At 40.4% G+C, this 57,671-nt stretch carries 53 protein-coding genes and 1 other RNA gene (2 of these 54 only partly in view); 17 read left to right on the top strand and 37 right to left on the bottom strand.

The window, feature by feature from the left end; translation table 11 throughout:
- The 10 genes from OWEHO_RS07600 to hemA form a co-directional block, all read right to left on the bottom strand.
- On the bottom strand, window positions 1-621 hold the 5' portion of the coding sequence (locus OWEHO_RS07600) for an imelysin family protein (RefSeq protein WP_014201890.1). Its footprint begins 462 nt before the window's first position; the window shows 621 of its 1,083 coding nt (coding positions 1-621); it begins with the start codon at window positions 619-621; its stop codon lies off the left edge, out of view.
- Between the two features lie 2 nt (window positions 622-623).
- Window positions 624-1,727: a DUF4856 domain-containing protein gene (locus OWEHO_RS07595; protein WP_014201889.1), complete on the bottom strand. Its 1,104-nt coding sequence runs from the start codon at window positions 1,725-1,727 to the stop codon at window positions 624-626.
- Between the two features lie 225 nt (window positions 1,728-1,952).
- Complete coding sequence (hemL, locus tag OWEHO_RS07590) at window positions 1,953-3,242, bottom strand: glutamate-1-semialdehyde 2,1-aminomutase (protein WP_014201888.1); 1,290 nt, start codon at window positions 3,240-3,242, stop codon at window positions 1,953-1,955.
- A gap of 83 nt (window positions 3,243-3,325) precedes the next feature.
- On the bottom strand, window positions 3,326-3,685 hold the full coding sequence (locus OWEHO_RS07585) for a four helix bundle protein (RefSeq protein WP_014201887.1): 360 nt from the start codon (window positions 3,683-3,685) through the stop codon (window positions 3,326-3,328).
- A gap of 44 nt (window positions 3,686-3,729) precedes the next feature.
- Window positions 3,730-4,722, bottom strand: a complete 993-nt coding sequence (gene hemB / locus OWEHO_RS07580; RefSeq protein WP_014201886.1) for a porphobilinogen synthase — start codon at window positions 4,720-4,722, stop codon at window positions 3,730-3,732.
- A gap of 88 nt (window positions 4,723-4,810) precedes the next feature.
- Complete coding sequence (gene hemF, locus OWEHO_RS07575) at window positions 4,811-5,713, bottom strand: oxygen-dependent coproporphyrinogen oxidase (protein ID WP_014201885.1); 903 nt, start codon at window positions 5,711-5,713, stop codon at window positions 4,811-4,813.
- Window positions 5,714-5,800: 87 nt separating this feature from the next.
- Window positions 5,801-6,826, bottom strand: a complete 1,026-nt coding sequence (hemE, locus tag OWEHO_RS07570) for a uroporphyrinogen decarboxylase (RefSeq protein ID WP_014201884.1) — start codon at window positions 6,824-6,826, stop codon at window positions 5,801-5,803.
- 30 nt (window positions 6,827-6,856) lie between these two features.
- Window positions 6,857-7,594 carry a uroporphyrinogen-III synthase gene (locus OWEHO_RS07565; protein ID WP_014201883.1) on the bottom strand — a complete coding sequence of 246 codons (738 nt, stop codon included), beginning with the start codon at window positions 7,592-7,594 and terminating at the stop codon, window positions 6,857-6,859.
- A complete protein-coding gene (gene hemC, locus OWEHO_RS07560) occupies window positions 7,587-8,504 on the bottom strand; it encodes a hydroxymethylbilane synthase (protein ID WP_014201882.1) in 918 nt (305 codons plus the stop codon). Before hemC ends, OWEHO_RS07565 begins: the two co-directional genes overlap by 8 nt.
- Window positions 8,505-8,508: 4 nt before the next feature.
- Window positions 8,509-9,765, bottom strand: a complete 1,257-nt coding sequence (gene hemA / locus OWEHO_RS07555; protein ID WP_014201881.1) for a glutamyl-tRNA reductase — start codon at window positions 9,763-9,765, stop codon at window positions 8,509-8,511.
- Window positions 9,766-9,951: 186 nt separating this feature from the next.
- On the opposite strand from hemA, the gene OWEHO_RS07550 reads away from it, so the two are divergent.
- The 11 genes from OWEHO_RS07550 to OWEHO_RS07500 all read left to right on the top strand — a co-directional run bounded on the left by OWEHO_RS07550 (window position 9,952) and on the right by OWEHO_RS07500 (window position 22,411).
- Entirely contained in the window at window positions 9,952-10,860 is a 909-nt protein-coding gene (locus OWEHO_RS07550; protein ID WP_014201880.1) for a helix-turn-helix domain-containing protein, read from the top strand.
- A 186-nt stretch (window positions 10,861-11,046) separates the two neighbouring features.
- Window positions 11,047-12,066, top strand: a complete 1,020-nt coding sequence (gene hemH, locus OWEHO_RS07545) for a ferrochelatase (RefSeq protein ID WP_014201879.1) — start codon at window positions 11,047-11,049, stop codon at window positions 12,064-12,066.
- 88 nt (window positions 12,067-12,154) lie between these two features.
- Complete coding sequence (locus tag OWEHO_RS07540) at window positions 12,155-12,586, top strand: hypothetical protein (protein ID WP_014201878.1); 432 nt, start codon at window positions 12,155-12,157, stop codon at window positions 12,584-12,586.
- A gap of 24 nt (window positions 12,587-12,610) precedes the next feature.
- Window positions 12,611-13,177, top strand: a complete 567-nt coding sequence (locus tag OWEHO_RS07535) for a globin family protein (protein WP_014201877.1) — start codon at window positions 12,611-12,613, stop codon at window positions 13,175-13,177.
- Window positions 13,178-13,329: 152 nt separating this feature from the next.
- Window positions 13,330-14,058 carry a T9SS type A sorting domain-containing protein gene (locus tag OWEHO_RS07530; RefSeq protein WP_014201876.1) on the top strand — a complete coding sequence of 243 codons (729 nt, stop codon included), beginning with the start codon at window positions 13,330-13,332 and terminating at the stop codon, window positions 14,056-14,058.
- A 210-nt stretch (window positions 14,059-14,268) separates the two neighbouring features.
- The gene (typA, locus tag OWEHO_RS07525) at window positions 14,269-16,062 is read left to right on the top strand and encodes a translational GTPase TypA (protein ID WP_014201875.1); all 1,794 of its coding nucleotides are present in this window, start codon (window positions 14,269-14,271) and stop codon (window positions 16,060-16,062) included.
- Between the two features lie 155 nt (window positions 16,063-16,217).
- Window positions 16,218-17,468: a PKD domain-containing protein gene (locus OWEHO_RS18730; RefSeq protein WP_014201874.1), complete on the top strand. Its 1,251-nt coding sequence runs from the start codon at window positions 16,218-16,220 to the stop codon at window positions 17,466-17,468.
- A 129-nt stretch (window positions 17,469-17,597) separates the two neighbouring features.
- On the top strand, window positions 17,598-18,653 hold the full coding sequence (locus tag OWEHO_RS07515) for a PKD domain-containing protein (RefSeq protein ID WP_041627500.1): 1,056 nt from the start codon (window positions 17,598-17,600) through the stop codon (window positions 18,651-18,653).
- Complete coding sequence (locus OWEHO_RS07510; protein WP_083827981.1) at window positions 18,654-19,307, top strand: RNA polymerase sigma factor; 654 nt, start codon at window positions 18,654-18,656, stop codon at window positions 19,305-19,307. It begins immediately after the preceding gene.
- Entirely contained in the window at window positions 19,304-21,100 is a 1,797-nt protein-coding gene (locus OWEHO_RS07505) for an outer membrane beta-barrel protein (RefSeq protein ID WP_014201871.1), read from the top strand. Before OWEHO_RS07510 ends, OWEHO_RS07505 begins: the two co-directional genes overlap by 4 nt.
- A 54-nt stretch (window positions 21,101-21,154) precedes the next feature.
- Window positions 21,155-22,411: a PKD domain-containing protein gene (locus OWEHO_RS07500; RefSeq protein WP_014201870.1), complete on the top strand. Its 1,257-nt coding sequence runs from the start codon at window positions 21,155-21,157 to the stop codon at window positions 22,409-22,411.
- Window positions 22,412-22,538: 127 nt separating this feature from the next.
- Here OWEHO_RS07500 and ssrA read toward each other — a convergent pair.
- Window positions 22,539-22,940, bottom strand: a transfer-messenger RNA (tmRNA) gene (gene ssrA, locus OWEHO_RS18215).
- Window positions 22,941-23,013: 73 nt separating this feature from the next.
- Between ssrA and OWEHO_RS07495 the strand changes: the two genes are divergently transcribed.
- The 3 genes from OWEHO_RS07495 (at window position 23,014) to OWEHO_RS07485 (ending at window position 26,123) form a co-directional block, all read left to right on the top strand.
- Window positions 23,014-24,219: an NAD(P)-dependent oxidoreductase gene (locus OWEHO_RS07495; RefSeq protein ID WP_014201869.1), complete on the top strand. Its 1,206-nt coding sequence runs from the start codon at window positions 23,014-23,016 to the stop codon at window positions 24,217-24,219.
- 112 nt (window positions 24,220-24,331) lie between these two features.
- Window positions 24,332-25,159 (top strand): 1-acyl-sn-glycerol-3-phosphate acyltransferase, encoded by an 828-nt coding sequence (locus OWEHO_RS07490; protein WP_014201868.1) that lies wholly within the window; start codon window positions 24,332-24,334, stop codon window positions 25,157-25,159.
- Between the two features lies 1 nt (window position 25,160).
- Window positions 25,161-26,123 (top strand): GNAT family N-acetyltransferase, encoded by a 963-nt coding sequence (locus tag OWEHO_RS07485; RefSeq protein ID WP_014201867.1) that lies wholly within the window; start codon window positions 25,161-25,163, stop codon window positions 26,121-26,123.
- Window positions 26,124-26,191: 68 nt separating this feature from the next.
- On the opposite strand, the gene rpe is transcribed toward OWEHO_RS07485, so the two are convergent.
- The 7 genes from rpe to tamL form a co-directional block, all read right to left on the bottom strand.
- Window positions 26,192-26,839, bottom strand: coding sequence for a ribulose-phosphate 3-epimerase (gene rpe, locus OWEHO_RS07480; protein WP_014201866.1), 648 nt, complete (start codon window positions 26,837-26,839; stop codon window positions 26,192-26,194).
- Window positions 26,840-26,969: 130 nt separating this feature from the next.
- Window positions 26,970-27,833 (bottom strand): sigma-70 family RNA polymerase sigma factor, encoded by an 864-nt coding sequence (locus tag OWEHO_RS07475; protein WP_014201865.1) that lies wholly within the window; start codon window positions 27,831-27,833, stop codon window positions 26,970-26,972.
- 70 nt (window positions 27,834-27,903) lie between these two features.
- On the bottom strand, window positions 27,904-30,027 hold the full coding sequence (locus OWEHO_RS07470; protein ID WP_014201864.1) for a polyribonucleotide nucleotidyltransferase: 2,124 nt from the start codon (window positions 30,025-30,027) through the stop codon (window positions 27,904-27,906).
- Between the two features lie 85 nt (window positions 30,028-30,112).
- Window positions 30,113-30,382 (bottom strand): 30S ribosomal protein S15, encoded by a 270-nt coding sequence (rpsO, locus tag OWEHO_RS07465; protein ID WP_014201863.1) that lies wholly within the window; start codon window positions 30,380-30,382, stop codon window positions 30,113-30,115.
- 61 nt (window positions 30,383-30,443) lie between these two features.
- Window positions 30,444-31,319, bottom strand: coding sequence for an acetyl-CoA carboxylase, carboxyltransferase subunit beta (gene accD / locus OWEHO_RS07460; RefSeq protein ID WP_014201862.1), 876 nt, complete (start codon window positions 31,317-31,319; stop codon window positions 30,444-30,446).
- A gap of 101 nt (window positions 31,320-31,420) precedes the next feature.
- A complete protein-coding gene (locus tag OWEHO_RS07455) occupies window positions 31,421-32,482 on the bottom strand; it encodes a class I fructose-bisphosphate aldolase (protein WP_014201861.1) in 1,062 nt (353 codons plus the stop codon).
- Window positions 32,483-32,551: 69 nt separating this feature from the next.
- Window positions 32,552-34,885 (bottom strand): translocation and assembly module lipoprotein TamL, encoded by a 2,334-nt coding sequence (gene tamL, locus OWEHO_RS07450; protein ID WP_041627496.1) that lies wholly within the window; start codon window positions 34,883-34,885, stop codon window positions 32,552-32,554.
- A gap of 39 nt (window positions 34,886-34,924) precedes the next feature.
- On the opposite strand from tamL, the gene OWEHO_RS07445 reads away from it, so the two are divergent.
- Window positions 34,925-35,647, top strand: a complete 723-nt coding sequence (locus OWEHO_RS07445; RefSeq protein ID WP_014201859.1) for a TrmH family RNA methyltransferase — start codon at window positions 34,925-34,927, stop codon at window positions 35,645-35,647.
- Here OWEHO_RS07445 and OWEHO_RS07440 read toward each other — a convergent pair.
- The 9 genes from OWEHO_RS07440 to OWEHO_RS07400 form a co-directional block, all read right to left on the bottom strand.
- Window positions 35,621-36,490 carry a DMT family transporter gene (locus OWEHO_RS07440; protein ID WP_223252721.1) on the bottom strand — a complete coding sequence of 290 codons (870 nt, stop codon included), beginning with the start codon at window positions 36,488-36,490 and terminating at the stop codon, window positions 35,621-35,623. The two genes, OWEHO_RS07445 and OWEHO_RS07440, sit on opposite strands and share 27 nt — an antisense overlap.
- A gap of 75 nt (window positions 36,491-36,565) precedes the next feature.
- Window positions 36,566-37,630: a magnesium/cobalt transporter CorA gene (gene corA / locus OWEHO_RS07435; protein WP_014201857.1), complete on the bottom strand. Its 1,065-nt coding sequence runs from the start codon at window positions 37,628-37,630 to the stop codon at window positions 36,566-36,568.
- 88 nt (window positions 37,631-37,718) lie between these two features.
- A complete protein-coding gene (locus tag OWEHO_RS07430) occupies window positions 37,719-39,278 on the bottom strand; it encodes an NAD(P)/FAD-dependent oxidoreductase (RefSeq protein WP_014201856.1) in 1,560 nt (519 codons plus the stop codon).
- Window positions 39,279-39,391: 113 nt separating this feature from the next.
- Window positions 39,392-40,093 carry a type IX secretion/gliding motility protein PorT/SprT gene (gene porT, locus OWEHO_RS07425; protein WP_169312767.1) on the bottom strand — a complete coding sequence of 234 codons (702 nt, stop codon included), beginning with the start codon at window positions 40,091-40,093 and terminating at the stop codon, window positions 39,392-39,394.
- A gap of 26 nt (window positions 40,094-40,119) precedes the next feature.
- The gene (ubiE, locus tag OWEHO_RS07420) at window positions 40,120-40,848 is read right to left on the bottom strand and encodes a bifunctional demethylmenaquinone methyltransferase/2-methoxy-6-polyprenyl-1,4-benzoquinol methylase UbiE (RefSeq protein ID WP_014201854.1); all 729 of its coding nucleotides are present in this window, start codon (window positions 40,846-40,848) and stop codon (window positions 40,120-40,122) included.
- 64 nt (window positions 40,849-40,912) lie between these two features.
- The gene (locus OWEHO_RS07415; RefSeq protein ID WP_014201853.1) at window positions 40,913-42,724 is read right to left on the bottom strand and encodes a TrkH family potassium uptake protein; all 1,812 of its coding nucleotides are present in this window, start codon (window positions 42,722-42,724) and stop codon (window positions 40,913-40,915) included.
- Window position 42,725: 1 nt separating this feature from the next.
- Window positions 42,726-43,763 (bottom strand): glycosyltransferase family 9 protein, encoded by a 1,038-nt coding sequence (locus OWEHO_RS07410; protein ID WP_014201852.1) that lies wholly within the window; start codon window positions 43,761-43,763, stop codon window positions 42,726-42,728.
- Window positions 43,763-44,374, bottom strand: coding sequence for a DUF4254 domain-containing protein (locus OWEHO_RS07405; protein ID WP_014201851.1), 612 nt, complete (start codon window positions 44,372-44,374; stop codon window positions 43,763-43,765). The genes OWEHO_RS07410 and OWEHO_RS07405 overlap by 1 nt, the downstream gene beginning before the upstream one ends.
- 1 nt (window position 44,375) lies before the next feature.
- Complete coding sequence (locus OWEHO_RS07400) at window positions 44,376-45,569, bottom strand: pyridoxal phosphate-dependent aminotransferase (RefSeq protein ID WP_014201850.1); 1,194 nt, start codon at window positions 45,567-45,569, stop codon at window positions 44,376-44,378.
- A 97-nt stretch (window positions 45,570-45,666) separates the two neighbouring features.
- On the opposite strand from OWEHO_RS07400, the gene OWEHO_RS07395 reads away from it, so the two are divergent.
- Together OWEHO_RS07395 and OWEHO_RS07390 are read left to right on the top strand one after the other, a co-directional pair.
- A complete protein-coding gene (locus tag OWEHO_RS07395) occupies window positions 45,667-46,188 on the top strand; it encodes a DUF7935 family protein (RefSeq protein WP_014201849.1) in 522 nt (173 codons plus the stop codon).
- A 64-nt stretch (window positions 46,189-46,252) separates the two neighbouring features.
- Window positions 46,253-47,956 (top strand): T9SS type A sorting domain-containing protein, encoded by a 1,704-nt coding sequence (locus OWEHO_RS07390; RefSeq protein ID WP_014201848.1) that lies wholly within the window; start codon window positions 46,253-46,255, stop codon window positions 47,954-47,956.
- Window positions 47,957-47,959: 3 nt separating this feature from the next.
- Here the strand turns inward: OWEHO_RS07390 and meaB are convergent, their stop codons facing one another.
- The 10 genes from meaB to OWEHO_RS07340 all read right to left on the bottom strand — a co-directional run.
- Window positions 47,960-48,988 carry a methylmalonyl Co-A mutase-associated GTPase MeaB gene (meaB, locus tag OWEHO_RS07385; RefSeq protein ID WP_014201847.1) on the bottom strand — a complete coding sequence of 343 codons (1,029 nt, stop codon included), beginning with the start codon at window positions 48,986-48,988 and terminating at the stop codon, window positions 47,960-47,962.
- A 21-nt stretch (window positions 48,989-49,009) separates the two neighbouring features.
- A complete protein-coding gene (locus OWEHO_RS07380; RefSeq protein ID WP_041627495.1) occupies window positions 49,010-49,336 on the bottom strand; it encodes a YbaB/EbfC family nucleoid-associated protein in 327 nt (108 codons plus the stop codon).
- Between the two features lie 14 nt (window positions 49,337-49,350).
- Window positions 49,351-49,824: a hypothetical protein gene (locus OWEHO_RS07375; RefSeq protein WP_014201845.1), complete on the bottom strand. Its 474-nt coding sequence runs from the start codon at window positions 49,822-49,824 to the stop codon at window positions 49,351-49,353.
- A gap of 179 nt (window positions 49,825-50,003) precedes the next feature.
- Window positions 50,004-50,429 (bottom strand): hypothetical protein, encoded by a 426-nt coding sequence (locus OWEHO_RS07370; RefSeq protein ID WP_014201844.1) that lies wholly within the window; start codon window positions 50,427-50,429, stop codon window positions 50,004-50,006.
- Between the two features lie 35 nt (window positions 50,430-50,464).
- A complete protein-coding gene (scpA, locus tag OWEHO_RS07365) occupies window positions 50,465-52,594 on the bottom strand; it encodes a methylmalonyl-CoA mutase (protein ID WP_014201843.1) in 2,130 nt (709 codons plus the stop codon).
- 71 nt (window positions 52,595-52,665) lie between these two features.
- Window positions 52,666-54,027, bottom strand: coding sequence for a methylmalonyl-CoA mutase family protein (locus OWEHO_RS07360; RefSeq protein ID WP_014201842.1), 1,362 nt, complete (start codon window positions 54,025-54,027; stop codon window positions 52,666-52,668).
- Window positions 54,028-54,085: 58 nt separating this feature from the next.
- The gene (locus OWEHO_RS07355; protein ID WP_014201841.1) at window positions 54,086-54,613 is read right to left on the bottom strand and encodes a hypothetical protein; all 528 of its coding nucleotides are present in this window, start codon (window positions 54,611-54,613) and stop codon (window positions 54,086-54,088) included.
- A gap of 154 nt (window positions 54,614-54,767) precedes the next feature.
- The gene (locus tag OWEHO_RS07350) at window positions 54,768-55,097 is read right to left on the bottom strand and encodes an FtsB family cell division protein (RefSeq protein WP_014201840.1); all 330 of its coding nucleotides are present in this window, start codon (window positions 55,095-55,097) and stop codon (window positions 54,768-54,770) included.
- Between the two features lie 97 nt (window positions 55,098-55,194).
- Window positions 55,195-56,970 (bottom strand): ABC transporter ATP-binding protein, encoded by a 1,776-nt coding sequence (locus OWEHO_RS07345; protein WP_014201839.1) that lies wholly within the window; start codon window positions 56,968-56,970, stop codon window positions 55,195-55,197.
- Between the two features lie 113 nt (window positions 56,971-57,083).
- Window positions 57,084-57,671: the final stretch of an amino acid carrier protein gene (locus OWEHO_RS07340; protein ID WP_041628046.1), read on the bottom strand. Its footprint extends 1,218 nt past the window's final position; 588 of the gene's 1,806 nt are visible here — the last part of the coding sequence; its start codon lies off the right edge, out of view — the gene reads right to left on this strand; it ends in the stop codon at window positions 57,084-57,086.

Below are 57,671 nucleotides of genomic sequence, written 5' to 3'. Positions count from 1 at the left end.
CATTTGTCCAAGAGAACTGCCTAAATCTGTCCCTGAAGCTGCAATAAATGAAGCTCGCTCATTTTGCCAATTAGTATAAATACTGCTTGCTAAAGCAGAAATATCATTTGCCAAGAGCTTAAGGTAAGCTTGTGTTTTAGGATCGTTAAGGTCTACACTAGAAGAGTATAACAAGTAATCCATAGCAGGAAAACCTCTAGCGGTAAGGTTCGAAGCGCTGCTGATATCACTTACCTCATTCTGGATATTATTATCAATTTTGGCGGCATCAGCTGGGTAGGTGTTGATGGATGCACGAAGGCTTACATCCTCGGAAGGACCTATCTCAAAAGCCTTTATTTGCTGAAAAGCCGTGTAGGTTTTTACAAACTGATCTTGTAAGGTCTGAAGGTTAGCATCATCGCTAAAATCATTAGCAGATACTTGAAGTGCAGTTGCTTCTGTGCTAAAGTTTTCAAAAGCCGGAAGCATGATGTTGTCTATCCAATTTGTGAGCATTGCTTTGCGATCAAAGTCCACTTTATTGGTTAGAGGTTTGTCATCTCCACAAGCACTAAAAAGTATTCCGGCCACAAGGACCGGAAATAGTTTAATACAAAATCCAGATAGGATATTTTTCATCTTTATAGAGCGTCTTTTACATCAGAAAGACCATAGGTGGTGGCCAACGTGTCAATAATGTCATTTAAATCCTGAACGCTAACTTCATATAGGTTAGGCAATTTATTTTCAAGAATGTCCATCACTTCACTTTCGGTCATTCTGGTTTCGGGGTTAAATTGAAGGCTCCAAATAAATCCGGCAGCTTCAGAAAGTTGGTGATTTCTTAGGGCATCATCGGCTAAGTCAGCTTTAGCACCATTAAGGTAATGGATAGCCATACCTGCAACTACAAGCTCCCACTCTTGACGAACTTCAGAAATAGCGGCATCGCGAGTTTCATAGTCTTTACGATTGATAGCATCACGACCTTTGATGAACGCTTTCATAATTTTAGTGTTGCATCCAAGCGCATCATTTAATGAGTTGGTATACTTTGCCCAAAAGCGGTTGTAAGTAGCAGTATTGTCGAAGTTAAAGCCTGCTGATCCAAAATCATTTGGTGCACCAAAATATCCATAGGCCTCATCCCAATGATGTTGCATATCAGTTCCTTTTCCAGCTTCCACAGTTTCATTGTCCACATCCATTTTAGATGAACTCATATATACTGCTGTAGCCTGATAAAATGCTAATGCACCCATCATACCTTTTTCAATCAACTGGCCGTATTCCATACCAAATTCGCTGAAAAGGTATTGCTTAGTACCACTGTTACTCTGTACAAGTCCTGCGGTACCATTGCTCCCGGTAGTGGTGCTTCCACTAATGCTTGAAAGTTCTTCAATCCAATTTCCAATTACTATCCCGGCTTCTGGCTCTATTTTATCAGCTATCTGCTTAGTTGCACTGTTTAGCTCTGTATTGGTCCAAGTGTAGTTTTCGTTGGTAAGCATGTCAAACACAATGTCTTTGTCTACCAGGTCACCATCATTGCTGGATTTTACATAGCTGGCGATTTCAACAAACATATCCAGGCGTTGATCTTGACCAGAATGATCTACATTTTCAAAATTGTAAGTGTCAGGTAGGTTTACGGTGTTGTCCACTGTATCGGTAGTTTCTTCTTTGCAAGAAGAAAGGAACATTGTGCTGAGAATTGAAACTGATAAAAGTAGCTTGCGCATTACGTTTAGGTTATTTAGACTTATTTAAAATAGCGAGGCAAATGTAATAGGCATGATTTAATTGACCAAGCCTATTTAGATAATTTCTAAATAAAGTTTTTGAGCGATTTAACACTCTGTTAATAAGTAGGTACGAGGGCAGTTTGGATAGGGATTAGAGGTGCATTTGAATCAAAAAAAAGCCGCAAAATGCGGCTCTTATATTGTTGTCATGTTGGTTAGAAATTACCCCATCTCCGCAAAAGTCTCCTTCGCAGCTTCCAAAGTTTTTTCAATATCCGCGTAAGTCAAAGCATTGCAAAGGAACCAGCTTTCGTAAGCAGAAGGTGGTAAATACACACCACGCTTTAGCATTCCATGGAAAAATTGCTTGAAATAATCATTCGCCCCTTTTGCCGATGACGCAAAGTCACGAACGGGCTCATTTGTAAAATGAAGACTGATCATAGAACCTCTGCGATTGATAGTCCAGGGCAGGCTGGTTTCTTTCAAAGCTTTTTCCAGACCAACATGAATGGCCTCACATTTTTCAGCAAGCTCAGTATATATCTGTGGATTTTCCTTTAAATGCTTCAAGAGTGTGTAACCGGCAACCATGGCAATCGGGTTTCCACTCAAAGTTCCAGCTTGATATACCGGTCCGTTTGGCGCTACATATTCCATAATGTCGGCTTTACCCGCATAAGCACCAACGGGCATTCCGGCACCAATTACTTTTCCATAAGTTACCAAATCAGCTTCCACACCAAGTGCTTCTTGAGCACCACCAAAGCCCATTCTGAAGCCGCTCATTACCTCGTCAAAGATTAATATGATTCCTTCCTCAGTACATATTTGGCGTAAGCCTTCAATAAAACCCGGTTCGGGAAGTATACAGCCCATGTTGCCGGGAATTGGCTCAATTATCAAAGCTGCGATTTCGCCTTTGTTGGCATCCACTACTTTTTTTACACTTTCCAAGTCATTGTATTCGGCCAGCAGGGTGTCCTTGGCTGTGCCAACTGTTACCCCCGGGCTACTTGGGTGGCCAAGGGTTACAGCGCCACTTCCGGCTTGTATCAAAAAGGCATCACCATGGCCATGGTAGCAGCCTGCAAATTTTATAAACTTGTCTTTTCCTGTGTAACCACGAGCCAAGCGAATAGCACTCATGGTTGCTTCCGTTCCCGAGTTTACCATACGTACACGCTCTACATTTGGAATGCTTTCGCAAATAAGGCGGGCGAGGTCAATCTCCATTTCGGTAGGTGCTCCAAAAGAAGTTGAGTCAGCTACTTTGTCTTGAATGGCTTTTACCACAGGTTCCCAGGCATGGCCCAAAATCATTGGCCCCCAAGAGGCGATGTAGTCGATGTATTTATTGCCATCCTCGTCATACATATAAGCACCCTTGGCCTTCTTTATAAAAATAGGATCACCACCTACAGATTTAAAGGCACGTACCGGGGAGTTTACTCCACCAGGGATATATTTTGATGCGGTTTGGAAAAGGGATTTGCTGTTATCTGTAATCATAAAATTGATTTATAAAATTCTAAAAACTAAACTCGAAATTCTAAACAAATTCAAAGTTCAAAAAGCCGAAAATTCAAAAATAGCTACACTTGGCCGCCTTCTGAATTTCGGATGATAGCCCCGAGAATTTTCATTATTTCGGTTGCTTCAGTGTGAAGTTCCGTTCGAGCGGGTTCTAAGTCGGGTTGAATATTATTTTCTAAGCAAGACAACCAAAATCGTGACTCTTTGACTTCCTTCCTTGATATCTTTGCTCGGAAGAGGAAATCTTTCTTGCTAAATGACTCATTGGCTTCAATATAGTTTGCTCCAACTGAGCCGGATGATCGGATCAACTGCCTACAATCACTTTCATTTACGGTTGTAAGCTTAACCGATTTTATAAATTTTCGAATTTCTTTGGCAAAACGCAATGTTCTTTCTTCAAGATCATAATGTGCCATGGTTTTGAAATTTTTAGTTTAGTGCTTTGTTTAGAATTTCGAATTTAGGATTTCGAGTTTATTAGCTTAATAATATCCTTCACAAAGTAAGTAGCTATCAAATCTGCTCCGGCTCTTTTGATAGAAGTCAAAACTTCAACGATGGCTTCCTCTTCATTCAACCAGCCTTTTTCAGCGGCAGCTTTTATCATGGCATATTCACCACTTACATGGTAAGCCGTCACCGGAACTGGGGAAATATCTTTTATTCTGCGGATTACATCCAAATAAGAAAGAGCAGGTTTTATCATCACCATGTCGGCTCCTTGATCGATGTCCATTTGAGCTTCTTTCACACCTTCCACAGCATTGGCAGGATCCATTTGGTAGGTCTTTTTATCCTTTGGAATATCTGCCATATCTACCGGTGCAGAATCCAAAGCATCACGGAAAGGGCCGTAAAAACATGAAGCATATTTGGCGCTATAAGCCATGATTCCTGTATGGGTAAAGCCCGCCACGTCCAAAGCAATGCGCATGGCTTCAATACGGCCATCCATCATGTCGCTTGGTGCCACAAAATCAGCTCCGGCCTGTGCATGGCTAATGGCCATTTCACATAAAAAACCTACGGATTCATCATTGATAATCTCACCATCTTCTACAATGCCATCATGGCCAAATTCAGAATAAGGGTCAAGGGCAACATCCGTCATCAGGCAGATTTCAGGAACAACTTCCTTAATCATGCGAATACCTTGTTGCATCAATCCATCCGGGTTTAGTGCTTCTTCTCCTTCATTGTCTTTCAGGTCATCTTCTACCTTCACAAAAAGCAAAGCCGAGCGACAGCCCATATTCCAAAGTTCATTTACTTCTGCTTCAAGCAAATCCAAGCTATAGCGAAAGTATCCGGGCATGGAGGCAATTTCTTCCTTCTTGTTTTTACCTTCTATCAAAAACAATGGAGCGATAAAATCGGAAGGGTGCAATCTGGTTTCGGCTACCATTTCTCTAAGGGCAGCAGATTGGCGTAATCTTCTTGGTCGGTGTAACATATTTTAAATTCTAAGTTCTAAACTCGAAACTCTAAAATGAGCACGTTGTGTTTTTAGCATTTAGAGTTTCGTGCTTCGGATTTAATAACTATACCCAATCCTTCGGGTTTTTTAATATCTCTACAAGCTTGGCTTCTTCAGTGCTAGCCTTCGGTTCTACATTGTAATCCCATCTTACCCTTGGCGGAAGACTCATTAAAATACTTTCGGTACGGCCATTGGTTTTTAGTCCAAACAAAGTTCCGCGGTCGTGTACTAGATTGAATTCAACATAGCGTCCTCTGCGTAACTCCTGCCAATAGCGATGCTCATCCGTCCATGGCATGTTCATGCGCTTTTCTACAATGGGTAAATAGCCCGGCAGAAAAGATTTTCCCATGTCCATATCAAAAGCCATCCAATCTTCAGCAGTACGCTGGCCATCAGGTTTTAGGTAATCGAAAAAGGTTCCTCCAATGCCTCGAGATTCATCTCTGTGTGAGTTTCTAAAGTATTCATCACACTGTTTTTTAAACTTTGGATAAAGATCTTTACCGTGTCTGTCGGCAGTTTCTTTTTGAGTTTTATGAAAATGAATAGCGTCTTCCTCAAAAAGGTAATAGGGAGTTAAATCCGTACCTCCGCCAAACCAGCCATCAATTCGTTCACCCGCTTCATTGTACATTTCAAAATATCGGTAATTGGCGTGTACGGTTGGCACAAAGGGATTTTCGGGATGAAGCACCAATGAAATACCACAGGCAAAAAAAGTATCACCTTCCACTTTCATGTTTTTCTTCAGGGCCTCAGGCATTTCACCGTGTACGGTAGAAGTGCTCACTCCGCCTTTTTCAAAAACGTTTCCTTTTTCCAATACTCTTGAGCGGCCACCTCCGCCACCGGGTCTTTCCCACAGGTCTTCTACAAACTTTGCCTTGCCGTCAATTTTTTCAAGAGCTGTGCAAATTTCATCTTGAAGGTCGCGTATGTATTGGGTGAATTGATCTTTCATATTGGTTGGTTAATTGGTTGATTAGTGCATTTGTTGATTAGTTTAATCACCACTAATTAACCTTTCTACTATTTTTCCAATTAACTTTTAGTAGCTCTTAATTGCATTCACAAAAGCCCTTGCATGATCGGCATCCACATTTGGTAAAATACCATGTCCAAGGTTGGCAATGTATTTATAGGTTCCAAAATCGTCAACCATTTGCTTGGCAAGTCTTTCTATTTCAGGAATAGGACTTAGCAATCTGGCTGGGTCAAAGTTTCCTTGAAGGGTGGTGTTGAACTTGGTGAATTCACGTGCCATTTGTGGGGAAATTGTCCAATCTACACCAAGGGCAGAAACCGGCATTTGCGACATTTGCTCTAAGGCAAACCAGCATCCTTTTCCGAATACGATCACGGGAACTTCAGTGTGCAGTGCATCTACAATCTGGCGGATATATTGCAGCGAAAAAGTTTCATAATCATTTGGTGAAAGCAATCCTCCCCAGCTGTCAAAAACCTGAATAGCATCGCAACCATGCGCTCTTTTTTCTTTCAAATAAGCAATAGTTGCATCAGTGATTTTTTGCAAAAGCAAGTGTGCAGCCTCAGGTTGTGAGTAGCAAAATTCCTTTGCTTTATCAAAAGTTTTACTTCCCTGACCCTCTACCATGTAGCAAAGAATAGTCCATGGCGAACCGGCAAAACCGATAAGTGGAACTTCATTTGCCAAAGCATCTTTTGTCATATCGATAGCCTGATACACATAGCTCAAGCGGTCTTTCACATCAATATCCGGAATAGCCTGAACCTGCTCCATCGTGCGGATGGGGTTGGGGATGTAAGGTCCTTTTCCGGGAACCATTTGCACCTCTACCTCCAGCGCTTGGGGGATCACCAAAATATCTGAAAATAAAATGGCAGCATCAACGCCTACCTGATGAATAGGCATCACGGTAATTTCTGAGGCCAGTTCAGGAGTTTCTACACGGTCAAAAAAGCTGTACTTAGCTTTTAATTTCATGAAATCAGGAAGGTAGCGACCTGCCTGGCGCATCATCCATACAGGTGGACGGTTTACTTTTTCTCCGGCAAGTGCCTTTAGGAACAGATCATTTTTTAATGTGCTCATATGTATAGAGGGATATTTTTGGGTTTGTGCTTAAATCTTTGAATCCTCAAATTTTTGAATTCCAAAATGTTCAATCACCTTGTCGATTACCGATTCAAGATTTGGCTCATTGGATGGAATTCTTGGATTGTTACACCTAAAGTGAATAGCTTCAGATGTCGTGGCTCCAATACAAAAACAAGGGATTTTTGGGTTGAGGTTGTTTTCTTTAAAGAAACTATAAACGGCTGTTGGCGATAGAAAAATCATAGCGTCAACATCTGCGGTATTTAGCCTTTGTGAAACAAGCTCGGTTTTATAAACGATTTCTTTGTGAACGCGGATTCCCTTGCTTTCCAAATATTCTGGCAGGTCATCCAAGGCTTTGTTTCCACAAAAGAAATCTACAGATTGAACGCCTTTGTTTCTTGCAATTATTTGCGCCAAGCTAATGGCATTTCCAGCACGGGCATTGGTTTCTACGCCAAGCTCTTGTAGCATTTCAGTGGCGCGAATTCCAACGGTAAAATTCTTCTTTTGCTGAATTTCAATAGTCTCACTGGCCAGCAATTTTTCTAAACTAAAAACAGCGTTCTTGCTCGTAAAAATGCGGGCCTGCGAATCGGGATTGTTTAAATATTCCCGAAAAGTGGTTTTATCAAACTCATGAGAAACCTGAATGAAGTCATGTTGTTTTACAGAGATTCCCGCATCATCTAGCTTCTGAAGAAATTCATCTTCGAGCACACGGGTAGAAAGCACAACGGGACGTCCATTTTTATCAGGCATGGTCAATGTTTTGCATTATTTCTTTTCCTCCATTGGCAAGTACTTCTTTAGCGGCAAGCTGGCCTGCGTTTTTGTAGTCTTCCATTTTGAAGGTTTTGTTTACCACAACTTTATTGCTGCCATCAAGTTCAAAAACTCCGGCTGTTAAGTGAATTTTATCTCCCTCAATCGTGGAGAAAGCTCCAACAGGGGCGGAGCATCCACCTTCTACGGTGCGCAAAAATTGTCGTTCTACAGTGGCACGGATTTCAGTTTCACGATGATTGATAGTTTTCAATACATCTACAATTTCCTGGTCTTCATTTCTGCATCCAACGCCAATTGTACCTTGTGCTGGCGCGGGAATCATCCAATCTAAAACCTCAAAATGTTCAGGTAATAAATCGATACGCTCCAATCCAGCTTTCGCGAAAATAGCTCCATTCCAGTTATTGTCAGCTAGTTTTTGCAATCGGGTTTGTACGTTGCCACGCAAATTGGTGGTTTGGTGTTTTGGAAATTTACTTTTCCACTGGGCTATTCTTCGAATACTCCCCGTGGCAATAAGCCCTTCCTTTTCGTTATTCAAAAAAGACAAATCACCTTTATGTACCAAAATATCCTGTGAGGGGCCGCGCTCCAAAACTGCAGCAATGGTGAGTCCTTCCGGAGATTGTGTGGGGTAATCTTTTAGTGAATGTACGGCAATGTCAATCTCATTTTTAAAGAGAGCATCGTCCAATATTTTAGTGAAAATACCCACGCCTCCAAACTGATGAAGAGGAGTAATTAAATCTATGTCTGCGGGAGATTTTACCATTACCAGCTCAGAATTGATGCCGGCATTTTTTAATAATCGCTGAACAGTCTCTGCTTGCCAAACGGCAAGTTTACTATCGCGCGTTCCTATACGAAGATTGTTGGTGATCAAGTAGCTATTTCTTTTCTATCTCAAAGATATGATGAATAGTACGAAGGTCGTTGTTTATATCCGGTCCATTTTTTAGCTGGCGGGCAAATTGGCCGGTTATGCGGTTTAGTAGTTGGTCTGCCAATAGGTCGGCATGCTCTTCATTTAGCTCCGGGAACTTCTTAAGTAAAGTTTGTACCTCCTTACTCTTCCAGCTTTCCATTTTGCTACGTACAGCTTGTAGGGTAGGGGCAACCCTACGGCTTTCCAGCCAAATGTAAAAGTCATCAATCATACTGTTGATGATAGCCTCGGCTGCAGGGATTTCAGCTTTTCTTTTTGCAATGCTTTCATCAGCTATAGCTGAAAGAGCATCTACATCCACTACCTCAAAGTTTGGGTTTTCATAAAGAGAAACTTCAACATTTCGAGGTACGCTCAAATCCAAAATAAGGCGATACTTATCTTCGGTAAATTGCTCAGGAATTACTGTAGCACCAAGAGCACCGGTGGCTACAATTATAATATCGGCCGCGTTTAGGCCTTCGTTCAAGTTTGAAAAATCTATATGCTTTACACCAAATCTATCAGCAAGACGTTCCGCTTTTTCTTCCGTACGGTTGATAAGGGTGATGTCTTTTAGTCCAGTCTGGTTTACCAAATTCTCACAAGCCGTGCGACCTATTTTTCCGGTTCCATACAATAGAACTTTAGGTTGAGCACCTGCCGGCAGAGTAGATAAATGTTGCTTTACTTTTTGCACAGCAGCAAAGGCTACAGAAGCAGCTCCCGAGCTCAGCTGAGTTTCATTCTTTACCTTTTTAGAAGTTTGAACAGCGCTATTTACCAATCTTTCAAGGAAGGTATTGTGCGCGGCTTGCTCTTTTGCAAAAAGGAAAGACTTTTTAATTTGACCAATAATTTCAAAATCACCCAAAATCTTAGACTCCATTCCAGAGCTTACCTTAAAAAGGTGCTCAATGGCTTCGCGGTTTTGCTTAATATTTTGATGGCGATAAAAAAGTTCAAGATTGGCCTGTGTATGTTTGCAAAACAGGTCGATAATGTCGCGAGGACAATTTGCGAAAGCATAGATTTCGGTACGGTTGCAAGTGGAAACCACCATCATACCATCACCTCCAAGCGTTTTGTAGTCATAAATCAGATGACTGGCTTTTTCTTCATTTAGTGAGAATAGTTCCCTCACATCTACCGATGCATGGGTGTGATCTATTCCTACTAAGAAGAAGTTCGAAAATTTACTTACCTGGAAGTCTTTCATAATTTGGTGGCAAAAATATCCCGTTATGTAGTAGCGCAATACCCGAAAACGAATAATTAATACCCAGATTCATAAAATCTATTTATTTAGATTCGTTCTACTTAGGCTTTGTTATAAGTTTGCGCAAACGTAATGAGGATGCGGTTTTGAAAACTACTTACACATACACCTACGAGAAAAATGGAGATGGAGTTGACTTTTGAAATAGAAAATTCAGAAAAAAATACCTCAAAAGGTAAAATCGAAAATACCCGAGTAGGTGACGGCTTCTTTATGGTGCGGGTAGAAAACCATGAAGACGGGCCACTGCGCATAAAGCGGGACATAGATAAGAGCTTAATTCAGTTTTACTTTGCCGTACAAGGCGGTGCGGAATTTTTATTCTATAATGGAAATTATAAGCTTAAGCTGGAGCAGGAAAAGTCACTTTTGTTTTACAATCCGCTTGTAGCTCTTCCTTTAGATATTGAAGTTCGTCCCGGCTCAAAACTGGTGTTCCTATATATTACTGTTGAAAATCTGCACAGGATGTTTGTGACAGGTTCTGAGGAAATTGAATTTATCAATAAAGAAAACATTGGCAAGAAGTTTTATGCTGACCGCCCAATGTCTCCTGTGTTGATGGTTACGGTAAACCAACTTTTTAGTAATAACGTAAATGGCCCTGCGAAGGGGGTTTTTGAGAAAGCCAAAGCTTATGAGATTTTAGCTTTGTTTTTAAATAAAGAAGAAGGGAAAGATGTGGAGCAATGCCCATTCTTGAATGATGAGGAGAATGTGGAGCGCGTGCGAAATGCCAAGAAAATTTTGATTGAAAAAATGACGACTCCGCCTTCTCTTAAAGAACTTTCTCGTGAAGTTGGCCTTAATGAATATCGCCTAAAGGAAGGTTTTAAAAATATATATGGCAAAACGGTTTTTCAGTTTTTGAACGATTACCGATTGGATATAGCGCGACAAATGCTGGACAAAGGAAACATGAAGGTTAATGATGCGGCATATCATATCGGCTACACAAACCCGAGTCATTTTATAGCGGCCTTCAAAAAGAAATTTGGGGTAACCCCAAAAAAATATCTGATATCTAATATTTAGAAATAAGAACTGTTTTGAACTTGTTTTTAGAATTATTTAGAATAGATTTTTTGGTCAGGTGAAGGCTTTGTTGAAGCGCGTAGTTTTGCTACGCAATGAGATAAAGACGATATATGGCCGAAAAAGATGCCTAAATAAACGGAAGGATAATTTTAAAACAGTTCTAGAAATTTCAACCCAAACAACATGAGTAAAAAAGGAATTCTCTTGGTCAATCTTGGTTCACCGGATTCGCCAGAAGTAAAGGATGTAAAACCTTACTTAGATGAATTTTTGATGGACGAAAGAGTGATTGACAAACCTTATTGGTTGCGTTCACTTTTGGTGCGAGGCATCATTCTTAAAACCAGACCAAAGAAATCTGCTGAAGCTTATCAAAGTATTTGGTGGGATGAGGGTTCGCCTTTAATTGTGTTAAGTGAAAGGCTTTTGGAGCAAGTTCGTAAGAATACCGATTATCCTGTGGAGCTTGGTATGCGTTATGGAAATCCATCCATTGAAGCCGGTATCCAAAAGCTGGTAGATGGAAATCCTGATTTGGAGGAATTTGTGATGATTCCTTTATACCCGCATTATGCCATGAGTAGCTATGAAACCGTGGTGGTAAAAGCTAGGGAAGTGATGGAGGCTAAGTTTCCAAAACTTAAGATGAAGGTGAAAAACGTGTTTTATGATGACCCTCGCTATTTGGAAGTTTTGGCTAATTCGATGAAGCCATATATAAATAAGGAGTATGATCATATTCTGTTTAGTTATCATGGCATTCCGGAAAGGCATGTGCAAAAAACAGATGTTACCAATAGCCATTGCTTAATGGTGGAAAACTGCTGTTCTAAGGATTCACCCGCTCAGCAAACTTGCTATCGCCATCAAGTATTTGATACTACGGAAGGCGTGGTAGAAAGATTGGGAATCCCGAAGGAAAAGTACAGTAACAGTTTTCAAAGCCGCTTGGGTAGAGATCCTTGGTTACAGCCTTTTTCTGATAAAGTAATAAAGGACCTGCCTGGTAAAGGAGTGAAAAAGCTGATGGTGGTTTGTCCGGCTTTTGTTTCAGATTGCCTGGAGACCATTGAAGAAATAGGAGTGGAGGCTCGTGAGTTTTTTATGGAAAATGGAGGAGAGGAGTTTACTTTGATCCCCTGCATGAACGAAAACGATGACTGGGCTAAGCTCGTGGCAACTTGGGGAGAGGAGTTATTGTAAAAGTCTAAAGTATACATATCGATATTTTTTTCACCGCCCTTCAATCCGAAGGGCGGTTTTGTTTCGTACATATGGGAAATCAACAACCATGGCACGAAAAAAAATAATACGAATCGCTTTAGTTTTAGTTGGAGTTTTTGTGCTCCTATCCGCCACACTAGTGGTTCACATCTATATGGTGACTAGCGAGCCAGTAGTAAACTCAAATCTTAATTTAAGTAGAATTGATGTTGAAGGTTCTCTATCTGATGAGGACGTGGCTCAATTAAAATCTAAGGTAAACGCCATACCAGGTGTTCATAAAGCTTATGTAAATGCTGATGCTGGTACCATTGTGTACGGCTATTACAATGATCAGCAAAACCCTGATGCGGTGTATGCTACTCTAAGTAGTTCTACCGACTACAGGTTAACAAAATTTGAAGTTAGTGAGGAAGATTTAGCCAAAGGCTGCCCTGCCTTTGATGAAAACTCCATCACCTTCAAAGTAGGTGCATTCGTGCAAAATGTTATTCATTAATTATTAAACCAAAAATTCAACACAATGAAAATGTTATCAAAATTTGGCGTACTACTATTGGTAGGCTCCATAGGATTTATGTCATCATGTAAGGATGACGACAAGGACGATGATATGACCCCAGCACCAGAACCAACTCTATATGAAAAAGTAGGAGGAACGGAAATGGTAAGCGACCCAGCCAATGCAGGAGCAATGATTGAAAAAGGTAGGTTGAGCTTTCGCGCAGTGGTAGATAGTACCATCTTCGTGATTGCGGGAGACCCAGCTTTGCAACCTTATTTCCCAGTACTTCTAGGCGAGGTGCAAAATGGAGATTTGAGTGGGTTTGCAGTTTTGAGTAAAAACCTAACAGACTTTTTCTCTGTAGCTGCTGGTGCTGAAAATTACACCTATAGTGGAATGAATATGGTAGATGCTCATGATCCTTCAAAAAACAGTCGGATGGCTATGAAGTCGGATGATGCTGCTTTTGATGCCTTTGTTGCTGATGTAGTTACAGGAGCTCAGCAAAATAATGTTCCCAATGAAATCATTGGCGAGGTTGGAGAGTTGCTTGAAACCCTTCGCGGTGATATAGTACAGAAATAGTTAACCCAAACTTTTCTTTTCAAAAGGTCACCAAATGGTGGCCTTTTGTTTTTTACATCCAAATGTTTCGCCTTTCGGCATGATTTGTGTCATCTGTAAGACAACCATTTTAGAACGAATTGGTCAAATTTGTAATTGAAAATATATAGATTATGAAAAAAATATACACTCTTTTTATTTCAATAATAACTTTTGCTGCATCGGCACAAGTGATGGATGTCTCCGTTGCAGATTGCAATAACAATGCAAGCTCGATTCATGCGGTTTTGGGCACTGGTAAAGTTTTGGTGGTGGCCTCTGATGGTTTGGATTGTTCTATCTGCAAGAGTAAAGCACCGGGCTTACAAAGTTGGGCGGCTCAAAACAAAACTAAAATTCAAGTTTGGGGGGCAATGACATTTACCTACAGTAATAGTACACCGACTTGCACTGGTGTGGATAGTTGGGTAAACAGCTATGGCTGGACGGATATTTATACGTTTGTGGATGCAAATAGACATTGGTTTATGTCAGGAACTCCTCGTTATACGGTGTATAGCCCATTGGATAGTTCATTGGCATATCAGGGTTTCGATGAAAATGCAGCTTTGAACACCGCCTTACAAATAGCCGGAAATACCACAGTAGGGATTGACGAGGTATCTCAAAAGGACTTTTATGTTTCGCAAAGCCCAGGAGCCGTTAGGCTTCATAATTTGCCAAAAGGTGCAAATACCATTCAATTGGTGAATTTGACAGGGCAGGTGGTGAAATCTATTAACAATGTTTCTGAGGACGGTAGTTATACACTGCTTACCTCAAATATGAATGCAGGAATTTATTTGGTAAGCGCACAAAATAATAAGGGCTTTAAAGCCGTTAGAAAAGTATACGTAAAGTGAAAAGAATTTAACACTTATGGTTTGGTTTGGTTGGAAAGAGCCTGGGCGAGTTTTCGTTCAGGCTCTTTTTTGTGTGCTTAAGTTCGGAAAATGAATAAATTACATTTGAGCAGAATTAATTTGCTAGTAATATTTTGCGAAGTATAAAAGCGTACCTTTGCCGCCATTTTAAAAAGGGGGCTTCTCGTAAGTTCCATTAAAGGCTTCTATATGAAATTAAGAAACATTGCCATCATTGCGCACGTAGACCACGGTAAGACTACCTTGGTAGATAAAATGCTATTGGCAGGCAAATTATTTGATGATCATGAAACTCCTGGCGAGCTTATCATGGACAATAATGATATTGAGCGCGAAAGAGGGATTACCATTCTTGCCAAAAACGTTTCAGTAAAATACAAGGATTACAAAATCAATATTCTTGACACCCCCGGTCACAGTGACTTTGGTGGAGAGGTAGAGCGTGTTCTAAACATGGCTGATGGTGTAGTTCTTTTGGTAGATGCTTTTGAAGGACCGATGCCTCAAACTCGCTTTGTATTGTCAAAGGCAATTGAGCTTGGATTGAAGCCTGTTGTAGTTATTAATAAAGTAGATAAGCCAAACTGTACTCCTGATGAAGTGCATGAAATGGTGTTTGATCTAATGTTTAACCTTGAGGCGACTGAAGATCAACTTGATTTTCAAACTGCTTATGGTAGTGCCAAAAATGGCTGGATGAGTGATGATTGGAAAAATGAAACTACAGATATCACCTATCTTTTAGATACAATCATTGAAAATATTCCGGCTCCTGAACACCGTGATGGAACTCCTCAGTTGCTAATTACCAGCTTAGATTACTCGTCATTTGTTGGCCGTATTGCTATTGGCCGAGTACACCGTGGTGTGCTTAAGGCTAATCAACAAGTTACCCTGGTTAAGCGTGATGGCACTAAAGTGAAGTCTCGTATTAAAGAACTTTTCGTATTTGAAGGGTTTGGAAAAGTAAAAGTTGATGAGGTATCAAGTGGAGAAATCTGTGCGATTACCGGTATCGAAGGTTTCGAAATTGGAGATTCAATCGCTGATCTTGAAAACCCCGAAGCTCTTCCTACCATCAAAATTGATGAGCCTACAATGAGCATGACTTTTACCATCAACGATTCTCCGTTTTTTGGTAAAGAAGGAAAGTTTGTAACCTCCCGCCATATCAAAGATCGTTTGGCTAAGGAAACTGAAAAGAACCTTGCCCTTCGTGTGGAAGAAACTGATTCTGCAGATACATTTAGAGTATTTGGACGTGGTGTACTTCACCTTTCGGTTTTGATCGAAACTATGCGTAGAGAAGGGTACGAACTTCAGATTGGTCAGCCACAAGTTATCATCAAAGAAGTTGATGGTGTAAAAATGGAGCCGGTAGAAGAGTTGAGCATCGACCTTCCGGATGAGGTAAGTGGAAAAGCTATTGAAGCCATCACTTTACGTAAAGGAAATATGTTGCAAATGGTGCCTAAGGGTGATCATATGCACCTTGAGTTTGAAGTGCCTTCTAGAGGTATCATCGGCTTGAGAAACTACTTGCTTACTGCTACTGCCGGTGAAGCTATTATGTCTCACCGCTTTAAAGAATTCCAGCCTTACAAAGGGGAAATTCCAGGAAGACAAAACGGATCATTGATCGCATTGGAAACGGGTACTGCAATTCCATTTTCATTGAACAACCTACAGGATAGAGGTAAATTCTTTATTCCACCAAATGATGATGTTTATGAAGGTCAGGTGATTGGTGAAAACAACCGTGCCGGTGATCTTGTAGTAAATGTTACCAAAGCTAAGAAGATGTCTAACATGAGGTCTTCGGGTGCTGATGATAAAGTGCGTATCGCTCCTCCAATCGTATTCTCACTAGAAGAAGCTTTGGAATATATTCAGGGTGATGAGTATGTTGAAGTAACACCAAAATCTATTCGCTTGCGTAAAATCTTTTTGAAAGAACACGAACGTAAGAGATCGGGTAAGTAAATTTACCTAGAATAAAATATGAAACCCGCTTTGAAATAGTTTGAAGCGGGTTTTTTTATGTCTGATAATCAGGGGTGTATGATGTTTTTGAAAAAAGTTTGCCTTTAATTGTCCTATTGAGATTTGCATGAGCGTATTAAAGGTGAAAACACAAAATGAAAAAGCTTCTATTTACATCTATAGTAGTGTTAAGTGCCCTGCTGGCCCACGGTCAGCAGGCACTTTCTATTTCAGGTTTGGCGTTAGATAGTAGCAATACGGCTATAGCCAACCAGCCAGTTTGGATTAATAAATATTCTAACGGAAGTTTTTTTACCCAACAGTTAGTATACTCTGATGCCTTAGGGTATTATAACTATACTACCTTCTCTCAAGCAAGCACTACTTTTCAGGTAATGACAAATGATTGCAATGGTCGCTTTTATAGTAATAGTTATTTGGCTACAGCAATCGATACTAGTTTTGATGACACCTTGCGAATTGGTTGTCAGGGGTTACCTGCTTTAAATTGTGCTCCAAACATGGTGAAAATGGCGAGTTCTTCAGGTTTGAGTTTAAGTTTGCGAGATTCAAATTCTTCCAATCCAATTCCTAATGCCATGCTAATGCGCTATTGGACTTTTGGTGATGGAACTTTTTCTACAACTTATAATAATGCTAATGTTTCACATTCCTATTCACAGGCAGGTTCGTACACGGTATGTATGATTAAAAATATTGTAGACACACTTACTAAAATGGTTTACTGTGAAGATACCGTGTGTAATGCTTATACTGTTTCCAATTCGAGTCCTCCCACGTTTTGCACGGCTTATTTTGAAGTAGATACTATGGCTTCTGGAGGAGCTAGTTTGGTATTGTATAATCGTTCAACTCCTTTGCATAATAATACCCGTTACGCCACGTCCTATGCTTGGGACTTTGGAGATGGGGGAACTTCCAACCAGGCATTTCCAACGCATACTTACACGGGCGCAGGGTCTTATACCATTTGCCTCACAATAACGTCTATAGACTCTTCACAAAATATATGCACTAATACCTATTGTGACACCTTGGGTGTAGATAGTGCGGGGAATGTTTTGTATAAAAATTCTGGCGCTGGTTTTACACTAAATGTGTTAAACCCAAATGCTTTAGGAGTTGATGAAATAAAGAGGGATAATACTGTGGAAGTGTTTCCAAATCCAACAAATGGAAATGTGATTATAAAATTAGCGCAGACGCCAAATGATAAAGTGCAATGGGTAATAATTAATAGCAGAGGACAGGAAGTGCTCGGTGGAGTTGAATCGTCTCATTCAAGAAATTTTAATATAAATGTTGACCCCCTATCTAATGGAGTTTACCAGCTAAAAATATTGGATGGTAACGCTGTTAGTAGCTGCAAGCTCATGGTTTTCTAGGTGTGATTTTCCTCCCATGAGTATCTTAAAAGAGCAGGTTGTGTGATCCTGCTCTTTTTTTTTGTTAAAAAATTACCGAATGCTGTCCTATTTGTTACGTTTGATTCGTATTAATAATGAAACGTAAAAATGATCAGATTGATGCAATGGCCTTCAACTAAGCAACTAGTGCTGCTATGGTTACTTTTGCTGGGCATATTTTCTTCTTATGCCCGGCAGAGTTTCCCTTTTGGGGAAGATGTCTTTTTATTGCAAACAGTTGACAGGTCAACGGCTCAAGCCGATTCTTGTACCGCAGATTTTTCGGCAAACTCTTTAAATAATGCTTTTAGGCTAGTGTTATTTACCAATTTAAGTTCCACCACTTTTGGAGTGCCTAATGGTAAGGTGGAGTATACTTGGTTTTTTGGAGATGGTATATTTAGTTATGATCGTGATCCCAGGCACAGTTACCTCACAAATGGAAGTTATAACGTGTGCCTAGCTCAAGAGGTAAAAGACAGTGTGACAGGACAAGTTTTTTGTGCTGATACTATTTGTAAAACGGTGGTTGTAAATTATCAGCCACCCCCCTGTAATGCTGAATTTATTGTAGATACGGCAAACTCATATTCTGGAGATATTATAGTTTGGAATTCATCTATTCCCAATAGCAAGGATACTCTGTATTCGGTTTATTATGATTGGGATTTTGGAGATGGAGGAACTTCTACTTTGGCATATCCAAGCCATACTTACTCGTCAGCAGGTGAGTATCAGGTTTGTCTTAAAGTTTCAAGTTATGATAGTATAAATAACCTGTGTTCGGAAACTTATTGTGACACTTTTGGAGCTGATTCTTTGGGAAACTTAATTTATAAAAAATCAGGAGCAGCTTTCACTATAAATGTGCTTGATCCGTACAGTATAAGTGTTGAAGAAATTGAACTGTCAAGTTTTGAAATTTATCCAAACCCTACAAGCGATTATGTTAATATATCTACTGAAGAGGAGGATGGACAGAGGATTGATTGGGAAATATTATGTGTGAATGGAAAAGTGATGTTATCAGGAAACCGTCACATTTTTCATAACGAAACAATTCAAATAAATACAGCATTCTTAAATGAAGGAATGTATGTATTAAAACTAAATGTAAATGGTACAACCCCTGTTTCCTATTACAAATTGAGAGTCGATAGATAATTGGTATCTCAAACAACAGAAGTCGGTTGTGGTTTACCGGCTTCTGTTTTACTAGATTTGCGAGGCCTTGCTCATATAGGCAGGCTACACTACTTGAAGAAGAATAATCGCATAATAGAGGGTTGTATAAAGAATGATCGTAGGAGTCAAAATGAACTCTACAATCAATTCTTTGATCTGATGATGTCCATTTGCATGCGATATTGTAAGGATGAGGATTTAGCTATGGAAACCCTCAACCTGGCGTTCATGAAAGTGCTGAAAAATTTAGAGAGTTATAATTCAAAATATGAATTAAAACCATGGATAGCGAAAATAACGGTAAATGAAGCTATTGATGCTTATCGCAAAAAGATAAGAAGGCGTGAGTTTATCGATGAAAATGAGGACGAGCTGGAAAATGTTTCGGCTGATTTTGATTCGGCTGACTCTCATGGATGGGAAGAGGCGGAATATTTGGAACACCTGATGGAATGCTTGAAGGATTCGGAGAAGTTGGTGTTCAACTTATATGCAGTAGATGGTTTCTCGCATAAAGAAATAGGAGATATGATGGGTATTACCGAAAGGTCGTCCATCAGGCATTTGACCAATGCACGAAGAAAACTGCAGGAAAGACTTCCTGCACCTGAATTAGGAATAAAGAAAGCGTGAGCTGGATAGATAAGAAATATAAAAATCACTTTAAGGAACAGAAGTATTCTGAAGGCATGAAGCAAAAGGGCTGGGACTCTATGCAAAGCCTTTTGGATAAGCAGATGCCTGTTACTCCTCCTAAAACTATGATGTCAAATCCCTTGTATTTAACTGGATTGGCGGCTGTTGTAGTTACTGTGATTGGTATTCCTTTCTTTATTGCTAATCAGCCAAAAGATGTAAATCCTGCTAAAGAACTGCCTACACCCACAACTATTCAGATGGATCCCGCTGATGGGGTTTCAATTAGTTCTGATGATAAAGAATTGTATCCTTCGGATTTTTCAACTGAAAGTTTAAATTCCTCAGAAGCAGATGTTGTAGAATCTACAATGGATAATGCTCAACAAACTACTATCATTCCTGAAAGCAAGGAGCAAGAAAATGGACAGGAAGCAATGGCTGCCACCCCTATTGTAGAGAAATCTGTAACAAATACGGCACAGGGTGAGTCAAATACTGAAGAGGCAGGAAGTGAAGTTATAGTAGCTAATGAGGTGGCTAAAGAGTCTGTGAAAGATGCGGTGGTTATTTCGGAAGAAAAAGAAATCGAGACACTCTCAGAGGAGGATGTTATAATACCCGTTGCAGAAACATCTATTGCAGCGGCAGATGAAGCTTTGATTATAAATGAAGAGCAAAAATTACAGGAGGAAAAGACAACTTCTGCAACTGAGGTTATATTGGAGGAAACTTCAACTAATCAAATAGAAGAAGAGACAGATTATATAGAGGAAATTTCGGTTTCTGAAAGTACAATTGCGGACATAGCATCTGAAAACACTGAGCAAACTGTATTGGAGCCAGAGGATGAAGGTTTAGCTGTAGCTGAATCCAATGATGCTGAAGAGTTAAAAGAAGAAAGCTTAGTAGAGAAAAGCCCAGAAGAAGAAATTGCAGAATCTGCCAGCAATCTCCTTACTACAAAAGCTGCACATTTGGCATTTTTGGAGGCAGAAGAGGATTTGCCAATACCTGATTTACTGACCTTTTCTAAGGAGCGTTTTGCACTTTCTGTTTGGGGTGGTTATTTATTCACCGGGAACGTATTGAGCGGTGGTAATGAAAGTGATATTGATAAACGTAAAGCTTTTGAGAAGCCTATTTACACTACTCCGACAGGTGTAGGGTTGGATTACTTTGTAAATAAAAACTGGACGGTAGGAGTTGGTCTTGGATGGGCCGAGTATGGTGAAGATGTGGATTATACACTTTATGACGTTACCTCTTCAGTTGAGACCGTTGCTTTTGATGGGCGCTATGATTCTCCATCTAACTATCCAAATATCATCTCGATTGACTCTACGCGTGTCATAGATACAGTGAACCAAGGACATTGGAATTATCATCTTTCGTATAGAAATGATGATAGTACGGCTAATTCTTACTCAGGACGAAATACTTTCCGATACATTGAAGTACCATTGACCGTAGGTTATCGTTTTGGCACAGGAAGAATTAAACCTTGGGTAAAAGCCGGTGTAATTGTAGGGTTGCCAATTCAGGCGAGTTACAGATATCCTCAGTTTGGAACTTCAACTTATACCGAAGGAGGAAGCAAAGCAAGCTTATCTGAAATTCAGTATAGTGGGTTGCTTCAGGTGGGAGCTGATTTTTACATCAACCGAGCCATAAGTGTACGCCTCAATGCATTGGGTAGTTATCAGATAAACTCTATGCTAACCAATGATGGTGTTCGTCAACGCTACTATCGTGTGGGAGCTTCTGTAGGTGTGGCTTATAATTTTTAGTCGAATTAATTTTCCATTTATATTCAAATACACATTGTCCTCTAATTTATTTTTATGAAAAAACTATTACTTGCTTTAACTCTATTGTGTGGAACCTTTTTAGGTTCAGCTCAAACATATCACTCTATATATGTAGGTGTTTGGACACCAACATCAGTGGGAATTCCAGGACAAAAAGTATGGATAAACGTTTATAATGGAACTACAATTGTAAAGAGGATGTCTGGGTACTCTGATAGTTCCTCATTTGGAGGTTACTCAGATTCTATTAGTAGCTCCTTGATTTTTGATAGCATAGTAAGCTTTTCCTATGATTGCAATGGAAACAAAATAAAAGGAGTAGCAAGTCCAATGCCCCCAAACACATGGGGAATGTATGAAGATACTATAACTCAGACTTGCTCGATGAATTCCTACACAGGTACAGCTGGGGTTACTTATGCACAGTCTACAAGTCAGGCCAACACAATTGATTTTACAGATAATTCAGTTGGAGCGGGTTTCCAAGGCACTAAGAGCACTTATTTCTGCTTTTATGGTGATAATGATTCTGCGCTGGTAAACTCAAAATTTAGTCACACCTACCCGGGTCCTGGTAAATACTATGTTCAGTATTCGTTTACAGAAAGTGATTCTAGTATAGGCAATGGTTATTTTTCTCAAGATTGGTACAGAGATACAATTGAGGTGCTCCCTTTTAACCCACCCACGTTTTGCCAGGCAGCATACTCTGTAGATACCGTAAATTCGGGAAATGGTTATGCCTTTATTTACAACAATTCCACACCATCTATAAGAGATACAAATTACACTACTACCTATCACTGGGATTTTGGGGATGGAGATACGTCTAATCTTCCCTTTCCTGCGCATACCTATGCTAATGCCGGAGCTTATGCCGTGTGTCTTACTGCAACTTCTATTGACAGTGTGGGAGCGGTGTGCACATCTACATTTTGCGACACTTTAGGTATTGATAGTGTGGGAAATTTGATTTATAAGAATTCAGGATTTACGCTTACAGTAAAGGAACCTACTGTGGGGGTTGAAGAGTTTGATACACAGGCGATTTTTGAGGTTTATCCAAATCCAGTAAAAGATATACTTAATGTTTCTTTGGTGTCTGAAGGTGCTAAGGTTAAGGCTTATTCAGTTACTGATTTAAAAGGTTCTGTTGTGACAAAAGGACTGGTAAAAATCGATGAGATAGATTTGAAACTTAATCTTACCAAGTTGCAAAATGGTGTTTATCTTCTTCACCTGATCAGCAATGATGGAGTGCAGTCTCATTATAAAATTATTAAGCACTAAGACTTAAAAAGTGTATTATTTAAGAACCCCGGAGGTTATTCACTTTCGGGGTTTTATTTTGTCTAATACAGTTTCTGAAAATAAAAAAGCCTCAACTAATTCAATTAGAATTAATTAAGGCTTTGAATTGTGGAGCTGGTGGGAGTCGAACCCACGTGCAAACAAGGAAATCAGTAGCTTTCTACATGCTTATTTTGTCATTAGATTTTCGACTAGAGCCTGGGAACAAACACCCCAACTATAGCTTAGTTACGAATTAGAGTTTCGAAAGTGGTACGCAACGCTACACTTACTAGTCCGGATTTAATGACACCTCTTGATCAAACCCAACCAGACCTAGGGTTTGAGAGATGACTTGCTCCCGCGTCTTACGCTGAGATTAGCTGTAACCCTCTATCGAGTGATTACGCGGCAAGTGCGAAGTTATTTTCGCCAACTATAATTTGAAGAACCTTGATATCGGAAGGTAACCTCATACTCCGGCATGCTTACGACCCATTTCATCTTGCTGTCGAAACCGGTCAGCCCCATAATTTTAAAGAACACACTTCCCTTTCAGGAAGCCTCAAAGGTAGTTATATTTGATGCAAATAGCATACCGTATGAAGTTTGGAATTATCCGCGAAGGCAAAACCCCACCCGATAAAAGGGTGCCTCTTACTCCGCAACAATGTAAAGCCTTGAAGGCCAAATATCCAGAAATGGAAATATTGGTTCAACCTAGTGATGTTCGAGCTTTTAAAGACAAGGAGTATGAAGCGGAGGGTAGCACAATAGCTGAGGATTTGTCAGATTGTGAAGTGTTACTTGGCGTAAAAGAAGTTCCGTTGGATATGCTTATTCCCAACAAAACATATATGTTTTTTTCGCATACATATAAGAAACAACCCTATAATAGTAAGCTCTTAAAGACAATTCTGGAGAAGAAAATTCGCCTCATAGATTATGAAATGCTTACCAATGAGTTTGGAATAAGACTTCTTGGTTTCGGTCGTTTTGCCGGTATTGTGGGTGCTTACAATGCTTTTAGGGCATGGGGCGAAATGACCCATGACTATTCTTTGAAACCAGCTCATGAATGTGCAGATAGACGTGAAATGGAAAGTGAACTGATAAAAGTAAAATTGCCTTCAAAGGCAAAAATTGCGATTACTGGAGGAGGGCGAGTAGCTAGTGGAGCGCAGGAAATTTTTTCAGCAATGCACCTGAAGCAGGTTACACCAAAAAAATACCTTAATGATGATTTTAATGGTGTAGTTTTTACTCAGCTCGAAGTGTCGGACTACTATGAACGAAAGGATGGTAGAGAATTTAAGAATGCTGATTTTTATAAAGATCCAACAGGGTTTAAGTCTGTGTTTAGGCATTATGCCCGCACTACTGACATTTATATACCATGTCATTTTTGGAGCAACAAGGCACCGTTTGTTTTTACTAGAGAGGATGCCCGTTCTCCGGAATTTAAGATTCGTTTAGTGTCGGACATCAGCTGTGATATTGACGGCCCCGTGGCTTCTACCTTGCGACCATCTACTATTGCCGAACCTTTTTATGCTTACGATCCTCATGGTGAAAAAGAGGTGCCATTGGGTACACTAGGTTCTATAGGTGTTTCTGCAGTGGATAATTTACCGTGTGAATTACCCAAAGATGCTTCCGAAGATTTTGGAAACGAGCTTATCAAAAATGTAATTCCGCACTTTTTCAGTGGAGATAAAGAGGGCGTTTTGGACAGGGCTTCAGAAACCACTTTGGATGGAAAGCTCACCCCAAAATTTGCCTATCTAGAAGATTATGTAAATTCTTGATGTCTTGAAGAAATTGTATTCTTGCATAATAAATTGAAGCGTAAAAGCGCCACACCACTGGATTTGTGATTTGGTGGCCCTAAATTTTTCCTTTTTTTAATTAAAGATTACTTTGAGTACACCACAGAAATACATCGATATCAATGAAGTGATAAAGAGTAAAAGTGAAAGGCTGGCCAAATGGTTGCCTTCATTTGTGGTGCGTTACATCAAGCGTATAGTTCATGAGGATGAGGTAAATGAGGTGATGCGAAATACTGGCCATTTGCAGGGTTTGGAGTTTGTAAATGCTGTGATGAATGAGCTTGATATGACTATTGAGCTTGTAGGTGGTGAAAATATTCCACAAACAGGAGGCTGCATTTTAGCGGCCAATCATCCACTTGGAGGCTTAGATGGAATTGCTTTTATGCAGGCTGTTGGTCAGGTTCGTGCGGATATGAAGTTTTTGGTAAATGATATTCTCTTGAATATTAAAAATTTTCAACCCCTATTTTTACCTGTAAACAAGCATGGTTCAAATGCGCGAGAGGCTTTAAATATGATAGATCAGGCTTATGCATCAGACGAAGCTACCCTGGTTTTTCCTGCAGGTCTTGTTTCGCGAAAGCTACCAGAAGGAATCGCTGATTTGGAATGGAAAAAAAGTTTTATCTCAAAATCAACGAAGTACAAAAAGGATATAATTCCAGTGCATATTGGAGGTCGTAATTCCAACTTTTTTTATAACCTTTCCAACATTCGCAGAAAACTGGGAGTAAAAGCCAATTTAGAAATGTTTTATCTGGCTGATGAATTGTTTAAACAAAAAGGGAAAACTTTGAAGGTAACTGTGGGAAAACCAATCCCATATACTACCTTCAGCAAGGATAAAACACAGCAGGAGTGGGCAGATGAGGTGAGAAGACGCGTATATCAATTGGCCAACGGAAATAACTGACATGGAAAAGATCATAGCACCGATAGATCGTAAATTGATTATTGCTGAGCTTACTGAAGATAAGTTCGTGCGACACACCAATAAGCTGCGTAATCATTTGTATTTGGTTACGCATCACAATTCGCCCAACATTATGCTGGAGATTGGTCGCTTGCGCGAAGAGGCTTTTCGTATGGCAGGCGGTGGTACTGGAAAGTCTGCCGATATAGATGCTTACGATACTGCTAAGCACCCATTTCTTCAACTTATTGTTTGGGATCCGGATGACCAAGAAATAATTGCCGGTTACAGACTTATAAAATGTAGTGATGCCGAAAAAGATGAGAATGGTCGAATCATTTCAGCCACAGCACATCTATTCAATTTGAGTCAGGATTTTTACAAAAATTACTTACCCAATACCATTGAGCTTGGTCGCTCATTTGTACAGCCAAAATATCAGCGTGGAGCTTCTAAGAAAGGATTGTTTTCTATGGATAATCTTTGGGATGGACTGGGCGCTTATGTGGTGCAAAATCCTGACATAAAATATCTTTTTGGCAAAGTAACCATGTACCCTCATTTTCAGCGTGAAGCTAGAAATATGATTCTTGCCTTTATGGAGCACTACTTTCCCGATAAGGAGAACTTGGTAGAACCAATTGAGCCACTTATTAAAGATGGTGAGCTGGATGAATATAAATCTATGTTTAAGGAGCTTTCATACAAGGATGGATATGCGCTTTTAAATAAAGAAGTGCGTGCACGTGGGGAAAATATTCCACCGCTTATCAATACCTACATGAATATTTCCGCTACCATGAAAACCTTTGGGACTTCCTTAAACTATGAATTTGGTGAGGTGGAAGAAACTGGTATTTTGGCAATAGTAGATGATATTTACCCAGCGCGAAAGGAACGCCATCTGGACACTTATGAAAGGGATAAGGAATTTTTAGGGCCGCTAACAAAGAAGCAAGACTGAAGTGAGAAGTACTGAGTATTTTGACTACTGACTACTGACTACTGACTACTGACTACTGACTACTACTTCTACGCTTTCTTAAGTCCAGCGATAGTTTCGATTGGATTCTCTGATTTGAACACGAAAGATCCGGCTACCAACACATCAGCGCCAGCCTCCACTAATTGAGCAGCATTTGCAGAAGTTACACCTCCATCAATTTCGATAAGGGTAGAAGCTCCAGCATCGGTAATGATCTGCTTTAGCTCTTTTACTTTGTCGTACGTTTTTTCGATAAACTTCTGACCGCCAAAGCCAGGGTTTACGCTCATCATGCACACCAAGTCAATATCCTGAATTACATCTTTTAACAAAGAAACAGGAGTATGTGGATTCAAAGCCACGCCAGCTTTCATGCCTTCAGCTTTGATTGCCTGAAGAGTGCGGTGCAAGTGTGTAGAAGCTTCGTAATGAACAGTTAAAATATCAGCGCCAATTTTTTTGAAATCGCTGATATATCGCTCCGGCTGCACAATCATTAGGTGAACGTCCAAAGTTTTTTTAGCATGGCGATTTATAGCGTCAATCACGGGCATTCCGAAAGAAATATTGGGAACGAAAACACCATCCATTACATCAATATGGAACCAATCGGCTTCACTTTGATTGATCATTTCACAATCGCGTTGAAGGTTGGCAAAATCGGCTGCTAATAAGGATGGAGCTATAATAGGCATGTGCTAAATTTTTTTGGTGTTGCAAAGGTAGTAAGCCTAAAGCAAAAATGAGACATTAGAATAGATAACTAAAAACAAAACCCCCAACATTTCTGCTGAGGGTTTCATATACATTTTAAAGAACTTAATCTTAGCCTAAGTAAGTTTTTAGAATCTTACTACGAGAAGTGTGTTTCAATCTACGGATAGCTTTTTCTTTAATCTGACGAACACGCTCACGTGTCAGGTCAAATTTTTCACCAATCTCTTCAAGCGTCATTGGGTGCTGGCCACCAAGCCCGAAGTACAAACGAACTACATCGCCCTCTCTTGGAGTGAGAGTGGCTAATGAGCGCTCAATTTCGGTACGAAGCGAATCCTGCATCAAATCATCATCAGGATTAGGGCTGTCGCCTGTATTCAATACATCATACAGGTTGCTGTCTTCTCCTTCCACAAGTGGAGCATCCATACTAATATGGCGACCACTATTACGCATGCTTTCCTTCACATCATTCTCACCCATCTCCAGGTTATCGGCAATTTCATTAGCCGAAGGTGCACGTTCGTGCTCCTGCTCCAGAGTTGCGTAAGCCTTGTTGATCTTGTTGATTGATCCAATCTTGTTAAGCGGAAGCCTTACAATACGCGATTGCTCAGCCAATGCTTGCAAAATACTTTGACGGATCCACCATACAGCGTAAGAAATAAACTTAAAACCACGAGTTTCATCAAATCTCTGCGCAGCTTTAATAAGCCCAAGGTTACCTTCATTAATCAAATCAGGAAGGGTAAGCCCTTGGTTTTGGTACTGCTTTGCTACAGAAACTACGAAACGCAAGTTTGCCTTCGTAAGTTTCTCCAGCGCCACTTGGTCACCTGCTTTAATGCGCTGAGCCAACTCCACTTCCATCTCGGCCGTAATCAGTTCAACTTTACCAATCTCCTGCAAATACTTGTCTAGTGATGCAGTTTCACGATTAGTAACCTGTTTTGTGATCTTCAGCTGTCTCATATCTCAAATGTGCTTATATACTGTGAATAATAAAGAACGTCAAAAACTGTTCCTTGTTCTACTTTTTCTATTAATTGTCAGATGGTTGAGGCAAAAGTACTTTGCGGCTCAATTTCATCTTACCTCTATCGTCAACTCCGATAAGTTTTACCTCTACAGAATCTCCTTCTTTTAGAACTTCGTCTACAGTTTTTAATCTACGGTGATCGATTTCAGAAATGTGAAGAAGACCATCAGTACCAGGAGCGATTTCTACAAAAGCACCGTAAGCCTGAATAGACTTTACTTTACCTGTGTATACTTCGCCTACCTCAGGAACAAACGCGATAGCTTTGATGCGAGCCATAGCTGCATTCATGTTCTCACGGTTGGTTCCACTGATTTCGATCATTCCTTTATCACCTTCTTCTTCGATGGTAATAGTTGTTTCAGTGTCAGCTTGTAGCTTCTGAATATTTTTACCTCCAGGTCCAATAATGGCACCAATGAAATCCTTAGGAATAGTCATGGTTTCGATTTTTGGAGCACCTGGTTTCACATCTTCGCGTGGCTCAGAGATGGTTTTCATAATCTCACCAAGGATGTGAAGACGGCCAGCTTTAGATTGCTCTAATGCCTTTTCAAGGATTTCGTAAGAAAGCCCTTTTACTTTAATGTCCATTTGGCAGGCAGTGATACCATCTTTGGTACCAGTTACCTTAAAGTCCATATCACCCAAGTGATCTTCATCACCAAGGATATCAGATAGAACTGCATATTTACCGGTATCAGGATCAGTAATCAATCCCATTGCAATACCGGATACAGCTTTCTTCATTTTTACACCAGCATCCATAAGTGCAAGAGAACCTGCACATACAGTAGCCATGGAAGAAGAACCGTTTGATTCTAAAATGTCAGAAACTACACGGATGGTATAGATGCTATCATCGGGAAGCATTACTTCCAAAGCTCTTTGAGCTAAGTTTCCATGTCCTATTTCTCTGCGGCTGGTACCTCTAATTGGGCGAGCTTCACCTGTAGAAAATGGAGGGAAGTTATAGTGTAGGTAAAAACGTTCAGAAGAAGTTTCAGTTACTCCATCTCTACGTTTTTCATCAAGGCGTGAACCTAGAGTTACAGTTGTCAATGATTGAGTTTCACCACGAGTAAATACGGCAGAACCGTGAGCTCCTGGCAAATAATCGATTTCAGACCAGATTGGGCGAACTTCGTCAAGAGCACGACCATCAAGACGTTGACCATCCTCAAGAATCATGGCACGCATAGCCTTGTACTCTACATCGTGGTAGTAAGTATTGATAAGTCCAGCTTTTTCAGCTAGCTCTTCTTCAGTATACTTTGCTTTGTAGTTTTCACGGATTTCCTTGAATTTTTCAGAGCGCTCATGCTTAGGAAGACCACTTTTAGCTACAGCGTAAACATCATCATAAGTTGCTTTTAGCACTTCTGCTTTTAGCTCTTCATCATGTGTTTCATGGCTATATTCTCTTTTAGTTTTTGATTTCTCAACTTGAGAAGCCAAAGCTAACTGAGCATCGATTTGTGATTTAATAGCTTCGTGACCAAAAGCAATGGCTTCCACCATTTCTTTCTCAGAAATTTCTTTCATCTCACCTTCTACCATCACCACGCTATCTTTGGTAGCACCGATCATCATGTCAAGATCAGACTTTTCCATATCAGATGGAGAAGGGTTGATCATAAGTTTGCCATCTACACGACCTACTCTTGCTTCAGACATTGGTCCATCAAATGGAAGGTCAGAAAGAGCGATAGCGGTAGAAGCAGCAAGACCACAAAGTGCATCCGGAGATACTTCTGGGTCATAAGAAAGAAGGCTAATCATCAACTGAATTTCAGCGTGATAATCTTCTGGGAAAAGTGGGCGCAAGCAACGATCCACCAATCGCATTACCAAAATTTCTTCGTCAGTAGGGCGAGCTTCTCTTTTCAAAAATCCACCAGGCATGCGGCCGGCAGCAGCAAATTTCTCGCGGTAATCTACGGTAAGTGGTAAAAAGTCAACACCTTCTTTTGCTTCGGGTGCAGATACTACGGTAGCCAAAAGCATGGTACCGCCCATCTTCACAACAACAGAACCATCAGCCTGCTTGGCAAGTTTGCCAGTTTCAAGGGTGATGGTTCTACCGTCTGCTAGTGTTATTTCTTGGGTAATGGGATTTGGAATCATCTATTGTATTGTGTCTATTATATGTGTGTATAAAATTGAAGAAAGGCAATTCGTTAAAAATTGCCTTTCCTCGAAATGTGATAAATTATTTTCTGATACCTAGTTCAGAAATAATTGCACGGTAGCGAGCAATATCTTTATCCTTAAGGTAATTAAGAATTTTCTTTCTCTTACCTACTAGGCTTACTAGAGCTTTTTCAGTGTTGAAATCCTTGCGGTTTCTCTTTAGGTGCTCGGTAAGGTGATTGATACGGAAGGTAAAAAGTGCTACCTGTCCTTCTGCTGAACCAGTGTTTTTAGCAGTTTCTCCGTGTTTTTTGAAGATCTCTGCTTTCTTTTCGCTTGTCAAATACATGCCAAAATCGTTTAGATAAATGTTATGCTAATAAAAAATGAGGTGCAAAAGTAAACAAAATTTATTTTGTAGCTACTGCTTCCGTTTCATTTTCAGGACTTACCATTCCAAGGAAGCTGCCTATTTTTTTCTTAAGATGTTTTCTTTCACTGATAAAGTCCAAGAATCCATGTTCTAATAGGAATTCCGCAGTCTGGAAGCCTTCCGGCAAATCTTTACCAATGGTTTCTTTTACTACCCTTGGCCCTGCAAAACCTATCAAAGCACCTGGCTCAGAAATGTTGATATCTCCAAGCATGGCAAATGATGCGGTAACACCACCAGTAGTTGGGTCAGTAAGAAGAGAAACATAAGGGATTCCTTCTTTGCCCAACAAAGCCAACTTGGCACTGGTTTTTGCCATTTGCATTAATGAAAATGCAGCTTCCATCATACGTGCTCCACCAGATTTAGAAATCATAATGAACGGCTTTCTGTATTTGATGCTGTGATCAATTGCACGGGCTATCTTTTCACCAACTACCGATCCCATTGATCCTCCAATAAAGTTGAAGTTCATACAGGCAATTACGATGTCTTGATCATTAAGCTTGCCATATCCTGTGGTTACAGCATCATTAAGCCCAGTCTTTTTTACAGAAGCAGCATAGCGATCCGTATACTTTTTTGTGTCCTCAAATTTCAGAGGATCTCCTGACGTCATTTTAGGATTGAGCTCGGTAAATTTTCCATCGTCAAATAAGAAGGTGAAGTATTCCGCTGCATTAATACGGTCATGGTGTCCGCAGTTGCTGCACACCCACATATGCTTGGCATGATCATCTACTGAATGGATCACCTTGCATTTTGGGCATTTGTGCCAAAGGCCTTCAGGAGTCTCCTTTTTGTCTTTGGTACTGGTGGTAATCCCATCTTTATTTCTCTTAAACCAACCCATTTCTTTATTTTTTAATGATTAGTGGTAAAAGTGTGAAGGTTTAAGACCTCATCGTTTTGAAGCCTTAAACCTAACCACTAGTAATTTTTATGAGCCTTAAATTAGGCTATAGTAACACCCTTTTCAAGATACACATCTTGAATCGAATTCAAAAGCTCAATTCCATCAACCATTGGTTTTTGGAAAGCTTTACGTCCTGAAATAAGACCTTGACCCCCAGCACGCTTGTTGATTACAGCCGTGCGAACAGCTTGAGCCATGTCGCTATCAGCATCACCAAGAGAAGCTCCGCCTGAGTTAATCAAACCTTGGCGTCCCATGTAGCAGTTTGCCACCTGGTAGCGAGTAAGGTCAATTGGGTTGTCACTTGAAAGTTCTGAATAAACTTTATCGTGTGTTTTTCCAAAGTTAATAGCAGTGTAACCACCGTTATTTTCTGGAAGTTTTTGCTTGATAATATCTGCCTGGATAGTTACCCCAAGGTGATTTGCCTGGCCGGTAAGGTCAGCAGATACGTGGTAATCTTTATCTTTTTTGAAAGCAGAGTTACGAGTGTAGCACCATAGGATGGTAGCCATACCTAGCTCGTGAGCATATTCAAAAGCTTCTGCCACTTCCTGAATCTGGCGATTGCTCTCTTCTGATCCAAAATAAATAGTAGCACCTACGGCTACAGCTCCCATATTCCAAGCGTCACGGATGCTACCAAACATAATTTGGTCATATCCTGCTGGGTAGCTTAAAAATTCATTGTGATTAATTTTTACAATGAAAGGAATTTTATGGGCATACTTTCTAGATACACTTCCCAATACTCCAAATGTAGAAGCTACTGCGTTACAACCACCTTCCAGTGCAAGCTTTATAATATTCTCACCGTCAAAGTAAATAGGGTTTGGGGCAAATGAAGCACCAGCACTGTGCTCAATACCTTGGTCAACAGGAAGGATAGAAACATATCCGGTGTTGGCCAGTCTACCATGACCATACAATGCCTGAAGGCTACGAAGTACCTGTGGGCTTCTGTTGCTCATGCCAAAAGCACGATCTACAAAATCAGCTCCTGGCAAGTGCAGGCTCGATTTTGAAATAGTTTTACTTTCATGAGTAAGTAGATTTTCGGCATCAGATCCAAGTAACTTGGTTATTTGATCAAGGGTCATGTATATAGATTTAATGGTTTTGTTCTTTCACAATATTCGAGCGGCAAATTTATAATTTTTTGCAGGGCATTAGAAAGGATATCCTAAAGCAAAATTATAAGTCCAGTTTTTTACAAATGCTGGCTGACTTAAAAACACCCACTCTTCGTTAGATTCAAGCAGGCCAGGGTCTCTGAGCTTCATCCCTACATCAAATCGAATTACAAAAAAGTCGAAGTCGAGCCTTAGCCCCACACCTCCACCCAAGGCGAGCTCATCATATAAGTCTTCAATTTTCAGGTCAGTTTGCTCGTTTTCCAGTCCTCCGGTAAGCCAAATATTACCTGCGTCCAAAAATATAGCACCTTGTAAATAGGAAGCAATCGGAAACCTGTATTCTGATTGTATTAAGAGTTTAAATGTACCCGTAGCAAAGGTAGTATCATCACCAGCAGCATAGTCGGTATTGAATTCTCTACCAGCACCAAGTCGGTAGGCAGTCCACGCTCGCATGTCATTACTACCTCCCATATAAAAATACTTGGAGAAAGGAGGTACACGTGCCACTCCGGTGTCAGTTGGGATTTTACTATTTCCGTAAGGTAAAATATAGCCAGTATAAAGACGGTTTATCCAAGATTGATTTTTAGCAAAATTCCAGTAATAGCGGCCATCAAGCTCAAGCTTGGCATATTGAAAATATTGCACCTTAAAAATAGAAGTGGCGCCATTGCTTGGATTTTCTTCGCCTATATTAGTTGTGTTATCCAGTAGGTTTAAAAAGTTTCCTGCCAATTCAAAAGTTCCCTTAAAATATCTCGGATTTTTTCTTCTAGTAATCAGATTTTCATTTAACGTGTAAGTGTAACGAGTAGCTGAAATAAACTCAGAAGTAAAGGCCTGTTGCTGGATTTCGGACAAGTCATTATAGAAGGTAGCAGTAGTATCAACGATCTGTGAGTAGGTGATATCAATCAAATCCAATCTGTGTGACTTTCTTTGTGACTCTTTCCAGTTATATGAAAGTTTGGTTCCAAAAGTTTGGCGCGTAAATTCCTGACGGGAAAGCAAATTATAACTTAAACTTACTTGAGATTTTGGCTGCATTCTTTTAGGTAGCATTCCTTCAGTATTGATAAAAGGAAGGATAAATCGAGGAAAATCAATAGAAATTTCTCCTCCTACTTCAAATGCGGGTGTTACTTTATTTGCATCTCCAATGGTTGTTTGATATTCCAAACCGCTATTTAAGCGGATATTTAGGGCTTCACCTCCCTTAAAGAAATTTCGGTTTATCACACCAATACTTCCGCTTATACCAAAGTTGTTACCTCCCGAAGTAGTTAATTCTGGCTCAATGGTAAAAGTTCTTTTAGGAAGTGGGTTAAGGTTTACAACGGCATTCAATCCCGGTACCCCTAATGAATCTATTGTGCCGGTAGGCGTAAAGCTAATATCGCTTAGTTGAAATGCCTTGTAACCAACTAGGTGCGAGTAGGTTTCTTTTACCTTTTCCTCGTTGTATCGTTCCGTCTTTTCAAAATGAATGGCGTCAGTAAGATATCTAGGCTTGTATTTTAAGCTATCATATACCAATTGATAATCATCTCTAATTAAGGTGTCCCTTGGAACATCTCCTGCTTTGTGATAATTGTAATCTGGTCGCAGATAAATATTTTTGAAATAATATTGTTTATGATTTGAGGTATAGCTTGAGTCACCAACTTCTACAATAGCTTGGTCTATTATAAGTTTTACATTAACACGGTCACCTACTAAAAAGGTATCTGCCTCAAATCGGATATAATTTTTTGAAAAACCGTAATAACCTGTATTTCTCGCAACGTTGGTTATGTCAGATCTCAAGGTTTCGAATAAGTCAGCATCATATGGAATTCCTTTTTTTATGATACTATCTTTCGCAATCACTATACGGACTATAGTTTCTAGTGATTTGGTATTAGCCATGTAGCTAATCTCATTTACAGTGTATCGATTACGTTTGGTTACAAAATACTTAGCCTCAGCCTTTTTTTTTCCAATCGAGTCGATGGCATAACTAGTTGAGGCTTTAAAGTAACCTTTGTTAAAATACCAATCCTGTAATTGATTGGCTCCAGTAGCTACTTTTACTGAATCTAAAATCCTGGGAGCTTCACCAAGTTTAGCAAAAAAATTACTGTCATTGCCATTACCCCAGTTGTAAATGGCCAAATTGGGACGCATAAACCTAAACCCGAGTTTACTGTTGGGCTGTTGTTTTATAATGTTTTCAGCTTCTGAGGGAGCACCTTTTTTACCGTCTACAATAATGGTGTTTTTCCATAATAGACTTCGACCCTCAGGTACCAACTTGGTGTATGAGCACGATTGCAGGATCAAAATTCCTAAGGCAACCCAAATTATGTAGAGGTTTTTTGTCAAGTTTGCTGTCTCAATTCTAATTTGCAAATGTAATAGGATATGTTGTCCCGCACCACCGAAAAATTATTGCGTAAACTAACCACTAGGAAGTACCGTTGGCAGCTAAAGATGTTTATAGCTGAAGGTAGAAAAGTGGTGCAAGAACTTTTGGATGAAGGTCTTCATTTGGAGCATCTAATTATAAAAGAGGGGAGTTCGTTTGTACACAATTCGGGTATGGTGATTCCTGTAAAAGAATTTGAAAAGCTGAGCCAGCTTGATACAGCGGATGAAGTGATAGCTATTTTTCGTTTTCCGGAAGTGAAGAGAGAGCTTGGCAACCGAGTGGTGATTTTAGATAAAATAAATGATCCGGGAAATCTGGGAACAATTATCAGAACTTGTGACTGGTTTGGAATAACGCAAATTTTTTGCACTACGGGAACCGTGGATGCTTACAATTCTAAAACAGTGCAAAGCACCATGGGAAGTGCTGGCAGAGTAAATGTTTCTTATGCTTCGGAGGTGGAAATATTGGAAGAATTGAAGGCCCAAGACTTTTCCTTTTGGTGTGCCGATATGGAAGGGGAAAATCTTAACGAAGCAGAGGTACCTCAAAAAATGGCTTTGGTAATGGGGAGCGAATCTCACGGACCATCTGATTTTTGGAGGAAAAATAGTCAACGCGTGACCATTCCCCGTAAGGGAAAATCTAAAACAGAAAGCCTGAATGTAGCCATTGCCACGGCCATCATTTTAGGAAATATTAGTTTGGGCAGATAGAGCTTTTCTGCGCTTTTGTGATTTGTAAATAATATTGATAATCACACCTGAAAGTACCATAGCAATTCCTACTAGCGCCATTGGTCGATATTGTACATCAAAAATCAGGAAGTCGAAACCCAAGGCAAAAATTACTCCTAGATATTTCAGCCCGGTTATTTCATTTACTTCAGCATTTTGCAAAGCTTTGGTCATGTATACTTGAGCTATTTGTGTAAGAGTACCCATTAATAAAAGGAGTCCCCATTCCCAGCCAATGGGCGTTACCCAATTGAATAAACTAATGATGCCCATTACAGGTACCGCCATCAAGGGAAAGTAAAAAACCACCACTAATGGATGATCGGTGTCTTTTACCTTTCGAACGCAATTGTACGCTAATCCGGAAAATACAGCAGACCCTAAGCCCATAAGAAATAATGGTAAGCTAATATTGGGATCAAAACCTTTGATAACGGCAATTCCCGCAAAGGAAACAGCGAAAAAGAGCCATTGTATTTTGTACATCTTTTCACCCAAAATGAAAATGGCAAAGAATGCGGTGAAAATAGGAGAGAGGTATTGTATGGTAATCGCTGAGCCCAAGGGTAGTTTCTGTAAAGTGTAGAAAAACAGGGTGAGCCCAATAACTCCGAAAATCCCTCTAAGAATTAGATATTTCTTCTGGTTTCCAAAAAGTGGGATATGTCTTCTTTTTAGAAAATAAACCGTAAGAACGATGGATATAAGGCTACGAAAAAGTACTAGCTCTGTGGCAGGAAGTCGCCCAAGAAACTTCACTGTAAGATTCATCAGTGCAAAACCAAGCACCGAAATAAGCATATAGCCGATGGCCTTTTTCATCAAAAAAATGATTGAGCGCGCAAAGGTGCAATTCTATAGGCTAATAATGGTTAAAAAAGGCTAGTAAGGTTAATTTTAAAACCAACCTTTTCTCTTAAAATAATAGAGCATTCCTCCGGCCATGGTAACAATCACGCCCCAAAAGATGAAGTAGCTATATTTAAAATGTAGCTCAGGAAAGTAGTCGAAATTGGTGCCATACACCCCAGCAAAAAAGGAAAGAGGAATAAAGATGGCCGAGAAAATGGTAAGCACTTTCATAATGTCATTCATCTTGGCGCTCACATTAGTGTGGTATACCTGAAGGTAATCAGTAAGCACTTGGCGGTAAGCCTCGGCAGATTCAATAACATGCGTAATCAAATCGTCTAAATCTTTATAAAAGGCTAAGGTTTTTTTCTTGTCAATAAACTCGGATTCAGTACGAATTAAGTTGTGGGTAAGCTCTCGTACAGGGCGAACTACTTTCAAAATAAAATGAAGCTCACGCTTGTACATATTTATTTGCTGCAAAGCATCTTCATCTGGGTCTTCCAATATTTTTAGCTCCAAATCATCCACCTTTTCACCCATGCCTTCTATCAGGTATACATAATTATCTACGATAGAATCCATAAGTGCATAAGCCAAATAATCAGGGCCAAGTTTCCTGATGTTGCTCTTGGGATTTCTAAGGCGCTTGCGCACCGCATCAAATGTGTCTCCCGGTTCTTCTTGAAACGTGATAAGTGTAGTTCCTTTTATTACAAATGAAACCTGCTCGGTAATTACACGGCTAGCTTTACTGTCAAATTGAAGCATTTTTAGCGTGGTAAATGCAAAATCCTCAAATTCCTCAAACTTGGCGCGCTGTCCGGTATTCATCACATCTTCCATGGCCAAGGGGTGAATGTTCAACCTCTCCTGAATATGGGCCATAAACTCCTCATTATCCAATCCTGTGATATTGTACCACTGTCTTTTTTCAGGGTCATTTTTAGGAACATTCTCCACCCTTAGAAACTCAGACTCCGTAAAGTTTTCCTGATCGTACGATACATACTCTACAGTTGGGGTATCTACTTTTTTGGTGCCAATAAATACAAGGCTACCGGGTGGCAATCCTTTGTTGGCGGAACGTTTTTTATAAAATCTTGCCATGAAAAAATGTTTGTTGTTTTACCGAGTGTGACTTCTATCTGGAAATCTACAAAGTTTACGGGTAATAAATTACCAATAAAATATTGGACTAATTACTTAAATAACTCAACACAGCCTCGGCACAATTTTCACCATCAATACCAGCCGAAACAATTCCTCCGGCATAGCCAGCACCTTCGGCACAAGGAAAGAGGTTGTCAATCTGTGGGTGCTGTAATGTGTCGCGCTTTCGCGGAATGCGAACAGGGCTGCTGGTACGGCTTTCTATTCCTACAATGTTGGCATCTTCAGTATAATAGCCGCGCATTTTTTGACCAAACTTTGGGAAAGCCTGGCGCAAGCGGTCACCAATGTGTGAGGGTAAAATATCATGCATAGGTGACGAGTGCAAGCCTGGCATATAACTGCAATCATTGAGGGTGGAGGAGGTGCGGCCTTTTACAAAATCAGTCAATCGCTGTGCGGGAGCTGTTTGGTCGCTGCCTCCAGCTTTCCAAATCGCTTGTTCTGTTTCCTGCTGAAAAGCAAGACCGGCCAATGGGCCATGTTTGGCATACTTTCTTAAATCGCTTAGTTCAATAGCCACTACAATTCCTGAGTTGGCAAATTTATTATCGCGCTTGCTGGGACTCATTCCGTTGACTACGAGTTCATTTCCCGCTGTAGCGGCAGGAACGATAAACCCTCCAGGGCACATGCAAAAAGAATACACGCCTCTATCCTGAACTTGCTCCACCAACTTGTAGGAAGCTGCGGGAAGCAAGTCTCCACGCTCCTGGCCGTGGTATTGTATTTTGTCAATCAGCTCTTGTGGATGCTCCACACGAACTCCCATGGCAAAAGGCTTTGCTTCAATGTCAATTTTGTGACGATGCAATAATTCAAAAACATCACGGGCGCTATGACCGGTTGCCAGAATTAAGGCCTCACCATCTATTACATCGCCATTTTGGGTACGTATTCCAGTTATTCGATTTCCTTTCAAAATAAGGTCATCCATGCGGGTGTCAAAGTGAATTTCTCCACCAAAGTGAAGAATGGTTTCGCGCATGTTTTCTACCACTTTTGGTAGCTTATTGGTGCCAATGTGCGGATGAGCGTCTACCAAAATGTCTTCTACCGCTCCATGGTTCACCAAAATATCCAATACACGTTTTACACTTCCGCGCTTTTTGCTGCGGGTGTAAAGCTTGCCATCTGAGTAAGTTCCGGCACCACCTTCGCCAAAGCAATAGTTAGATTCTGGATTCACAGTGTGGTCACGATTTATCGCTTTCAGGTCACGTCTCCGTGATTTAACATCCTTACCACGTTCAATCACAATTGGTTTTAAGCCGAGCTCAATACAACGCATGGCGGCAAACATTCCTGCAGGACCGCAGCCAATAATGAGAATACGCTTTGCTGAGCTTACATCTTTATACTCTGGCTGTAGGATTTCCCTTGGTTGAATTTCTTCATCAATAAAAAGGCGGCCACCAAGATTGACCTTGATGTTTCTGGAGCGCGCATCAATCGATCTGTTGAGCAGCTGGATACCATTAATTTGATTAGGTGAAACTCCTGCCTGACGGGCAAAAAGTGGGAGGTGTTTTTGGTAGTTGGCGGCTTCTTCCGGGGAGCAAACCAACTGAATGTCCTGTATCACGGGAACTATAAGTTAAATGTTATAAGTTGCAAGTTAATGGTTATAAGTTGCAAGGGGAGATGTCACTCAATGCAGGTGGTAATTTGTTTTTTGCCAACTGCTAACAGACTACTCTATTCAAAAGTAAAGTTCAGGAATATACCACGGGTTTCGAGGCGGTTAATTCCTTTGATATAGAATGTGCCATCGTCCACAATAAGGTCGGCAAAGCCCCAAGAGCCTTTGATTTGAGGCGAGAATTTGAAAAATTCAAAGTAGATATCCACACCAAAACCAAACTCATAGGAAAAGTCATTGTGCGGGATTTTGAAAACGCGGTCATCCTCTACATGTTCGTTTGAAGAAACATCATAACTATACTTTGCTCCACCTAAAACATACAGCCTATAATTATTAATACGCTGGGATTTCCACTTTAGCTCAAATGGAAAGTCAATGAAGCTACTTTGTATGTCACGTGTTACCTCAGTTCTTTTTTCAGAGATGGGTTCTATTACGTCAAAAATCAATGTACGCTCGGTGGCGGCAAAGGCCGGGATAAATCGTAAATCTAAGTAATCTGTTAAACGAAGGTTGGCAATAATACCAATCGTATATCCTGGTGCGGTTTCGCTACGCACCGAATAATATCCGGGTACGGTGGAAAGATCTTCTATCGTTTGAATATGAAAGTCATAGTAATTAACGCCAAGTAAAAAGCCAAAGTGCACAGGCTTTTTGTCATACTTAGGTTGGTTTGGCGGAAGGTTTTGCGCAAAGCTGCTCATGGCAACCAGGCATAGACCCATTACTATGTAGGTTCTCAGTTTTTTCACGATTACCAAACGATTACCGATGTGCATTATTTTACAGCTTCATAAATAGTAGCTACTCCAAAAGTAACTGGCTGAAATTTATTTTGCGTAAAGCCAACATTCTCAAGTACATCAATAAATTTTTGTCCGTAAGGGAAAGCATTTACTGATTCTGGTAAATAGGTGTAGGCACTAGCATCTTTCGAAATCGCTTTGCCCAGTGTTGGCAATATATTTTTGAAATAGAATTTATAAACCTGCTTGAAAGGAAATCCAGTGGGTTGGGAAAATTCTAAAACCAAAGCTTTTCCACCAGGCTTTAAAACACGTCTAATTTCTGACATTCCTTTTTCAAGGTTTTCGAAGTTACGCACTCCAAAAGCTACAGTTACAATATCAAAAGTGTTATCCTCAAAGGGAAGGTCTTCAGAGTCTGCTTGTTGCAAAGTGATGATTTGGGTAAGGCCTTTTTCCTTGATCTTCTTGCGGCCTACTTCTAGCATTCCATTAGAAATATCAATTCCCATAATGCTATCGGGCTTAGCTTTGGTAAGGGCAATTGCAAGGTCGCCAGTTCCAGTAGCTACATCCAATATTTGCTTCGGGCCTTCTGCTGCAGCTATTTTCACCACTTTCTTACGCCATCCTTTATCGATGTTCATAGAAAGCATGTGGTTGAGAAAGTCGTAGCGTTGACTGATGCTATCAAACATCTGTGCAACTTGTTCTTTCTTGCTGCCTTCGGCTTCTTTATAGGGCTTTACTTCGTTCTTCATTTTCAAAATAATGGCGGCAAAGGTAAGGGTTCAAATGGTATTTTTAGGTCTTTATCAGGCTACATTATCCGATCAGTAGACTGGCCTTGGGATACTTGTAGTCATGCACTTTAGTGTTTCGCCCTAAGGCAAAGGCAAGGGAAAGTATTCCCACTCTTCCTAAAAACATGCTGAGCATAATGATTACGCGGCCTGTGGTGCTTAAATCTGCAGTGATGCCTGTGCTCAGGCCTGCGGTACAAAAAGCCGAAACCTCCTCATAGGATAGAGCTATCAAAGATTTATCAGGCTCTGAAATGGCCAGGCCAAAAATGCCGAGAGCAATAAAGCAGATTGAAATGAAAAATATTAGAAATGCTTTATTGAGCAAATCATAAGGAATAGTTCTTTTAAAAAGCTCCAACCTGGGTTTACCTCTAGCTGTGCTCCACGCCCCAAGAATGATAATAGCGAATGTGTTGGTTTTTATACCACCACCAGTAGAGCCAGGGCTGGCTCCAATGAACATTAGAAAAATGCTGAATATCAAAGCTGGTTTTGCCAAAGCACCCACGTCTACTGTGTTAAAGCCAGCAGTACGTGTAGTTACTGATTGAAATAGCGCACCAACCACTTGTCCCCAGATGGATGCATCTTTTAAGGTATTGTTTACTTCAAAAACGTAAAACACCACAAACCCTGAAAGTATGAGGATGGCCGCACTGTAGAGGCTAAGTTTGGTATCAATACGGAGTGAGCGCCAGCTTTTTTGGTAACGTTCTTTTATTCTGCTAAAGCTAAAAAGGTCACGCATGGTGGTAAATCCAATTCCGCCAAGAATAATGAGAAGCGCTATAACCAAGTGCAATGTATAGGCGTTTCGAACTCCTTCCTCAAAAAGGCCATTTGAGAAAACGGAGAAACCAGCATTGTTAAAAGCAGAAATACTATGAAAAATGCTGTAGAATATTTTGTCTGACGTGGCACTTACCTCAGGGATGTCTTTCCAGGAAAAGAAAATGAGCACTGCACCTGCTATTTCTATCAACATGCTAAACAGAAATATCTGTCGGAATAGTGAAGAGCTAGCGCTTAATGATTCGGCATTGAGACTCTCCTGAAGCATGCTTTGATGCTTTAGCCCAATTCCGCGCCTAGCGATGAGCGCAAATACACTTGCAAAAGAGATAATATTTAAACCACCCAATTGAATAAGGAGCATGATTACCATTTGGCCCTTTAGGCTAAAATAAGTCGCTGTATCCACTACAATCAAACCTGTAACGCAGCTAGCCGAAATAGAGGTGAAGAGTGCATCAAAGTAGGGCATGGATTCTCCGCTAGATGTCATTTCGGGAAGAACTAAAAGACCACTTCCGAAAAGGATAAGAATAAAGAATGAGCCAATAAGCATGGCTGGTGGAGAGAGGTTGAAGGAGCTTAAGCGGCTGCCTGCACGCCCAACTTCATTTACCAAAATGAGTACAAAGTAGAGTTGAATGCCAACTGCAAAAAACCAGTTAATATTTTCAATATTGAGAAATTGACCTAGATGATGAATCAACTCCCAATCAAAGAGAAATGCAAAGGAGGCATTGAGAATCACCAGAAGAATAAGGACTCCTTCAAATAGGGAGTTTTTAAAATCTTTGAGAGGTTGCAGGCTAAAAAGTAGCCGGACCAAATACTTTATAACAAAGTAGCCGAATGCTACCCTGAGTATTATGGTGATTACCTTGTTCTCTTCACTGGTAATGTTAAATCCATGAAAATAGAGTATGCTTAGTACCGCTATAAAGGCAACTATCACACTGCTTACCCGAAATAGTTTTAAGACAATATCCCGGGAGTCGTAAATAAAGAGTTTGACCTTTTCCCTGATTTCTTGAAAAATCATTTTACAGCTTTTGCTTAGTTGCCAAGATTACTTTTTCCAATACAGATTGTGAGGAAAGATAGTTCAAACAGGCGTAATCTCCTCTAAAGCATGGCTTGTTTCCAAACACAGAGCATGGGCGGCAATCCAGTTCTTCTTTTGGAATTTCGGCAATGAGGTGATCATTTTTGCCCAAAGGCCCAAATCCCGCCAAGGTGTGTGTTGCACCCCAAATAGAAACTACAGGAGTGCCAGCTAATGTTGCCAAATGCATATTGGATGAATCCATGCTTACCATGGCGTCAAGCTTTTTCATCAAGGCAATTTCTGCATCAAAAGGTAATTTTCCAGCAAGGTTTGAAACCAAAGTTTGGTTCAGCGTGAGTTTGTCCAAGATTTCTTTATCGCCTTTACCTCCAAATAGAACTACCTGAATTTGCTGTTCACACAATTGCTGAACAAGTTCTTCTACTTTTTCCCAAGGCCAAGTTTTACCTTTGAAAGTGGTGAGCGGAGCGATGCCTATAGTAGCTGTACTTTCGGTTTTTATTTCGGCCCAAACTTCTTCAGCTTTTGGATTGGTGTACTTTAAATGTGGAATAGATTCAGTTTTCCAATTAATAGGAAACCCTGCTTCAGCAAATACTTCAGCGTATCGGGTGGTGCTGTGTTTTTGCTGTTTCCAGACTTTGTTTTCTTTTCGGGTAAGCTCCTTTTTGCCTTCCCTTCCTTTATTAATACTGAAAAACGGGATTCGGTTTAAGCTGAAAAAGCGCTTGAGAATATGTGTGCGTAAAACCCCATGAAGATCTATAATCTTATCGGGGTTTAGTTTTTTGATGTCTGAATGAAGTTTTTTGATGCCCTTAAATCCTTTGTGCCGACCATTGAGGTCTGCCTCCAAAAAGTTGACATCCACTGCCGAAAAAAGTGATTTTAAAAAACCTCGGGTTACAACGGTGATTTTTACTTCGGGATAGGTCTGCTTAATTTGAGCAATGACTGGCACGGTAAGGGCCACATCGCCAATTGCAGAAAACCGAAGTACCACCAAATGCATTAGCCATTGTTCTTTTTGGCGTACAGCACGGGGTTCAGTTCCGGATCATTGTACATCTTCATTTGGCGATATACTTTCATAATGCGGTCGCCACTTTGAAGGTCCTCAATAAGTTGGTCGATGGCAAGGCTCAAATCTTCACGCTGAGTAAGCAGTACATTTAGTTTAAACTGATTTTTGTTGAGCAATTCGTCATTCACATCAGTACGAGAAGCCTCCACGCGCATGTGGTAAATTTTGAGTGCCAAAATAGAAAGGCGATCAATGGCCCATGCAGGACTTTCGGTATTCACACGAGCATGTTTCTTTGGGTTAATGTCACCAAAAGAACTTAAGTAATAATCATCTACCTGCTCTACCAAATCTGTACGATCCTGGTTGCTGGCGTCAATTCTACGCTTTATTACAAGTGCATCTTCTGCTTTTATTTTTGGGTCACGAATGATGTCTTCGAGGTGCCACTGAACGGTGTCAATCCAGTTTTTGTGATACAGAAGATGGTCAAAACTATCTTTTGGAAAAGTGTTGTTTTCAGCGCTATCCACGTGATCAGTTTGGTGATAATCAGCAATACACTGATCAAAAATATCATTCATTCGGGCCGCCTTCATCCTAACTAAGTTTTTCTATTGCTGATTTAATTCTTTTCAAGGCTTCCACCAAAGTTTCTTCAGAAGCAGCGTATGAAATACGAATGCAGTTTGGGCTTCCAAAAGCATCTCCGGGAACCAACCCTACTTGAGCCTCCTCCAAAAGGTAAAGGCAAAGGTTGTTACAGTTTCCAATCTCTTTTCCATTGTGCTTTTTGTTGAAAAGCTTAGTCACATTAGGGAAAATGTAAAATGCACCTATTGGTAAGTTGGTTTCAATTCCAGGTATTTCATTGAGTAGTCCCAGAACCAAATCACGCCTTTTGGCAAAAGCATCCTTCATATAGCTAACCTCAGAAGGATCAGCTTCTAACGCGGCAAGCACTGCACGTTGCGTAATGCTACATGTAGCTGAGGTAAATTGGCCTTGCATTTTGTCGCAAGCTTTGGCCAACCAAAGTGGTGCGCCAATGTATCCACATCTCCAGCCCGTCATTGCAAAACCTTTGGAAACACCATTGATGGTGATAACCTGATCATAGATTTCGGTATTTGCCGCAAGGCTGGCGTGCTTGCCTTCAAAGTTTATAAGCTCATATATTTCATCGCTAATCACCAACAAGTTAGGGTGAACCTTAATAACCTTGGCCAAGTCCTCCAACTCTTCGGCCGTATACACGGTGCCCGAAGGATTACAAGGCGAGCTGAAAATCATCATTTTGGTTTTAGCATTGATGAATGACTCTAATTCTTCGCCTGTAATTTTAAAGTCATTTTCAATTTTGGTAGGAATCACCACGGGAATACCTCCAGCTAGTTTTACTATTTCATAATAAGAAACCCAATAAGGGGCGGGTAGCAGTACTTCATCACCAGGATTGATGGTGCACAGTACCACATTAGCAATGGATTGCTTGGCTCCTGTAGAAACTACTATTTGCTCAGGAGAGTAATCCAGCCCATTATCTCTTTTAAACTTTTTGCTAATAGCTTCTCTCACATCCTTGTATCCGGCAATGGGTGGATAGTAGGTGTAGTTATCATCTATAGCTTGCTTGGCAGCTTCTTTAATAAAGTCTGGCGTGTTAAAATCGGGCTCTCCCAAAGAAAGACTAATCACATCGATGCCGTTTTCTTTCATTTCGCGGCTCTTGCGATTCATTGCTATTGTTTGAGATTCAGAGAGTTCCTGAATACGGTCCGAGAGAAGGTTCATAGGCTTAAAAAATTAAGCGGCTAAGCTACAAATTTCAGTATTGAAGCTTTTTAAAATTTAACGATATTTGACGCCCACTTAGCTTTTAGATCACCCTATGGACATAGTTTTAGATATTCTTAAATACGCACTTCCTTCTGTATTTCTTTTGATTTTATGTTATATGATGCTTTCCAATTTTATGGAGAATGAGGAAAAGCGCAGATCATACTTTTTGAAAAAAGAAACTCAAAAGAGTGCTTTGCCCGTACGCTTGCAGGCATATGAACGTCTTTCTTTATTTCTGGAGCGTATTACTCCTGATCGTCTTTTGGTTCGTTTGCATTCTCAAGGCTTAACAGCGCAACAGTATCAAACCTTGCTTACGGAGACTATTCGAGAAGAATTTGAGCATAACCTTTCTCAGCAGATTTATATTAGCGATGAAGCCTGGAAGCTGATTGTCGATTCTAAATCAGCTACGGTTGGTATCATCAATAATATTTCTCGCGAGTTTAAGCCCAAAGATGATGCTATGGCACTTCGCAAAACCATCCTCAATAGAACTATGGAGATGGAATCTTTCCCTACTAAAAAGGCTTTACGCTATCTAAAAGGCGAGGTAAAAAGGGATTTCTAAATTTTAACATTTTCTGTAGGAATAGTTTTATAAGTTTGTTTTAGAAAACTAAATAAACTATTACATGAAAACCCCTATTTCTTTTCTAGCACTTTTCCTGTGCATTTCTCTCAGTGTTTTTGGTCAGAAGTTTAATCGGTCTTACACCAATCATCAATACTTTGATGATGTGATGTTGAGTGGAGGTCGTTTTTTTTCAACAAGTCCGGGTAGCTTAAACTGGTCGGAAATTGTAAAATGGAGTGACGAAGGTAAAGTGGTTGCGAGGAAATTAATGCCTCACGATTCCTTGCGAAGGGTTGTCAATTTAATTAAGAATGAATCTGACTCCACTTTTCTTATTTCAGGAGCTTCGTTTGATACCACTGTATTTTGGGTACATGACTATGGCTTTATTGCGCGATTGGATACTGCATTGAATATTTTAGAGTTGAAGGATATTGTGGATAGTTCCTGGAACTTTGGGACAGGTATTCAGTCCTTGCCTGATGGCAAAATATTAGCTTTTAAAGGAGCTGGAATCTATAAGTTTAATAAAGACTTTAGCTTAAATGACTATTACACTAAGGATGGTACTCACAACGACTTTGCTGTGCCGCTGATTGGTGATAGTGTTTTTGTGCAACGGTCAGGTGGCGGAAGTTGGAGTTATGCTGTAATTGACATGGGAGATAGTGTTGAGTATGCTGTTGCCGGATTACCGGGGTCTAACACCCAAGGGAATTATGGAAGTTATGATTCTAAAAATGATGGACTTTGCATTTATGACTTTCCCAGTAATAATGGAAGTGGGGTATTGAGCTTTTACAATAAAGAAACCCTGAGCCTTGAAAACTCATATTATTTGAGTGATACTGCTGGTTTTGATGTATCAAGAATAGAGTTTTTTGAAGATGGAATTGTTGGAACTGCTACGACTGGAGAGTATATCGTTTTGCAGGGAGATTTTCCTTTTACCAAGTATATCGATTCGGTTCGTAATGAGGATTTGACCTCAAGAAGCTTTCGATATACAAGAACTGCTTTGGAGGGAAATACAATTGCTTTGGTAAGTGAAGCTGAAAGTTGCCATAGACATTTAGAGATTTATCCTTTTAATCAAAAGGCGGAAACATTTGGCGAGGTAAATTTATCTTCTTCTGTTAATTCAGCTGTAATTACGGGGAATGCAAGAACATATACGGAAACAGATACAACTTTTTACTCTTATGAAATAGACGCAAGTTTAGATGTCTGGATAAAGAACAATAGTACTAAGACTTTGGATAGTCTGGATATTCTTTATACAGCATATAATGGTTCTTGGAGTTGCGGTAGGAAGGCTGCTTATCAGAACATGAATTTAGCTCCGGCAGATTCCGTGATGGTTACAATTACTGACGATTTTTTATCCTACACAGCAGATAGTAATATTGCTGATTTAGATATTCAATTGGTGGCTGCAGCTGCTAATGGAAACATTCTTTATCCGGTGGGAATAAATTCAGTGAATTCTCATTTTGAAGGAATGAACCTTAAAGAAACCAATCTAGCGGAGCGCATTGAGGTTTACCCTTCTCCGGTAAATGATGTACTGAATGTAAACTTGAAAGGTTCGGGAGTTATCAATCGCTTAACAGTTTATTCCATTACAGGGCAACAAATTCTTACTAAAGAAATTTATGACACAAAAGCGCCATTAAACGTAAGTGGGCTGAAAAGTGGAATCTATATTCTTTCAACAGAAGTTGACGGAGAAGTGTATTCTCAGCGCTTTGTAAAGCAGTAAGATCTAAGAAGTGGTCTTAAATAAAAAGTCTACCGCCTGATTGGCGGCATTAAAAGGTTCGAGTTTCTCGGACCTTACTTTTTCTTTTAGCTGTTGCAAATTTTCTTGTGCTTCAGGGTTCCTGTTGAATTTTTCTAAAAGAAGTTCGCCAATAGATTCTTCAAACCATTTTAGGGCTTGCTCTTGGCGCGTAGTTTTAAAATACCCCTTATTTTTCTGTTGATTTTCAAATTCAGTAATTACTTCCCAGGCATCGCTCATACCTGTTTTCTCGATGGCCGAAGCCACACTTACACGAGGTATCCATTCATTATCGTTGGCAGGAAAAAGATGTAGCGCACGCTTATACTCTCCACTAGCGCGCTTGGCATTGCGGGCATTGTTACCATCTGCTTTGTTGATAATAAGCAGATCGGCCATTTCCATGATGCCGCGTTTTATGCCCTGAAGTTCATCACCAGCACCAGCAAGCATTAGCAGCATAAAAAAGTCGACCATAGATTTTACAGCAGTTTCGGACTGACCAACACCTACAGTTTCCACAATAATTACATCATATCCAGCAGCTTCGCAAAGAAGGATAGATTCACGAGTCTTTCGAGCTACACCACCCAGTGAGCCAGCCGAAGGGCTGGGGCGAATGAATGCCATCTCGTTTTGTGAAAGTTCATTCATTCGGGTTTTATCACCCAAAATACTGCCACGGTTTTTGGTGCTGCTAGGATCAATAGCGAGGACTGCCACCTTTTTGCCAATGGAAGTAAGGTAAGTCCCGAACGCCTCAATAAAAGTGCTCTTACCAACTCCAGGCACACCAGTTATCCCAATCCGAACAGAATTCCCAGAAAGGGGAAGTGCTTTATGAATAAGCTCTTCGGCCACTTTTCTGTGCTTTTGGCTTTTGCTTTCCACTAAAGTAAGAGCACGGCTAAGTGCTGCTCGATTCCCTTTACTGAGTTCACCTAAAAGCCAATCAGCGGAGGGTAGCTCCGCTGATTTGAATTTTTTGAAATTGGGGTTGATGTTGTCCATGCAAGAATAAAGGTAGGAGTTTTATTTACCGAAAAGGTTTCCCATACCCGGCATATTCATCATGCCGGCAGCAGCTCCCTGCATTTCACTTTCGTTTACATTGTTTGCTTTTTCCATAGCCTTATTCAGCGTAAGCACGAGGTTATCGCTAAGCTCTTCTGTGTCCTGCAAAAGGCTTTCATCAATGTGAATATCTTTTATTTCGCGAGCAGCACTAATAGTTACTTTTATTTTTCCATTGTTGGATTCTTCAACCATGGTAATAGATTTCAACCTTTCCTTGGTTTCTTCCATTTTTTGCTGGGCATCTTTTAGTTGGCCCATCATATCTCCCATTTTTCCGAACATTGTTTATGTAGAATTTATTGTTTTTTAGCCTTAATGTGAATCTCGCCATGACCACCTGCTCTGCCATGCACAGCAAATCTATCTGCTATAATACTATCACCTTTAAACTTAATATAGGTGTATTTGTAACTAGACCCTCCTGGCACGGTATCGTGAAAGACTCCATTCGAATCAAGCTGAAATTCGCTATCATAAAAAAGTAACAGGCTATCATTTTTATCACGGTAATAAAGCATGAGTTTGGATTGATCCCAGATTCCTGGTTTTACCTCAGTTTCGCTAGGGTTAAGGTGATAGTCATACGGATTATTAGTCCAATTACCTAAGCTATCTTGTCTGTAGTAGCTCTCTCCAATAAAATGAGAATCACCTGAATAAATTCCAAAGTAATTGTTCTTTTCACTTGGAGTTTGAGTATCAATTTCACTCTCTTTTTCGCATGCAACTAGTATGGATAAACCAAGTAGTATGATTGTCAGTTTTTTCATTTCAATAGGGTTTTAATCTTTTCGTAATTCGAAGATATTAATTTTTGCGCTGGATTAATTCTTATTTCAGGGTATTCAAAATCATGGCCTTTGGCTTTGTTGCTAAGTTAAGTGTTTAGTTTCTTGAAGTAAGTACAATCGGATAGACCAAGGATAGCCTCACAAAAATGAATAGTTTATTAATCCAATTTCTCTGCTTTCGCCTCCCATACATAAAAATTTGGTCTACCTACGTGCTGGACTCTATCCACAAATAAGCTGTCTTTTTCAATTCTGATATAAATGTGATAATCAGGCATTAAATATCCTCCCCAAATCGTGTCTCTAAATTCGTTGTTTTGATTTAGCTCAAAGTTATCTTTTATTGGGATGACATCTCCTGTAGAAGAAACTCTATTTAATGTGTAGTGAGAAGATTTCTTAGTCAATATGAATAAGTTTGTGGAAGAACTGTCATAAGAAACTTGTCTTAAGGTATCGTTAATGGTGGTTATATAAGAACCATATTCCCGAAAGGATCCTATATATGTGGTTTTATCAAAATCTTCTTTTTTACAAGTAGTAAAGGTTATGATAGAAGCAAGAAAAAATACTAGCTTTTTCATTATAGGGAAGCTTTAATGTTCTCTTTATAAATATACTAATTTCTCCCCTCAATCATTACCTCCAAAATTCGAGCAGCAGCCTCAGCAATAACAGTTCCTGGACCGAAGACGCCAACTACTCCTGCCTCAAAAAGATACTTGTAATCGTTTTGAGGAATTACTCCTCCTGCAATCACCAAAATATCTTCTCTTCCTTGTTTTTTTAATTCATCAATAACCTGAGGTACCAAAGTTTTGTGGCCGGCAGCGAGTGATGAAACACCCAATAAATGCACATCATTTTCTATGGCTTGCTTGGCTGCTTCTGCCGGAGTTTGGAAAAGGGGCCCTATGTCTACATCAAAGCCAAGGTCAGCAAAAGAAGTAGCTACTACTTTAGCACCACGGTCATGGCCATCTTGTCCCATTTTGGCAATCATAATTCTAGGGCGCCTTCCTTCTACTGCTTCAAATTTATCGGCTAGTTGTTGCGCCTTTTCAAACTTTTCGTCTTTCTTCATTTCATTGGAATATACACCAGAAATAGAACGGATAGTGGCGGTGTAGCGGTCAAAAGCTTTTTCCATAGCCAGGCTTATTTCGCCAAGCGTGGCTCTATGACGAGCTGCTTCTACAGCTAAAGCTAAAAGATTTCCTTCACCACTTTTGGCAGCCTCAGTGATAGCTTTCAGGTTTGCGTCCACTTTTTGTTGATCACGCGTAGAACGAATGCTTTCCAGTCTTTCAATTTGCTTTTGACGAACCACAGCATTGTCTACCTCAAGTAGTTCTATCTCTTCGTCTTTCTCGTTTTTATAAGCATTTACACCAATAATCCATTCTTTACCAGAATCTATACGGGCCTGCTTTTTGGCCGCAGCTTCTTCAATACGCATTTTAGGGACACCGGTTTCAATAGCTTTTGCCATGCCACCAAGTTCTTCCACTTCTTCAATCAGCTTCCATGCTTTTTCTACCAATTGATCGGTGAGGTATTCTACATAATAAGAACCACCCCAAGGGTCTACGGTGCGGGTTACGCCAAGCTCTTCCTGAATAATAAGTTGTGTGTTTCGAGCAATACGCGCAGAAAAATCTGTGGGAAGTGCGATGGCTTCGTCAAGTGAGTTGGTGTGCAGCGATTGTGTTCCACCAAAAACAGCAGCCATAGCTTCGATAGTGGTGCGAGCTACATTGTTAAATGGATCTTGCTCTGTAAGACTGTATCCAGAAGTTTGTGAGTGCGTCCTCAAAGCCATCGACTTTGGATTTTTAGCACCAAGGCTTTTTACAATTTTGGCCCACAGCATGCGTGCAGCACGCATTTTGGCGATTTCCATAAAATGGTTCATCCCAATTCCCCAAAAGAAGGAAAGGCGAGGAGCGAAGTCGTCAATATCTAAACCAGCTTGCATTCCTGTGCGGATATATTCCATTCCATCGGCAAGGGTGTAAGCTAGTTCAATATCTGCTGTAGCACCAGCTTCATGCATGTGGTATCCCGAAATAGAAATACTATTGAAGCGCGGCATATTGTTTTTTGTGTACTCAAAAATATCAGCCACAATGCGCATGGAAGGAAGTGGTGGGTAGATATAAGTATTCCGCACCATAAATTCCTTCAGAATATCATTCTGGATGGTTCCAGAAAGTTTTTCAGGAGAAACTCCTTGCTCCTCAGCAGCAACAATGTAAAATGCCATAATTGGAATCACAGCACCATTCATGGTCATCGATACTGACATTTCATCCAGAGGAATCTGATCAAAGAGAATCTTCATATCCTCCACAGAGTCGATGGCAACACCTGCCTTTCCCACATCACCCACCACGCGCTCATGGTCGGAATCATAACCACGGTGTGTGGCCAAGTCAAAAGCTACAGAAAGTCCTTTTTGGCCGGCAGCCAGATTTCGTCTGTAAAAAGCATTACTCTCCTCGGCTGTTGAAAAGCCCGCGTACTGGCGGATGGTCCAAGGGCGGCTAACGTACATGGTGGAGTAGGGACCACGCAGGTATGGCGGTAAACCGGCTACATAGTCCAGGTGGGTAAGTTTTCCGAAGTCTACCTTGGAGAATTGATTTGGAACTTTAATTTCTTCTGGGGTATTCCACGTAGCACTGGACTTAGTTTCCTGAGCCTGTGATTTGGAATAGTTTGTATTTTGAAAATCGTGTCTTTTCATAATGTGTTTAATTGGTCCTCGACTCCGCTCGGACAGTCAATGTACGGTAGTTTTGCTCTAAGCTTGTAGCTTTAGGACTCGAGTTTTTCCGACAACCTTCTCGGCACAATTCTTTTTATCTCCGTGTCTTTATCCTTCGCAGTAAACATTCCATATTCAATGATCTCTTTCAGGTTTTCATCTTTCTTGGCGTGTTTGTTAGCCCCAATCAAAACGGTTTCCTGAGCATCAAATGCTTTTTGTTCCGCTTCCGCGAAAAGCTCAACTTGCTCTTGTAGCCAACCATTTTTCATGGCTTCTACATAGCCTCCTTGCTTTTCAATTTCTTTGAAAAATGCCCAACCTTTTTCCGCTAGCTCTTCAGTAAGGTTTTCAATAAAGTAGGAACCTTTCGAAATATCATTTACAGCATTCACGTGGCTTTCATGCTCCAACATACTTTGTTGGTTTTTGGCAACTCTCTCTCCAAAAAAGTCAGGTTCTTTAAAAGTGTGATTGAATCCTTTTACAGAAATTTCATTTGCCCCGCCAATAGCCGCAGCCATACTTTCGCTGGTGGTGCGAATCATATTATTATAAGCGTCAAGAATAGTTTTGTTGCGGAAGGCTGTTTCGGCATAAATGAAAGCTTCCTCTTGAGGTAAGCCCAGCTCTTGGCTCAGTTGGGTAAACAATCTACGGAAGGCGCGTAGTTTTGCTATTTCTCCAAAATAATCCGAACCTATGGCAAAGTTGATCCAAAAAGGCTGTGTGCTTTTTAATTCTAATCGATGAATGTATTCATACATCATAGAAAGAGAGATTCCCAACTGCTGACTTAATGAAGCACCAGCGTTGGCAAAAAGATTCGTATTAATGCAAGTACCTTTTATGTTTTCTGGTAAAGCTTCGTTTAGCTTTTTTATACGATCAAAATCATTTGATTCGCTATCTAGCCAATTTCCCGTGCGGGCAATGCTTTCGAGACAGTCTATATTTACGGATCCGGCAATCTCAATTTTTTTTAGTCCCCTTGCAGAAATAAGCTTTTTAAAACTTTCGGCTAAAGCCAAAGCATCACCTTCTACCACAAAGTTGGTGCGGATATACTCAATTTGAATACCGTCCAAAAGCTGATTTAGATCTACATCTGCATTGCAATAAAATAGTAATGAAGTTGCTCCGCGGTTAAGGTGATCCAGCGCAAGCTTATTGGCAGCTTTGGCATCTTCTACCAATAGCTCTTGTACTATGTCCCATTTGGCCATAGCCTTAAAGGGCTGACCGGAAACCTCAGTTTGTGCACGGTGATAAAATGGTTCTATCGTAATCCCATCAAGCGTGGGAGATAGGAGGGTGTCAAAACTTTTGCCGCGAAGGTCTTTTTCAATTTGAGCTTTCCACTCATCGGGGGTAGTGGGGCTGAAGCCCTCAAACAGATTTGTATTTGCCATGTATCCTTATGCCTTTTGCGCAAAGGTCATAAAAATAGGGGATAAAGCCACGAATCCTCTATAGTTTGCTTGGCTTGACTTCCAAAGCGGTCATTAGATCTTTCAGGCGTGGTTCGTCTTGAAGGTAAGATTGATACGTTTTTTGAAAACGATATTCGTATTCGCTTTCTAAAAAACCAATAAGTCTGCTTAACTCCAAGTCATCTTTTTTATAGGCTTTATAAAGACATTTGGTTTGAGACTTTCTTACATCGTACAAGGCACTCTGCTGTAAAATGAGCAGTGGGGTTTGATTAGCTGTTTCTCCATAAAGCTCCTTTTCGGGATAACCGTATGTGTTGAGATAAGTGTCAATTCGGTGTGTAAGGACAACATCCACTTGCTTTAAAGAATCAATTGCAGCAAGATGCTCTTCTGAACGAAATCCGGAAACCACCATTACAGAATCTTCATAAAAATTGATGGCCTTGTAGGTGTTGTAAATAGAATTAAGGTATTTGATTCGCTGCTCAAGGGTGTTTTGCGGTTGAGCAAATCCAATTCCCGAAAGGGTAAGAATAAGAGAGAGTGTAAATAGTAGTCGCATATTGATGGGGTTATTTTTATGTTCCAAACACCCTTCCCCGCCATTTAACGGGCAAGTTGATACTTTCTTTCGTGCCTCAAGACCTACTCAGGATGATAAATCATAGTTTTAATTTACAAGCCAAACCCCCCAGCTCCATACTCCCGATTCCGAATTACTCCTCCACTTCTTCTACTAAGTAAATCTCTTCACCTTTCTTTTTCATCCAGTATTGCTCGCGGGCAAATTTTTCAAGCTTTTCGGGGTCGGAAGTAAGTTCTTCAAGTTGCTTTTTATCACGGCTTATTTCGGCTTCGTAGTACTCAATACTTTGCTCCAGTTCATCAATTTCCACATTTAGTTCATGGTGAATTAAATAGGAGTTGACATCCAGAAAGAGCATCCAAATGATAAAACCAACTGTGGCCAGTACAAACTTGTTGCTGGCGATAGCAAACCATCGGGTCTGTTTTATTTTATCAATTTTGGCGCGGAGCTTTTTCATAGGGGCAATTGCCTGTTTCAACTTTTTCAAATATAAACAGCGATACAGTGCACATCGTATACATGTGAACCAAGTTTTTAACTATTGATGGTGAGTATCAGGTGGTAAACTGAAGCTGGCTGAGATTACGATAAATTCCCTCTTCGATATTGAGCAATTCCTCGTGCGTTCCAATTTCTTTTACCTGGCCTTTTTCAAGAACTACTATGGCATCTGCCTGACGTACGGTGGCGAGGCGGTGAGCAATCACAATAGATGTACGGCCAATCATAAGTTTGTCAAGCGCATCTTGCACTAATCTTTCTGATTCTGAATCTAGTGCTGAGGTAGCTTCATCCAAAATAAGAATCTTTGGATTTTTGAGAACCGCACGGGCAATGGCCACGCGCTGGCGCTGACCTCCTGAAAGCTGAACGCCACGTTCGCCAACCAAGGTGTCTAACTTCTCGGGGAAGTCTTGAATAAATTCCCAGGCATTGGCTTTTTTGGCCGCTTCTATAATTTCTTCTTCCGAGGCATCGGGCTTACCATAAGCAATGTTTTCGCGTATGCTTCCGCCAAAAAGGAAAACGTCCTGAGGTACGACCGCCATTTGGTTACGCAGTTCGCTCAGTCCATATTCAGTGGCATCCTTATCATCAAAAAGTAAATGACCAGAAGTAGGGTTGTAAAAACGTAGAATCAAAGATACCATGGTAGACTTTCCGGCTCCACTCGGTCCTACCAAAGCAATTTGCTGACCGGGTAAAGCTTTAAAGTTGATTTCCTTTAATACAGGAATGTCTTTCCTATTGGGGTAGGTGAAAGACAAGTTTTTGAAAGTAACCTTACCGGAAAAGTTTTGCAACTCCGACTTTGTTTCTTCTTCCTGAAGATCTTCGGTAGGCTCTTCCAAAATTTCCATCAGCTCTTCGGTAGCTCCAAGTGCTTTTTGGATGCTAGCATACACATTGGCAAACCCACCAATAGAAGCTCCAATAAACCCTGAGTAAATCACAAAGCTGAAAAGCTCTCCGGTTTGTAATTCGCCTTGAGCGATAAGATTCACACCTTGCCAGATTACGGCAACGATAGCACCAAACATTCCTAATATTATAAATGAACTGAAAGCCCCGCGATACTTGCCGCCTTTCATTCCAGTTTGGGCTACTTCTTTAGTCTTGGTGCGGTATCTGGCTATTTCTAAAAACTCATTGGCGAAAGCCTTCACATTAAAAATTCCCTGCAAAGTTTCCTCCACAATCGTATTGGATTCCGCTACTTGCTGCTGCGCCATTTTAGAAAACTTACGGATAAAACGACCGAAGAAAATGGCCAATACCACGACTACCGGAACTACGGCTAGCATGAAAAGTGTAAGCTGTGGAGAGGTGTAAAGCAAGATGGCAATACCTCCAAAAATTATCACCAATTGACGAATGAATTCCGCCAAAGTGGTAGTGAAGGTTTCCTGTAAAAGTGAAATGTCAGAAGAAATGCGGCTGTTCAATTCACCTACACGCTTTTGATTGAAAAAGGTGATGGGCAACTTTATAAGGTGTGTATAGGTAGCTTGGCGCAAAGAGGCCAAAGTTTTTTCGGTAACGTTTACAAACAGGACTACGCGAAAGAAAGACACAATGGCCTGAATAATTAGAATCCCGATAAGTATAAGGGAAATCTGCTGGATGTTTTCAACGATGCTATCGCTATTGGTAGCATCTACAAGCTCACCCAAGTACTTTGGGAAAGCCAGGTTGGCCAAACTCGAAAGCAAAAGGAATACTAATCCAACAGCAAATTCACCGCGGTAAGGTTTTATGTATTTATAGAGCTTAAGTGACTTCTTAAGAGTGTCTTTGCTCATGCGAGCTTTCTTTTCTTCTGTCTTCATTGCGGTCTTCCAAATGGGGTGCAAAAGTATGAACTATGCCCAATGATATGAGTTGAATAGTTAAAAGAAGCTTGAGTAAAATCAAAAAAGCCCTGTTCTCACAGGGCTTTCATTTATTTCTTCGTTTCCAGGATTTCTCCGTTTTTAAACTTTTTCCAGTAGGATTTCAGGTCGGAGCGAACTTCTCCGCTAAGGAGCAGTAGACCGATAATGTTAGGCAAAGCCATGGCGAGTATCATCATATCTGAAAAGTCGAGTACGGCTCCTAAACTTACAGATGAACCAATTACGATAAATACAAGGAAAATCAATTTGTATACGATTTCGGTAACCTTGCTACGTCCGAATAGGAAAGTCCATGCACGCAAACCGTAATAGCTCCAGCTAATCATGGTAGAGAAGGCAAAAAGGAAAATAGCCAACACAAGCACGTAGGGGAACCAACTGATAACGCTACCAAAAGCTTGTGATGTCAATTGTGCGCCACCCATACCGTCATCCTGGTAGAAGCCGGTAAAAATTAAAACCAAAGCGGTAAGAGTACAAACTACTACAGTATCGATAAATGGTTCTAAAAGTGCAACGAAACCTTCGCTTACAGGATGCTTGGTTTTTGCGGCAGAGTGAGCGATGGCGGCAGAACCTACACCAGCTTCGTTAGAGAATGCCGCTCTTCTAAACCCTTGAACCAAAACTCCGAT

The sequence above is a fragment of the Owenweeksia hongkongensis DSM 17368 genome, from assembly GCF_000236705.1.
In the GTDB taxonomy this organism is placed as follows: domain Bacteria; phylum Bacteroidota; class Bacteroidia; order Flavobacteriales; family Schleiferiaceae; genus Owenweeksia; species Owenweeksia hongkongensis.
The sequence above is the reverse complement of the archived record's forward strand: the minus strand, read 5'-3'. Positions and strand labels throughout refer to the sequence as shown.

What these genes read in the sequence shown, in the direction of transcription:
- OWEHO_RS07515 (WP_041627500.1), top strand. Translation starts at nt 17,598, where the DNA reads ATGATCAGATTGATGCAATGGCCTTCAACTAAGCAACTAGTGCTGCTA.
- OWEHO_RS07530 (WP_014201876.1), top strand. Translation starts at nt 13,330, where the DNA reads ATGAAAAAAATATACACTCTTTTTATTTCAATAATAACTTTTGCTGCA.
- hemF (WP_014201885.1), bottom strand. Translation starts at nt 5,713, where the DNA reads ATGAAAGATCAATTCACCCAATACATACGCGACCTTCAAGATGAAATT.
- corA (WP_014201857.1), bottom strand. Translation starts at nt 37,630, where the DNA reads ATGGCAAGATTTTATAAAAAACGTTCCGCCAACAAAGGATTGCCACCC.
- hemA (WP_014201881.1), bottom strand. Translation starts at nt 9,765, where the DNA reads ATGAAAGACTTCCAGGTAAGTAAATTTTCGAACTTCTTCTTAGTAGGA.
- ubiE (WP_014201854.1), bottom strand. Translation starts at nt 40,848, where the DNA reads ATGAAGAACGAAGTAAAGCCCTATAAAGAAGCCGAAGGCAGCAAGAAA.
- OWEHO_RS07485 (WP_014201867.1), top strand. Translation starts at nt 25,161, where the DNA reads ATGGAAAAGATCATAGCACCGATAGATCGTAAATTGATTATTGCTGAG.
- OWEHO_RS07470 (WP_014201864.1), bottom strand. Translation starts at nt 30,027, where the DNA reads ATGATTCCAAATCCCATTACCCAAGAAATAACACTAGCAGACGGTAGA.
- OWEHO_RS07540 (WP_014201878.1), top strand. Translation starts at nt 12,155, where the DNA reads ATGGCACGAAAAAAAATAATACGAATCGCTTTAGTTTTAGTTGGAGTT.
- OWEHO_RS07360 (WP_014201842.1), bottom strand. Translation starts at nt 54,027, where the DNA reads ATGGCAAATACAAATCTGTTTGAGGGCTTCAGCCCCACTACCCCCGAT.
- OWEHO_RS07395 (WP_014201849.1), top strand. Translation starts at nt 45,667, where the DNA reads ATGGACATAGTTTTAGATATTCTTAAATACGCACTTCCTTCTGTATTT.
- OWEHO_RS07500 (WP_014201870.1), top strand. Translation starts at nt 21,155, where the DNA reads ATGAAAAAACTATTACTTGCTTTAACTCTATTGTGTGGAACCTTTTTA.
- hemL (WP_014201888.1), bottom strand. Translation starts at nt 3,242, where the DNA reads ATGATTACAGATAACAGCAAATCCCTTTTCCAAACCGCATCAAAATAT.
- OWEHO_RS07565 (WP_014201883.1), bottom strand. Translation starts at nt 7,594, where the DNA reads ATGCCTGATAAAAATGGACGTCCCGTTGTGCTTTCTACCCGTGTGCTC.
- OWEHO_RS07585 (WP_014201887.1), bottom strand. Translation starts at nt 3,685, where the DNA reads ATGGCACATTATGATCTTGAAGAAAGAACATTGCGTTTTGCCAAAGAA.
- OWEHO_RS07355 (WP_014201841.1), bottom strand. Translation starts at nt 54,613, where the DNA reads ATGCGACTACTATTTACACTCTCTCTTATTCTTACCCTTTCGGGAATT.
- OWEHO_RS07380 (WP_041627495.1), bottom strand. Translation starts at nt 49,336, where the DNA reads ATGTTCGGAAAAATGGGAGATATGATGGGCCAACTAAAAGATGCCCAG.
- OWEHO_RS07445 (WP_014201859.1), top strand. Translation starts at nt 34,925, where the DNA reads ATGTTGTCCCGCACCACCGAAAAATTATTGCGTAAACTAACCACTAGG.
- OWEHO_RS07550 (WP_014201880.1), top strand. Translation starts at nt 9,952, where the DNA reads ATGGAGTTGACTTTTGAAATAGAAAATTCAGAAAAAAATACCTCAAAA.
- OWEHO_RS07370 (WP_014201844.1), bottom strand. Translation starts at nt 50,429, where the DNA reads ATGAAAAAGCTAGTATTTTTTCTTGCTTCTATCATAACCTTTACTACT.
- OWEHO_RS07350 (WP_014201840.1), bottom strand. Translation starts at nt 55,097, where the DNA reads ATGAAAAAGCTCCGCGCCAAAATTGATAAAATAAAACAGACCCGATGG.
- scpA (WP_014201843.1), bottom strand. Translation starts at nt 52,594, where the DNA reads ATGAAAAGACACGATTTTCAAAATACAAACTATTCCAAATCACAGGCT.
- OWEHO_RS07595 (WP_014201889.1), bottom strand. Translation starts at nt 1,727, where the DNA reads ATGCGCAAGCTACTTTTATCAGTTTCAATTCTCAGCACAATGTTCCTT.
- OWEHO_RS07415 (WP_014201853.1), bottom strand. Translation starts at nt 42,724, where the DNA reads ATGATTTTTCAAGAAATCAGGGAAAAGGTCAAACTCTTTATTTACGAC.
- meaB (WP_014201847.1), bottom strand. Translation starts at nt 48,988, where the DNA reads ATGGACAACATCAACCCCAATTTCAAAAAATTCAAATCAGCGGAGCTA.
- hemB (WP_014201886.1), bottom strand. Translation starts at nt 4,722, where the DNA reads ATGTTACACCGACCAAGAAGATTACGCCAATCTGCTGCCCTTAGAGAA.
- OWEHO_RS07400 (WP_014201850.1), bottom strand. Translation starts at nt 45,569, where the DNA reads ATGAACCTTCTCTCGGACCGTATTCAGGAACTCTCTGAATCTCAAACA.
- rpsO (WP_014201863.1), bottom strand. Translation starts at nt 30,382, where the DNA reads ATGTATTTGACAAGCGAAAAGAAAGCAGAGATCTTCAAAAAACACGGA.
- typA (WP_014201875.1), top strand. Translation starts at nt 14,269, where the DNA reads ATGAAATTAAGAAACATTGCCATCATTGCGCACGTAGACCACGGTAAG.
- OWEHO_RS07440 (WP_223252721.1), bottom strand. Translation starts at nt 36,490, where the DNA reads ATGAAAAAGGCCATCGGCTATATGCTTATTTCGGTGCTTGGTTTTGCA.
- OWEHO_RS18730 (WP_014201874.1), top strand. Translation starts at nt 16,218, where the DNA reads ATGAAAAAGCTTCTATTTACATCTATAGTAGTGTTAAGTGCCCTGCTG.
- OWEHO_RS07475 (WP_014201865.1), bottom strand. Translation starts at nt 27,833, where the DNA reads ATGAGACAGCTGAAGATCACAAAACAGGTTACTAATCGTGAAACTGCA.
- OWEHO_RS07535 (WP_014201877.1), top strand. Translation starts at nt 12,611, where the DNA reads ATGAAAATGTTATCAAAATTTGGCGTACTACTATTGGTAGGCTCCATA.
- rpe (WP_014201866.1), bottom strand. Translation starts at nt 26,839, where the DNA reads ATGCCTATTATAGCTCCATCCTTATTAGCAGCCGATTTTGCCAACCTT.
- OWEHO_RS07455 (WP_014201861.1), bottom strand. Translation starts at nt 32,482, where the DNA reads ATGACCCTTGATCAAATAACCAAGTTACTTGGATCTGATGCCGAAAAT.
- OWEHO_RS07410 (WP_014201852.1), bottom strand. Translation starts at nt 43,763, where the DNA reads ATGCATTTGGTGGTACTTCGGTTTTCTGCAATTGGCGATGTGGCCCTT.
- hemH (WP_014201879.1), top strand. Translation starts at nt 11,047, where the DNA reads ATGAGTAAAAAAGGAATTCTCTTGGTCAATCTTGGTTCACCGGATTCG.
- OWEHO_RS07390 (WP_014201848.1), top strand. Translation starts at nt 46,253, where the DNA reads ATGAAAACCCCTATTTCTTTTCTAGCACTTTTCCTGTGCATTTCTCTC.
- OWEHO_RS07405 (WP_014201851.1), bottom strand. Translation starts at nt 44,374, where the DNA reads ATGAAGGCGGCCCGAATGAATGATATTTTTGATCAGTGTATTGCTGAT.
- OWEHO_RS07495 (WP_014201869.1), top strand. Translation starts at nt 23,014, where the DNA reads ATGAAGTTTGGAATTATCCGCGAAGGCAAAACCCCACCCGATAAAAGG.
- accD (WP_014201862.1), bottom strand. Translation starts at nt 31,319, where the DNA reads ATGGGTTGGTTTAAGAGAAATAAAGATGGGATTACCACCAGTACCAAA.
- OWEHO_RS07375 (WP_014201845.1), bottom strand. Translation starts at nt 49,824, where the DNA reads ATGAAAAAACTGACAATCATACTACTTGGTTTATCCATACTAGTTGCA.
- OWEHO_RS07345 (WP_014201839.1), bottom strand. Translation starts at nt 56,970, where the DNA reads ATGAAGACAGAAGAAAAGAAAGCTCGCATGAGCAAAGACACTCTTAAG.
- hemE (WP_014201884.1), bottom strand. Translation starts at nt 6,826, where the DNA reads ATGAGCACATTAAAAAATGATCTGTTCCTAAAGGCACTTGCCGGAGAA.